We start from the raw sequence: 57,671 nt of genomic DNA on the forward strand, positions 1-57,671 counted from the left end.
ATATTTTTGTTGTCGGTGACGATGTAGAAGAAAATGGTCAAATTATCGACTTCAATAAAAAATTGAACGAAGCAAGCACACAGCTTGATATTCAATGGGTTGACCGTACAGATGGGATGCTATTGCATTATACGTCTGGTTCGACTGGAAAACCTAAAGGTGTCTTACATATTCATAATGCAATGATTCAACAATATCAAACAGCTAAATGGGTTCTTGATTTAAAAGAAGAGGATGTATATTGGTGCACGGCTGATCCAGGCTGGGTAACAGGAACAGCCTATGGAATTTTTGGACCGTGGCTGACAGGTACGTCAAATTTAATTGTCGGCGGTCGCTTCAATCCTGAAACATGGTATAAAATGCTTGAGGATTATGGTGTAACCGTTTGGTACAGTGCCCCAACTGCATTCCGTATGTTAATGGGTGCTGGTGATGAAGTGGTTAAGAGATTTGATCTTTCGAATTTAAGACATATTTTAAGTGTTGGTGAGCCATTAAATCCAGAGGTTGTCCGCTGGGGAATGAAGGTATTTGGTTTAAGAATTCACGATACTTGGTGGATGACTGAAACCGGTGCACAGGTCATTTGTAACTATCCTTGCATGGAAGTGAAGCCTGGTTCAATGGGTAAGCCAATTCCAGGTGTAGAAGCAGCCATTGTTGATGATCAAGGAAATGTTCTACCACCTAATCGTATGGGTAACCTAGCGATTAAAAAAGGCTGGCCATCCATGATGTATACGATTTGGAATAACCAAGAAAAGTATGATTCTTACTTTATGCCTGGTGACTGGTATGTATCTGGAGATTCGGCATATATGGATGAAGATGGTTACTTCTGGTTCCAAGGCCGTGTTGATGATGTTATTATGACTGCTGGTGAGCGTGTTGGACCGTTTGAGGTTGAAAGTAAGCTTCTAGAGCATCCAGCGATTGCTGAAGCCGGAGTAATCGGTAAGCCGGATCCTGTCCGTGGAGAAATCATTAAGGCATTTGTTGCCCTTTTAGATGGATATGAGCCATCAGAGGAGCTTATCGAAGATATTCGTCAATTTGTAAAAACAGGACTTGCAGCGCATGCAGCGCCGAGAGAAATCGAGTTCCGTGATAAATTGCCGAAGACAAGAAGTGGTAAGATTATGCGCCGTGTGTTAAAAGCATGGGAGCTAAATTTACCAACAGGTGACCTTTCTACAATGGAAGATTAATGAGACATGAAAAAGCGGGTATCCCATTTATTGGGATACCCGCTTTTAGCTATTGAACAGGAGGTGTTTCAGTACCTTGTTCCCCTGTTTCAGGTTCATTAGGTGGAGTAGCTGGCGGCTGGGTTTCTGTATTCGTTCCATCATCAGGAGCTTCAGAATCAACCGGTGTTGCTGGTGGCTGGCCAACGGTAACTGAGTTAGATGGTGCCGATTCATTTCCGGCGATATCTACGGCAGTGACATAATAGGTACCAGTTCCTGCCTGGAATGAGTAGGAACCATCTACTTGAATCGTCCCAACTCTACTTCCACCATTATAGACCCTATAGCCAACGATATCGTATTCTGAGCTGCCTCCCCATGTAATGGTATTTCCTGAAACGGCAATACCTGGTGCAGAAGGAGGACTTCCGTTATCCTGGAGGCTGGAACTTGGAACAATTGCATTTGCCAAGCCGTTGCTGTACGATGCCAATTGATTTGCTGAAATTCCGAGCATTTTTTGAATCGCAGCAGAGTCTAGGATAACGCCTGTTTGGACAAATTCTGCAGGTGTTGAATCAAGGGCTAAATATTTTTTGCCACCAATTGTAACAAATTTTCCACTATCAAAGCTATGGTCCGATTTAGTAGGAACAAACTTAGCATTGAAGAGATCGGTGCGGACAAGTCCGGCATTTGCACATGCCTCAGTTGCTAAGCCGCCTGATACCGCACAGAAGGTTCTTGTTACAATTCCCTCCGGCATTGGTTGTCTTTCGCTAGGGTCTACCAATTCTGGAGCAATGTCATAGGCTGCATTCATTAAATCTGCCCAAAGATAAATATTTCTTACACCATATGAAAGTCCTTTATAGCTTAGCTCTAATGGTTTTGGTTCATCGTAACCATTCCAAACTCCAAATGAGACATTTGGATTTGTTGCAACAAACCATGAATCCTTGTAATCCTGACCTGTACCTGTTTTCCCTGCCCAGTCAGAGCTGAATTTTAAGCGCCCGTTTAAGGATGTGGCTGTCCCACCGCTAATAACATCTCTTAACAGATCATAGGTTAAATAGGCGGTTTGAGGACTGAAAACCGGTACCGGATTTACTTCATGCTGAAAGATAATATTTCCTTCTTTATCCGTAATTTTTTCAATCATATAAGCATCGATAAATTGACCGCTGTTGGCAAAGGTGCCATAAGCGTTCGTATTTTCTTCAACAGAGACGCCGTTTGTCAGTCCGCCAAGGGCAGCTGAACGGTTCACATAGTCACCCTCTGTTAAAGAGGTAAAGCCCATTTTTTCGAGGTATTGAGCCGGTTTCGTATCAATAATATCCACATATGCTTTAACTGCAGGGATATTGTAGGATCTAGTTAACGCTTCCCTGGCTGTTACAAGCCCATGAGTCCCACCGCCGTAGTTGGTAGGCCAAGGTCTGCTTGACCCAGGATTTAATCTTAATGGCACGTCAGGTAGGATGCTACCTGGAGAAATGGTTCCCTGTTCAAAAGCAGGTGCATAGACAAGCAAGGGCTTCATCGTGGAACCATTCGACCGTTTTGCGCTCGTTGCATGGTTGATCTGCTCACGATGATAATCACGTCCGCCGACAAAACTGATGATTCTACCTGTTTTGTTCTCTATCAAGATGGCTCCAGTTTCTACTGGGTCACTAACCGTCTTTACTTCGCCTGTCTCAGGATCAGTATACGTTTTAGATTTATCGCTTCCATAGTATTGGAAGTTATTTACAACCTCTGTAAATCGGTCATAAATATCCTTATTTATTGTGCTGTGAATTTCATAGCCATTTTGACGGATGTCCCTATCAGCTAGGGCAAGGTATTTTTCTTTTAAGACGGCGTCACCATCCAGCTTGTCCTTCGTGATACCGTCTTTTTCTGCCAACACATATGACATGACTTCCGTAGCCCGTTTTTCAATTTCGAATGTCACCCATGGATATTGCTCGACTGGATTTTCATGAATCGTAATAAAATCCTTGGTAATATCGTAGGCGAGGGCCTCTTCATATTGCTGCTTTGAGATTTTTCCGTCCGTATACATTCTGTTTAAGACGGTTTTCATTCGCGAAATCCCAGGATTAAGATTTTGTTTAATTTCACCGCCGTTCGTATACGGTGTATATCCAAAAGGACTTTGTGGCAAACCAGCGATAAACGCAGCCTGTGGCAGGTTCAAGTCACTTACATCCTTGCCGAATATTCCCTTTGCCGCCGATTGTACACCGGCAATATTTCTCCCCGATGAATTACGTCCAAAAGTCGATACATTTAAATAGGCTTCAAGTATTTCCTCCTTTGAAAAGAACTTTTCGAGCCGGAGTGCCAGTAGTATCTCCTTTGCTTTTCGTTCAAATGAGACTTCATTTGTTAAGATTTGATTTTTAATAAGCTGCTGGGTAAGTGTACTGCCTCCTGTCTGGACAGAAGAATTGGTGACCTCTTGAAAGATTGCTCGCAGGATTGCTTTAGGAACAACCCCACCATGCTCGTAGAAATATTCATCCTCTGTTGCTACAACCGCGTTAATCAAATCCTGTGATACATCCTTTAGCTTCACTTCCTCCCGTTCGAGGTCAGTGTAGAGCTTACCAAGGTAGACATCATTAGCGAAATATAGTTTAGAGGTTTCTTCATAGTTATAGATATTTTTTTTCATGTTATCATAGGAGCGTATGGGTTCATTTTTTACCAGCGATGCAAAATAACCTGCTCCTAGACCGCCTGCAAAAAAGACTCCAAGTACAACTACAATCATAAAAATAAGGGCAAGATTCCATAATACTTGGTAGGTAATGCGGGCTTTCTTGATTGTTTGTTTATCCTTCAACAGATTGATAAACCTCTTAAATTTACTGCTATATTTCGATTTTTCAATTTTCATTCATTGATCCCCTCCAAAATCACCCTTCATTATAGCATAAACAAGAGGGGGAAACCGAAAAGATTGTTGCTATTTGCGGAATTTTACCGATATCATTTGACATTATTTGCTGACTATGGTAAAAATGCAATATTACTATCTAAAAACAAGCAAAGATGGGAATCTAGTAGTGCCTCTATCCCTGCCTAAGAGAGCCAGCGGCTGCTGTAAGCTGGTGCATATAGAAGGAATGAATTACCTCCCTGAGCTTTCACTATGAATTGGTAGCGAATAATCCATGCTGCTTTAGTATTAGTGAACGGTTAATCCGTTACCTTATTGAGTGGGAGACTATAATCTCCAATTTGGGTGGTACCGCGCATAATGCTTGCGTCCCTGCATGTTTGCAGGGGCGTTTTTATTTTTTTATTAGGAGGAAACATCGAAATGACTTTACTTGAAGATTTACAATGGAGAGGTATTATTTACCAGCAAACAGATGAAGAAGGTATTAAAGATACATTAGAAAAGGAGAGTATTTCCTTATATTGCGGTGTAGATCCGACAGCAGACAGTATGCATATCGGTCACTTATTACCATTTTTAACGTTAAGGCGATTCCAACAGCACGGACATCGTCCAATTGTTTTAGTGGGCGGAGCCACAGGGATGATCGGTGACCCAAGTGGAAAAAGTGAAGAGCGTAAACTGCAAACAACGGAAGTGATCCAGCATAATGTGGAATGCATCCAGAAACAATTGAGTCACATTTTTGATTTTGAGGGCGAACAGGGCGCCATTATGGTCAATAACTATGACTGGGCTGGCTCCATGGACATCGTGACATTCCTGCGTGATTACGGCAAGCATGTTGGGGTGAATTACATGCTGGCAAAGGACACGATTGCTAATCGCCTGGATACAGGAATTTCATTCACCGAATTTACATATACCATTTTACAGGCAATGGATTTCTTACACCTGTATGAAAAGCATGATTGTAAGATGCAGGTTGGCGGCAGTGACCAATGGGGAAATATCACTACAGGTTTGGAATTAATTCGAAAAATGGCACCTGAAGGCTCAAAGGCATTTGGCTTAACGATTCCGCTTGTGACTAAAGCAGATGGAACTAAATTTGGTAAAACGGAAAGCGGAGCAGTTTGGCTGGACCCTGAAAAAACATCTCCGTATGAGTTCTACCAATTCTGGATCAATACAGCTGATGCGGATGTCATCAAATATTTGAAGTTTTTCACTTTCTTATCGAAGGAAGAAATCGAAGCGCTGGAAGCATCTGTTCAAGCAGAGCCTCATTTACGTAAAGCGCAAAAAGCGTTAGCAGAAGAGATGACAAGATTAATTCATGGTCAGGAATCACTTGATCAGGCAATGAAAATTACTGAGGCGTTGTTTAAAGGTGAAATTCAAAACCTAACAGCAGCGGAAATTAAACAAGGCTTTAAAGATGTTCCATCCTATGAGCATACAACAGGTGAAGACATCAACATTGTTGATTTATTAATCGCTGCAAAAATTGCACCATCCAAAAGACAGGCACGAGAAGATGTGACAAATGGGGCTATATCTATTAATGGAGAACGCGTAACCGAAACAGATTATCTTGTGACTGCAAAAGACCGGATTGAAGGGCAGTTCACAGTCGTTCGCCGTGGTAAAAAGAAATACTACTTAATAAAATATTAATCCAACATGTTGCCTGACAACATAATAAAAAACCTTGCCAAATGGCAAGGTTTTTTAACGTATCATTAACGAGAGTAGAACTCAACGATGAATGCTTCGTTAATTTCAGCTGGTAATTCAGAACGCTCTGGTAAACGTGTGAAAGTACCTTCTAATTTGTCAGCATCAAAAGTTAAGAAATCAGGGACAAAGTTGTTCACTTCGATTGCTTCTTTGATGATGTCAAGGTTACGTGATTTTTCACGAACACCAATTGTTTGGCCTGGTTGTAGGCGGTAAGAAGGAATATCAACGCGCTTTCCATCTACTAGAATATGACCGTGGTTAACTAGCTGACGAGCTTGACGGCGAGTACGAGCTAAACCTAAACGGTAAACAATATTATCTAAGCGAGATTCTAAAAGAACCATAAAGTTTTCACCGTGGATACCAGCGATTTTTCCGGCTTTATCAAAAAGATTGCGGAATTGACGCTCGTTTACACCATACATATGGCGAAGCTTTTGCTTTTCTTGTAATTGTAAACCATATTCAGATAGTTTTTTACGTTGGTTTGGACCATGTTGTCCAGGAGCGTAAGGACGCTTTTCTAATTCTTTACCAGTGCCGCTTAAGGAAATACCTAAACGACGAGACAGTTTCCAGCTTGGACCTGTATAACGAGCCATGAATGACTCCTCCTCTATGTTTTTATTTTTGGTAAAATAAAAACAGATGTGAGACCTTCCTTGGACATTTTGTTTTCATGTACCTTCGCCCTAGCAGCAGAGGGTTACTCAATACACCATCGAATGCATTTGAGGAACAAAATGATGCCAAAAAACTATTCACATATGCTGCAATATTTTACACAAAGAGTATTATATAATTATTGTGGATTGAATGTCAAGTGCGGATCATAATAGCTTTCGCCTTTATATAAAGAAAATGATAGACATTCATAGTATGTTTGGTAAATTTATCTATGTACATGTATAATATATCATAAGAAATATGTACGGCTAGTTATAAGAATCAGGATAAAAATTAGGTGAGGTTTACTATGGAATTGCTCGAGGAACGTATCATTCTGAATTTAAAAAGTCGTTTTTTTGATATGATCTCTACAGATTACCATCAATTGCGATATGATTCTATATTGGAAGAAATGCTTATGACAATTAAACAGTTGATGCAGGCTGAAGAGGTAACGCTTTTTCATTTTGATGAAAAAAACGAACAGCTGGTTGTGGAGGCTTCCACCCATTCAGAAAGGAAACGAAACCTCGCTGCAGTTCATTTTACCTCGGAAATTCATCAAGCATTAGAAATGCATCAAAAAGTCTACCGAAGACCTTTCAATTTTGAGGCCTTTGACCAATATGATTTATTGATTCCTGTTAGAAATAATGGTACTATCCAAAGCTATCTCGTCTTGAAGGAAGAAGGCATGTTTTGTTCAAAATTAACTGAGAAAGTTCTTGAAAAGTTAAGTATTGAATGTGGGCTGTTTCTGCAAAAGGCTCAAAAGCTTGCCAAGCTCATTGTTGAGGAAAAACGATACAGACAGCTGTTTCGTGTTACTGAAAAAGTGCATTCTACTATGAATATGAAGTCGGTGCTAGGTGAAATTATCGACTCATTAAAGAAAGTCTATCCATCCTTTTCCTATCTTCTGTTTCTCTCACAGGATCATAAAGGCTACGATGGCTTACCCATTAAAGAATTTAATTATACAAATAATAACATAGCGATTATGCAGTCCTATGTGACTGGAACCATTCAATTTGAAGTGTCTGTCACCGAGCGACAAGCAATCTTATACGCACCGTTAAAAGGAAAACAAGGTGTCTATGGAGTCCTGCAGGTAACATCACCTAATACGCTTGTTTTTCCAAAAAATGAAGTTGAATTTATTACTCTTCTAGCAAATACTGCTGGAGGAGCTATTGAGAATGCTCAGCTGTATGAACAGTCTAAGCGCTTAATTTCAGATTTACAACTGATTAATGAAACGAGTCATCATCTAAATTCAAATCTTCGTCTGACTGAAACCATGGCTTACATGGCAGATCAAATTGTGAAATCTCTTAAGGCTGAAGAAGTTGGGTTTATCCAATTTAATGCCGAAGGTTCACAAAGACATATTCAACAAGGTAGTACTCGTTTCTTTTTTACAAAAGATGCCAAATCCTATATTGATTATTTCTATGAAAAAATACAATCAGAGCAAGATTCTTTATTTATCGGTGATTTAAAGCTGCCGAACGAAATGAAGCATGTGACGCTCTATAAGTCGGCAATGGCTGTACCGATGAGTCAATCTAACGTCTTAAATGGATTTGTCCTTGTTCTTCATCGAGATTCGTATGCTTTTTCATTTGATACATATAAGCTGTTTCTCTCTCTTATACATCATTCAACATTAGCGTTCACTAATACGCTTTTAAGAGAAAAGCTAGAAAGATTAGTGGTCACTGATCATTTAACAAAGCTGTATTCGCGTAAGTATTTGGATGAGCAGATTCATCAGTCAATGCAGTTTGATGAGGGAGCCGTCTTCATTTTAATTGATATTGATAATTTTAAAGTGGTGAATGATACGTATGGTCATCAAGTGGGAGATGAAGTAATTATTCAAGTGTCCAATGTGATTCATGATAATATACGTGGTACGGATATCGGAGCCCGCTGGGGTGGTGAGGAACTGGCTGTCTACCTCCCAAGAGTTCCACTTGAGACAGGCGTGAAAATTGCCGAGCGTTTAGTCCGAAAGGTAAGGGAATCAACCGATCCATCGGTCACGATTTCCTGCGGTGTGACCTGCTGGAAAAAGGAGGATGGGGATGATTATCGAAATCTATTTAAACGTGCCGATAATGCCCTCTACATGGCCAAGAAAACAGGTAAAAATAAAGTAGTGACCGAGCCCTGCTAACATCATTTAATAGAAAAAGAAGTATCCTTAAAACAACTCCTTATTAGCGGAGTTGTTTTTTTATGACTACCTATTGTGTAAATTCTACAGAATAAGACCCATCAATCTGCTAAACAAAGCGAATGAGCATGAATACTCATAACATTTGTCGAGTTGTTTTAAAAGGATTGCAGCACAGAAAGGCGAATTTTGTATAGATAGAAAAGTTTCGCCCTTTTCCACTTGTAGAAGTGGAGGACTTCTGTTATATGAAGTTAAATCAATAATAGTGAGGGATTTATGATGAAAAAGAACTCGAAAGAGGAAATCATCCAAGCTGCTATTTTCTTATTTAATACGAAAGGATTTCAAGGAACAACGGTCAGAGATATTGCTGGTAAAGCTAAAGTGAATGTGGCGAATATATCCTATTATTTTCAAAATAAGAATGGTCTTTTAGAATATTGTTTTACTGATTATTATGAGAATTATTTAAGTGAGTTTGAAAAGGGGATGTCTGTCCTTGAGTCAGATGCCTATGTTTGTATGCAGAAGGTTATTGAAAATATACTTCATTTCCAAAGTGAAAATTTACATTTAACAAGGTTTATTCTCCGAGAGCTATCCTTGGATACACAGGTGGTTCGTGAAATGATGTCAACTTATTTGACGAAAGAGCGCTATCTGTTTTCAAAAATACTGGAGCATGGCATGTCACGGAAGGAATTTAAAAAAGTGGATATTCATTTTTTTATTATTCAATTAAAAGGCTTACTGTCGATGCCGTTTTTAAATAGCCATTATATCTCGGAAGTACTGCATATTCTGCCTCACGAAAGCTATTTTGCTGATAAATATTATCTTGAGGTTAAGAAATGGCTGGAAGGTATCCTGATTCCTTCTCAAGTGAAGAGAAACTATCATGTAGCGCCGCCTACGGTGAATCATGTTCCAATCCGAAGGACGAACAAAGTCCATGCAGGCGGCGCTGGTCTTCGCTATATATTAGAACGACACTAACAGTTGTTCGCTTCCTTGTCCCAGTTCCTTTACTTGATGGGCATCAGACCCATACACAAGTGGAATCTGTAGTTTCATTGCTTCTTCAATTACCCAATTAGGAGGATAGGGTTCTCGGCATAATGGCTTTGCTGTACCTGCCCCGTTATAATCAAGTTCATAACCTGCCTTTTTTATTTCTTGTAATAATGGGGAAATTGCCGTTTTCTCATTTCCATGAAAGGGAAAGCGGTTTTGGAATTTATGCACAAGGGTAATATGGCCGATTCTTTTTGGTTTATAGGGTCCTAAATCGGCTTCTACAGATAATCGCACAGTATTGTAGTACCTTTGGTAGATTTTTTCGACAGAGCCATAGACTGCAATCATTTTCTCAAAGTTCTGTGGACTGTAATCTAAGCAATCATATCTTTCTTCTTGTTTGATAAAATGAACAGATAAAATGGCATCATCTAACTTCGGTCCTAGCTTATTAAGTGCCTCTCGCGTTTCTTCTTCGAAACCCTCGATAAAATCAATTTCAAGACCGCAATTAATTTTGATTTTCCCTATATATAGCTGTTTAACACGTTCGACTTCTTCAACGTAATGTTCCCAATCTTCCCACGACATAGCGCTGTCCTGTGTAGGTGTTGTATCAATAAACCCCTCAGGGAGTGGTGCATGCTCTGTAAAAGAAATTTCTGTATATCCTAAAGAAAGGGCTCTTTCTATATATTTCTCTATGCTGTCTTTTGACCCATGCGGACAAAATGGAGTATGTATATGACCGTCTTTTTTTACCATGTGAATCCCCCAAATTCTATTTTAATAAGAGTTTAATTATTTAAAAAATTTGTACTTTTGTGATAATATAAATAATGTTTTTTGAAAGAGATAAAAAGTCATTAATATTACGTCGAAAAAAGTCATGTAAATAATTCTACAAAAAATTAAATTTTAATAGTCAAAAATCGTCGTTTACATGGTATCATAAAAACATTGAAAAGAACATGCACAGAGCCTCACATAGATTTATGAGAACCTCGGCTCTTCATACTTCTTCCTTAATCCACTTCAAAGCTTGTTTTCATGAGTGTAATCTATGTTAGAGTATTTATATGAATCTAAATCTATTAAATAATAAAAAACTTTTAAATGAAAATACAGAATCAGCTCGTTATAGAACAGGGGGCTTACAATGGAATACATAATCGGGGGAATTGCAATCGTCATTTGTATATTCCTAGCGGGATTTTTTATGAAGAAAAAACATTATAAGGAAACAGATCGGCTCGAAGCGTGGAAGATAGACATTACCACTCGCCCTGTACTTGATGAGTTGCAAAAGGTAAAGCAATTAAATATGAACGGTGAAACAGAAGAACGGTTTGAACGCTGGCGAAAGACTTGGGATGAAATCATTACAGTTCAGCTGCCGGACCTTGAAGAGCTACTGTTTGATGCGGAAGAGCATATTGATAAATATCGCTTTAAAAAAGCAAAGGCTGTGCAAGCTGAAATCAGTACTGTTTTAGGAAATGTTGAAGCAAAAATGAAGGAACTTTTGGATGAATTACAGGAACTGGTAGGCAGCGAAGAAAAAAATCGGACTGAAATAGAGGAACTGAAGGAAATCTATCGTGAAAGCAAAAAAACACTTTTAGCCCACCGCTATTCCTTCGGCAAGATGGAGAAAAGTCTAGAAAAAAGGCTTGAGTCAGTATCAAATCAGTTTGCTGATTTTGAAGAAAAAACGAGTAACGGTAATTACTTACAAGCACGTGAAATTGTCATGACTATACACGATAATTTAGAAAAAACAAAGAAGGATATGCAGCTTATTCCTAATTTGCTAATGGAATGTCAATCAACCATTCCTTCCCAGCTTCAGGAGTTGACCGAAGGCTATAAAGAGATGCTTGCTGAAGGATATGTTCTAGACCATATTGAAGTCGAACAGGAAGTAGAAAGAATCTCTCAGGAATTAGCTGAAATAATGATCATCATCGAAGAAGCGGATATGGAAGAAGTTCAGGAAAAAGTGGGAAAATGGAAAGAAAGTATTGATGCTGTATATGATTTGCTGGAAAAAGAAGTAATGGCAAAGCATGAAATTCATCAGCGCGACCAGGAAATTTTAGAAAAGCTACAGTCAGCTAAAAGAATGAATAGTGAATTAAATCACGAACTTGGCCATGTTCAAGCTAGCTACCATCTACAAGATGCTGATTTAGAGGTTGTAACATCATTAGCCAAACAGTTAGATCAATTATTTAAACGCTATGAGCTGTTAGAATATAAGTTGGATGAGAATCTTACCGCTTATTCACATTTGAGCAAAGAAATGGCAGGCGTCAAAGAGATGTTGGATCTGCTTGTTGTTGAACAAGCTGCTTTCAGTCAAAAGCTACAGGCTCTACGTAAGGATGAATTGGCTGCACGTGATAAAGTAAGAGAGCTTAAGAAAAAGGTTGCCGAAACCATTCGTTTAATCTCTAACAGCAATATTCCTGGTGTGTCGGAGGAATATAAATATCTGTTAGAGGATGCACATGATAGCATTAAGGATGTAATGAAAAAGCTGGAAGAAAAGCCGTTGGATATACCTGTTGTGCAGGAGTTTTTAGAGTTGGCTGTACTGACGGTTGATAAGGTAACGAAAAAGACAGAGGAACTGTTTGAAATGGTTAAGCTTGCTGAGCAGGTAATCCAATTTGGAAATCGTTATCGAAGCAGATATAAATCTGTTGATAAAGGCTTAAACGAAGCAGAAAGGCTATTCCGTTCCTTCGAATATAAAGAAGCATTTGAGTTAGCTTCGGCTACCATTGAAAAGGTGGATCCGGGTGCAATCAAAAGACTAGAAGATCTGCTAGAAGTATAACCATGATTAAAGGACTTGCCTAAACGGCAGGTCTTTTTTTGAGCGCTGACTCAGTTTGATCGATGGTGCTGCTTATATATTTTCCAAATATCTTGGATTGTGATAACATTTCTAGTTAGGTGATCTGTGCACGAAAGGGAGAAAGAAAAAAGATGATTTATTTTGATAATAGTGCTACTACAATGCCGTTTCAGGAAGTGGTTGATTCCTTTGTTAAGGTATCATCGGAGTATTTTGGCAACCCGTCTTCGCTTCATAATTTTGGCGGACTGGCTGAAAAACTACTTAGTCAGGCAAGGTCTCAAGCAGCTAGACTCTTATCTGTTCAACAAAATGAGATTTATTTCACTTCCGGAGGAACAGAAGGAAATAATTTAGCTATAAAAGGATACGCGTTTGCCAATAAGAAAGAGGGAGGTCATCTTATTACAACCGCTATCGAGCATCCATCAGTTCGCGAGACTATGAGACAGCTTGAGAGCTTTGGTTTTGACGTTACTGAGGTTCCTGTTGATTCATCTGGAAGAGTTGAAGTTGCTAGCCTTGCGAAGGAAATCCGTGAAGATACGATACTCGTATCTGTTATGCATGTGAACAATGAGGTAGGAACGATACAGCCAATCAGGGAGATTGGTCAATTATTGAAGCAATACCCGAAAATAAAGTTTCATGTCGATTATGTACAGGGAGTTGGAAAGGTCCCATTAAATATCAATGAATGTCAGATTGATTTATGTACTCTTTCTGCTCATAAGTTCCATGGAATGAAAGGGACTGGTATCCTGTTTATTCGAGATGGTGTAAAGATTAATCCATTATTGAACGGAGGCGGGCAGGAAAAAAGTCTTAGAAGCGGTACGGAAAATGTGGCGGGAGCAGTCAGTTTAGCGAAGGCATTGCGATTAATTATGGAAAAACAGGAAAAGGAAGCTTCGCATTTAAACAGGCTATCAAAACAATTACGAACAGGTTTAGCTAACATAGATGGTGCTGTAGTCAATACGCCGGATACGGGAGCAGCACCGCATATACTAAATTTTTCAATTCCTCACATGAAATCAGAGGTCTTTGTTCATGCTCTGGAAGAAAAAGAGATCTATGTTTCGACGACATCCGCTTGTTCTTCGAAACAAAAAACGATCAGCGGCACGCTCGCTGCTATGGGAGTATCGGAAGACCGAGCCGGTAGTGCAATCCGCTTAAGTTTGGCTTATACTAATACAATGGAAGAAGTAAATATTGTACTTTCTGTTATAGAGGAAACGATGGAAGAGTTAAGAAAGGTAATGAAATAATATGAATTATGACCGTATTTTAATTCGCTATGGCGAGCTTTCAACAAAGGGAAGAAACCGCAGTAAATTTATTGAGAAATTAGCAAATAGTATAAGAGGTACCTTACATGAATTTCCTAAGGTGGCAATAAAAAGTACGAGGGATCGCACCTATGTCATCCTAAATGGAGAGGACGGGCGCCAAATTGTCGACCGCTTGAAGGGTGTCTTCGGAATCCAATCTTTCAGCCCTGTAATAAAAACGGGTAAGGATATTGAAGAAATGAAGACTGCTGTACTTGATCTATTTAAAAAGGTATACAGTGAAGGCCAGACATTTAAAATCACAACAAAACGGGCCGATAAAACTTACTTTATGGAAACAAATGAATTAAATCATGTCTTCGGCTCCTACATCTTGCAGAATGTCTCAAATTTAACAGTAAATGTTAAAAAACCGGATATTAATATGCAAATTGAAATCAGGCCAGAAGCAGCCTATATCTCCTGCGAAACAATCCAAGGTGCTGGAGGACTTCCGGCAGGATCAAGTGGAAAGGCAATGCTTATGCTTTCGGGTGGCATTGACAGTCCTGTAGCGGGATTTGTATCAATGAAACGAGGATTAGAACTAGAAGGGATTCATTTTTTTAGTCCTCCATTTACAAGTGAACGAGCTAAACAAAAAGTCCTTGATTTATCCGAGAAGCTAGCTTCCTTTAGTGGGCACTTTCGTCTTCATATTGTCCCGTTTACGGAGATTCAGCAATTAATTCAAAAACAGGTCCCGGAAAATTATACGATGACGACAACGCGTAGATTAATGCTAAGAATTGCAGATAAGATTCGAGAAAAACAGGAGGCGCTTGCTATTGTTACAGGCGAAAGCCTTGGACAGGTAGCTAGTCAAACGCTAGAAAGCATGTTTGCCATCAATGACGTGACCACTACTCCAATCCTCAGACCGCTAATCATGATGGATAAATCCGATATTGTTGATATAGCGAAGTCGATTGACACGCATGAAATATCGATTCGTCCATTTGAGGATTGCTGTACAATCTTTGTACCTGCCTCACCAAAAACAAAGCCAAAGCGGGATAAAGTTGTTCATTATGAAAGTTATATTGACTTTGAGCCCTATATTGATAAGGCAGTTGCCAATATCGAAACAATTGATATAAGACCGCAGGATAATAAAGTAGATGAATTTGAGGAGCTCTTTTAATTTCATTCGGCAGAAGTCTTCACTTCTCCAAATGGAGGTTGAAAGCAGTAAATTTATAGGGTGAATTTGCTTAGATGAGTCGTTGCTGTGATTTTCTTACAGGATGTGTACAAATTACCAGTAAGAAAGCTGTATGAACCTTGTGTGTACTACACATTCTATACTCACAAGGAGGTGATTATCACATGGCAAACAACAACAACTCAAACCAATTGTTAGTTCCTGGGGTTCAACAAGCTCTTGATCAAATGAAATTTGAAATTGCTTCTGAGTTTGGTGTGAACCTTGGTGCTGATACAACTTCTCGTGCTAACGGATCTGTTGGTGGAGAAATTACCAAGCGTCTAGTACAAACAGCTCAACAGCAAATGGCTGGTTTTTCTCAACAATAATGAAAAATAAATAGAAGATGGCTACAAGGAGTGGGAGCAATCCCGCTCCTTTTTATATGTGGAATCGAACTCATAATTTAGTACTTACTCATAATAACTGGTAGAAAATTTTCCTTAGAAAAATCGATAAAATATGGTATGATGAAAAGCAGATGATTTGGAGGCGAATAACATGAAACGTGAAGATTTGATTGCACCTTTACAATATAATCTTGTTTCCGAAATGGAACGTTATGCAAATGATAAAGGGAAAATTGCTATTAAATGGGAAACCAGTGATGGTTTGACAAAGGAAATTTCATATGAGGATCTAATGTCTGGTGCTAATAAAATTGGTAATGTTTTCTTGGAGAGCGGATTAAAAAAAGGTGATGTGATTTTGATTATAATCCCTCGCTTAATTGAAGCCTACGAGGTTTATCTAGCTGCACTTAAACTGGGACTAGTCGTGATTCCAAGCTCAGAAATGCTTCGGACGAAGGATCTTCAATACCGTATCATACATGGAGATGTTAAAGGGGTTATCAGCTATTATCCGTATACAGATGAATTTGAGCCGATTCCCGAAATGAATCATATTGTAAAATTTACTATTGGCAAAGACCGTGAAGGCTGGCAGCGATTAGATGAGAAAATGCAAACAGCATCTGGAGAGCTTGCAATAGCCGATACTAGCCGTGAAGATATGGCGTTTTTATCGTACACATCAGGGACAACTGGAAATCCAAAGGCTGTTGTGCATACACATGGATGGGCATATGCACATCTTAGAACAGCAGCTCCGCATTGGCTTTGCATTCATGAAAATGACGTGGTTTGGGCAACCGCAGGTCCTGGCTGGATGAAGTGGATTTGGAGTCCGTTTTTAGCAGTATTAGGATCAGGTGCAACCGGCTTTGCCTATCATGGCAAGTTTGAACCAGAAAAGTATTTACAGCTTTTGGAGAAATATAAAGTAAATGTCCTTTGTTGTACACCCACTGAATATCGTCTAATGGCAAAGGTGGATCATTTACATGAATATAACCTATCTACTATACACAGTGCAGTCTCTGCCGGAGAGCCATTGAATCGTGAGGTAATTGAAACCTTTCAAAAGTATTTTAATCTTAAAGTCCGTGATGGGTATGGACAAACAGAAAATACGCTGTTAGTCGGTATTACAAAGGATATGGAGTTAAAACCAGGGTCAATGGGTAAACCGACACCAGGCAATACCATCGCTATTATTAATGATTCTGGTGAGATTTGTCCTGTTGGAGAAGTTGGTGATATTGCTGTTCATAAGGATACTCCTGCATTGTTCAAGGAATATTATAAAGAGCCTGAAAGAACAATGGCACAATATCGCGGCGATTATTATGTGACAGGTGATCGAGCAAAGAGGGATGAAGAAGGTTATTTCTGGTTTGAAGGAAGAAGCGACGATATTATTATCAGCTCTGGCTATACGATTGGACCGTTTGAGGTGGAAGATGCACTTGTTAAGCATCCATTTGTAAAAGAATGTGCCGTGGTTGCTAGTCCTGATAAAGACCGTGGAAATGTTGTCAAAGCCTTTATTGTGCTAAAAGAAGGAATAAATGAAACCGAAGAAAACCTTGTAAAGCTTCTACAGCGCCATGTGAAAGAAATGACTGCTCCGTATAAATATCCAAGAAGAATAGAGTTTGTTGAGCACCTGCCGAAAACATCTTCAGGAAAAATAAGACGTGTAGAACTGCGAAATAAAGAGCTGAAGCAGTTTATGTAGAAGCAGACGCCTGGTCGTCTGCTTTTCTTTATTGTGTATTTGTTTTCTTGTCATATGTTTCTTAGTCATTTATAATTATGATTTTGAAATGTTTCTTAAAATAAATAGAATAGAGGGAATTGAAATGAATCAGAATGGGGAGAAAATGGGGGTTATGTATGCCTCCTTTTCCTATTTATTATGGGGATTACTACCGATTTATTGGAAGCTGTTAGATGGCGTTGGGGCAGATGAAATATTGGCGAGCCGAATTGTCTGGTCCTTTCTTTTTATGGTTGTTATCCTGCTCATAACAAGAAAATGGTCTAGCTTTATGGTGACCTTGAAAGGTCTGTTCCAAAATAAGAAGCAGCTTGTTTTTCTAACCACAGCTTCGTTATTGGTCAGCTGCAACTGGTTTATCTATATTTGGGCGGTTAATCATAACCAAATTATTGAAGCTAGTATGGGATATTATATTAACCCATTAGTAAGTGTCCTGCTTGGTATGATTGTACTGAAGGAAAAGTTAACAGCTGCCCAATATGTATCCTTCTTTTTTGCCTTTGTTGGAGTCATTATATTAACCGTATCCTATGGAATGCTTCCGTGGATTTCCTTGTCATTAGCTTTTACCTTCGGCTTTTATGGATTGGCAAAGAAAATGATTAAGGTGGATTCGTCGGTTGGCTTAACGCTTGAAACAATGGTCGTAACACCGATTGCCTTGATTTATATTCTGTATTTAGTATCGCAAGGAATGAATACTTTTATGACCGTTTCACTAAAAACAGACCTGCTTCTTATTTTATCGGGTGCTGCAACAGCCATTCCGCTCCTTTATTTTGCTAAAGGTGCCCAAAGAATTCCCTTGTCCATGCTGGGATACATTCAATATCTTGCACCTACCATCAGTTTATTATTGGGCATCTTTGTATTTGGAGAGCATTTTTCTAGCAGTCATTTTATTGCTTTTTCTTTCATTTGGTTTGCATTGCTTATTTACTCTTTATCCAATGCCAAATTTCTGAAACGGATTAAACAAAAAAAGGAAAGTAGAGTCGGAGCTTAAATATTCATATAAAAAGAAGACTGCAACAGCAGTCTTCTTTAAAACAAGTGACGAGTCTCGATGCTAGCTCGTGCTTCTGTTATAGAAAATTTCTTTTCACTTTATCCCAAAATGAATTGTTCTTGAGCTTAATGGTTTTAATCCTTTTGTTGCTTAATTTAATCTGGATATTTTCAACATGCTGAATGCTTAGCGCTTCATTATCCATTGCCATCGTCGGGTGTTCATTTCCTTCTTTAGCGACCTTCAGGGTTAAAACCTTATCATGGCTTAAAATAAAAGGAGAGCCAAGAGTTCGGTATTGATTGTTATTCAAGGACCCAAGCTCCGTTATCTGCATACATGGAAGCAGTGGGTCCACTACTGCGCCATTAACTGATTTATTATAGGCTGTGCTACCTGTAGGAGTCGAGACAATGACACCATCCCCTCTGAAGGTTTCAAAATGCAGGTCATTTATGTAAACATCCATGATAAAAGTTTTGACTATATTTGATTGGATACTAAATTCGTTTAAACAGTAAAAAGAAGCCTGATTATCAACCGTTACCTCAATGGTAGGATAACGGCGCACCTCAATTACCTGTGAGGTCATGGATTCCACTATTTCTAATGTATTGTCAATGTAAAAATCACAATATAGACTTAATTGATCTGTTGTGGAAGTCCCGACATATAAACAATCATCGCGAAAGCCGGTTCTGCGGACACCCTGTAGAAATTCTCCATCTCCACCGAAGCAGGCAACGATATTGGCCTTTTTATAGTCCTTTACAATTGTGAATCCGAGATCGACAGCTAGTTTACGAAGGGTATCTATTTTCTCACGTATTATGGGTTCCTCTTTATGGTAAAAATATAGATTGCGGCGCTCTGTCATCATGTTCCCTCCCTTAATCTTATCGTACTAAAATTCATTGATTTTTTCTATTCTATATTTGTTGTTATTTTTGAAACATTTTGCAATTTTATTCGTAATACAAGTAATGAAATTTAAAGGAGGACGAGAAAGTGAATGGAAAACGTTGGGCAGCTTTGGGGATTGCAGCTGCACTATTAATATTTTCGGTTGTCATCAATACATTTACAACGATTTTTAGTAAAGATTTTCAAGCGACAATGGATGAATTTATGAATCCGACAGCAAATCTGGTATCAGAAGAAGTACTTGAGGAAGGCAATCTGATGAAGAAAATTGCGGTGCTGGATGTGAATGGAACCATTCAGGATACAGGGGAGGCATCCTTGTTTGCTCCAGTTGGCTACAATCACCAAACGTTTCTGAAAAACTTAGACCAAGCGAAAGAGGATGATACAGTAAAAGGCATCATCATTCGTGTCAATACACCAGGTGGCGGCGTAGTTGAAAGCGCACAGATTCATGATAAGATTGTAGAAATTCAGAAAGAATCGAAGAAGCCGGTTTATATTTCAATGGGATCTATGGCTGCTTCCGGTGGGTATTACATATCAGCTCCAGCAAATAAAATATATGCCAGTCCGGAAACATTAACAGGCTCTCTTGGGGTAATCATGCAAGGAATCAATTATGCAGGGCTCGCTGAAAAATATGGTGTCAAATTTGAGACAATCAAAAGCGGTGAATTTAAAGACATAATGAGTCCGTCAAGAGAAATGACAGAGGAAGAAAGAGCAATCTTACAGGAAATGATTAATAGCTCCTATAATGGATTTGTAAAAGTCATTTCTGAAGGCAGGGATATTCCAGAAGAACAGGTAAGGCAAATTGCCGACGGTAGAATCTACGATGGTCGTCAAGCAAAAGATTTAAATTTAATTGATGGCTTTGGTTATTTCGAGGATGTCGTCGATGTCATGAAAAAAGATCATAAATTAAAGGATGCACAAGTCATTCGATATACAGAAGAATTAGGATTTGCGTCACTTTTCTCCATGAGTGCCCGTAAGCTAATGGGGCAGGACGATATTGAACTTGCCGGTTTAATGAATTTATTATCACAGCGTAATTCACCACGATTAATGTACTTGTATGCAGAATAGGAGGTGTAAAATTGGACTCTAACCAACAGGATTTTGAAAAAAGACAAAATGATACGGATGAAGGTACACCGTTACATGGAGGGGAATTAGAACAAAGTAGACACCAACTAGAGAATACTGAACAAGGAACAGACGTCATTAATCCACCGGCAGTTGAAAAAGCAGAATATCGCTATGCAGGGTTTTGGATGAGATTCTGGGCGTATTTACTCGACTTAGTCGTTATTGCCAGCGTGAATGGAATTCTCGTCTATCCCATTTTCAGAGCCCTTGACATAAAAATAAGCGATCCAAGTATTTTTGCTCCTGTATCTATCACAACAGCTGTTATTTTCTATGGATACTTTGTCTTGATGACTAAATTCTTTGGTCAGACACTGGGTAAGATGGTGTTTGGATTAAAGGTCATTTCGCTCGAAGCTAAAAAGCTAAGCTGGTCCACAATTATGTTTCGTGAGTGGATCGGACGTTTTATTTCAGGAAGTATTCTGATTCTCTATATCGTGGTTGCTTTTCTACCAAAAAGACAAGGAATTCATGATTTATTTGCAGATACAACGGTGGTTCATGAACGTTCATAAAGGACTAACTAAAGCCTGTCATCTTTAAGATGGCAGGTTTATTTGTGCCTTTTATTGCCAATAATAAAAGCTTGAAAGGTGGTGAACCATATTGAAATGGATCTTGGTCTTTTGTTTAGTAATTCTGCTGCTGTTCATCATCATCATCGTGACAAAGCTAAGAGTAATAATCAGCTATTTTCATGCCCAAGATGATGATTCGTTAAAAATTGAATTTAAAGCGTTATTTGGACTAATCAAATATAAATTAGATATTCCAGTTATCAAAATAGATGACGATTCAGCTGCTATTGTAACAAAAGAAAAATTGAAGTCAGGGAAAGAAGAAAAGACCAAGAAAGAGGGTCATAGAAAAATGACTCCTGATGATCTGATAAAGAGCTATTACGATTTTAAAATGCTATTAGAGCATGTGGTCTCATTACATAAAATCATTCGTCGATTTTTAAAAAAGGTAAAGATTATAGAGTTTGAATGGAATACCTTGCTTGGGACAGGAGATGCGGCCTTGACGGGAATGCTGACTGGCGCTGCCTGGTCAATAAAAGGAGCCATTATTGGTATTATCAGCAGCTATTTCAAGCTGCAGGTAATGCCGCAGATGAACGTTCAACCTCACTTTCAAATGGCGGTTACACAAACCTCATTTAAATGTATGCTTCAATTTAGAATCGGGCATGCTATGGTAGCAGGAATCCAATTGCTTAAATTTTGGAAGGGTGGAAGACCTAAATTTAAATCAAAGCCATTATCCGCCTTAACAAATGATAAAACAAAACCATTCTAGAAGAGGAGGAAGTAAACAATGTCCGATCATCCAATTCAAGGATTAATGACAACCGCAATGGAAAATTTAAAAGAAATGATTGATGTGAATACCATTATTGGGGATCCAGTTGAAACCCCTGATGGCAGCGTCATATTAACCGTTTCAAAGGTTGGCTTCGGCTTTGCAGCCGGCGGTAGTGAATTTAATGTAGACAGCGGAAGTGGAAGCCAAGGCGGTGACAAGCAGAAGATGCCGTTTGGCGGCGGTAGTGGTGGAGGTGTTTCCATTACTCCGATTGCCTTTTTAATTGTTAATGCACATGGGGTGAAAATGGTTCACCTTGATGAAAACACCCATCTATATGAACGGATTTTAGATCTTGCTCCACAGGCTGTAGATAAAATCCAGCAAATGATGTCCAGTAAAGATAATAGCAATCAATCCGGTGATCAAAAACAGCAGAAAAACCAATCTGATGATCAGTCCGGTGGACAGCAATCAAATGAGTATAACGGCCAGAAAAAGGAGCTTGAATTTTAACTTCAATCAGCAAATGCTTTTTGTACCGAAAGCTTCACGACAGGCACAGAAGTCCTCCACACTTCTACAAGTGAGGGGTCAAACCCCGGCTGAATGAAGTTAAGCTTCCGGCGGATGTCACGGATTTTTTTAGGGTAGTTTATCGAGCGAGCTCGATAAAAATCCGGACGCAAATTCGATGAGCGAATTTGATACAAATAAAGGTTAACTTTCTCCAGTGAGAGTTAACCTTTTCTATTGAAAATCTATTTATCGGAATTTTCGCTTGTTTTAGAATTTCAATACATATTTGTTGCAAAAGTCGACGTGAAAAGCTATATTTACAATGTACATATATTGTTATTATAGGAGGAAATATAACATGGCATCAATTACATTTAAAGGAAATCCAGTAACACTACTTGGTAATGAAGTAAAGGTTGGAGATAAAGCACCTAACTTTACGGTGCTTGCAAATAACTTAACGCCTGTTACTTTAGAGGATTCTAAAGGAAGCGTACGTCTAATCAGTGTTGTCCCATCACTTGATACTGGTGTATGTGATGCGCAAACTCGTCGCTTTAACGAAGAAGCAGCAAACCTAGACAATGTCAAAATCCTAACTGTTAGTGTTGACCTTCCATTTGCACAAGCACGTTGGTGTGGGGCTGCTGGTATTGATAAGGTCCAAACACTTTCCGATCATCGTGACCTTTCTTTCGGTGAAGCATTTGGTGTAGCAATCCAAGAATTACGTTTACTAGCACGTGCCGTATTTGTAGTCGATTCAAATGACACAGTTACATATGCAGAATATGTAAGTGAAGCAACGAACCACCCTAACTACGAAGCTGCAATTGAAGCAGCAAAACAAGCAAAATAAATGCAGCAGTTGAAAGAAAGCCAGCTATTGTAAGCTGGCTTTCTATTTGTGTTTTTGGGGTCCTTACTTGTACAACTAAACAAACCCCGCTAAAATAGGAAAAGAGACTAGTAACAGGAGGAAAAAAATGTGAAAACGACTCCGGTTGAAGAATTATTTATGGTTATAAACGATACAGCCGTTCTTTTACAAGAGGAATTGAATGTCAGCTATTTAGAGGCATTAGCTGAAACGGGTGAAAATATATTTCATCAATCCGTATTACAGGATGACTTAAGTGAATTAACGTTAAAGAGACTGAAGAGAATTTATGAAGACTGCCACATCACAAGATATACAAAAGAAGAAATACGTAAATCCTTTCAATTAGCCATTCTAAAAGGGATGAAGGAAAGTGTCCAACCGAACCATCAGATGACACCTGACTCAGTGGGAATGTTTGTTGGATATTTATTACATAAATTTGTCACAAAAGAAGCTTATCGGTTAATGGACCCCGCTGTTGGGACCGGAAATTTATTAACTGCGGCGATGAATCAGGAAATGAATAAAACAATCCAAGGAATCGGTATTGAGATTGACGACCTCCTGATTAAGTTAGCTTATATGAATGCTAATCTGCAGGAGCATCCAATCGAATTTTTCAATCAGGACAGTTTGGAACCTCTATTTGTAGAGTCTGTTGATGCCGTTATCAGCGATTTACCTGTTGGCTATTATCCAAATGACATTAGAGCGGCAGATTATCAATTAAAGGCTGATGAAGGACACTCGTACGCACATCATTTATTCATTGAGCAGAGCATCCGCCATGTGAAGCCAGCAGGCTTTTTATTTTTTATTATTCCGAATGGTCTTTTTGAATCTACACAGGCTAAAAAGCTTCATACGTATTTGCAGGAGACAGTTGATATCCAAGGAATGATTCAATTACCTGAAACAATGTTCAAAAATAAACAATCAGCAAAGAGCATATTAATACTTCAGAAAAAAGATGAATCAGTAAAGCCGCCAAAGCAGGTGCTGTTAGCGAATATGCCATCCTTTTCAAACGGTGATGAAATGGAGAAAATCCTGACTAAAATAGATAGATGGATTACTGAAAACAAAAAGTAATCGATTCTTGTTGGAGTTTGTCGAAATATCAGAAGATAATTACTTTTAGTAGATAGCCAATTTTGTAAAAGTATTCCTTGAATAACTTGTCGGACAATGATTAAATGAGAAATTGGAGATATTAATAATTGAATTGGATAAACTATCGTTGTATGACTTAACTATTGATTTATTCAATGGATTATCCAATTAACATCCGTACTAATGACTTGTTTTATAAAGGAGCGTTTATAAATATGGCTAAAATCATTGCAATTAACGCCGGCAGCTCATCCTTGAAATTTCAGCTATTCGATATGCCGACTGAAGAAGTAATTACAAAAGGATTAATTGAACGCATTGGTTTGAATGATGCGGTTTTCAATATTACGGTGAACGGTGAAAAAATTAAGGAAACAACTGATATTCCTGATCATAACGTTGCTGTTGAACTACTATTAAGTAAATTAACAAACCTTGGAATTATCCAATCTTTAAATGAGATTGAAGGAGTAGGTCACCGTGTTGTTCATGGCGGTGAAGCCTTCGCTGACTCTGTGTTAATTACACCTGAAGTATTGCAGAAAATTGAAGATTTATCAGAGCTTGCACCACTTCATAATCCTGCAAACGTGACAGGAATTAAATCATTCCAAAAGGTACTGCCTAATGTCCCTGCGATTGCCGTCTTTGACACAGCTTTCCATCAAACAATGCCTGAGGATTCATTCCTATACAGTGTACCGTATGAGTATTATAAAGACTTTGGTATTCGTAAGTACGGCTTCCACGGTACATCTCATAAGTATGTTTCAGAGCGTGCGGCTGAAATGCTAGGAAGACCGCTTGATCAACTGCGCTTAATTTCCTGCCACTTAGGTAACGGAGCTAGTATTACAGCCATTCAGGGAGGACACTCCATTGATACTTCTATGGGCTTCACTCCACTTGCTGGTGTAACAATGGGGACACGCTCAGGAGATATTGACCCTGCGCTTATTCCTTATATTATGGAAAAAACAGATCAAACGGCAGACCAAGTATTAGAAGTGTTAAATAAAAAGAGCGGTATGCTGGCATTATCAGGCTTCTCAAGCGACCTTCGTGATATCGAATTACAGGCTGCAGAAGGAAATGAAAGAGCCGAGCTTGCTTTAAATGTATTTGCATCTCGTATTCACGCATATGTAGGAGCCTATGCAGCACGTATGTCAGGTGTAGATGCGATTATCTTTACAGCAGGAATTGGTGAAAATAGTGAAACCATCCGCGCTCGTGTATTAAATGGTCTTGAATTTATGGGCGTATACTGGGACCCTGCATTAAATAATCTGCGTGGAGATGAACGTTTTATCAGCTACCCTCACTCACCAGTAAAAGTAATGGTGATCCCAACGGATGAAGAGGTTATGATTGCAAGAGACGTTGTACGTTTAAGTAAATAATATAAAATAAGAAGTAATCCGTTTCCTACATTTTTCTATGGGAAACGGATTGTTTTTTTTTACTATACTTTATTTCCTCATAATTGTAGGAATGATTCAGTCCTAAGATTTTCCTTATTGATTATGATATACTGATACAAAATAAAGGGTTGTTTTATACTTATGTAAGGTAACAGTTGTTATATATTATTTTGACAGAAGTTCTGCGCTTATTTTTACCCGAAAGCTCCAGCAATTTTGGAATAGAAGGAGGTTTTTGTGTGACACTAACAAATCGTGAAAAACAGGTATATCTAGAAATACGTGAGTGGGAAAATCGTATGTACAGCTATGAGCCGAATGATTTTCAATTGGTTTATGATAGATATATTGAACGGTCTTTCCAGCTCTTACCGGAAAATATAAGAGAGCAATTCTCCTCTTCTCTTGATAATTGGTTATTTCATCTTCATGCATTTATCCAAGGCTCAGAGCTGCAGCTCGATGCGAAGCAAAGAATAATCGAGAGTGGAAGGATTTTTCAGGAGGATATTCAAACCATTGAGGATTTACATTCGCTTACCATTGATCAGCTTCAATACATAGCTGGACAGCATATTGCCCGGCATCGCCTCTATTCGTTTGCTCAAGGCGGTATGGCTGGTACTGGCGGTGTGATTCTGCTCGGTGCAGATATTCCGGGAATGGCCGTTATTAATTTGCGAATTGTCCAGTTGATTGCCATGACCTATGGAATTGAGGTCAATACCCCGTATGAAATGATGACGGCGTTAAAGGTGTTTAATGTAGCCATTCTTCCTTTAAGAATGCAAAGGCAGGGCTGGGAGGAGCTGATGAATGATATCCAGCATGACCATTACTTCTATGAAGGAAAAGAAGAAATCGCCAATCTTGCCTGGGTGGAGCAGCTGTTAAAGCAGGGCTTAAAGGGAATTGCGATTATGGCTTTTCGAAGAAAGCTCATACAAGGTATCCCATTTATCAGCATGGCAATTGGTGCCGGGGTTAATTATCAATTAACTAGAAAAGTAACAGACTTTGCCCACAAATATTATCAGCTTAGATATCTGCTAAAGAAGAAGGAGAATCCAGATGAGTATTGAGGAGCACAAAAAACAAGCTCAAAAGAGCGTTACATGTAAAGTTATTACCGTAAGTGATACTAGAAATAAAGAAACCGACAAAAGCGGAAAATTAATGATAGAGCTGTTAGAGAGTGCTGGGCACACAATAGGGGATTATGTCATTGTCAAGGATGAAAAGGGGCCAATTCGGGAAGCTGTTCTTCAGGGCTGCTTACAGCCTGAAATAGATGTCATTTTGACAAATGGAGGTACGGGCATTGCATTAAGAGATGTGACGATTGAAACGGTTCAGGCATTATTCGATAAAGAAATTACCGGTTTTGGTGAATTATTTCGCATGCTTAGCTATCAGGAGGACATCGGCTCAGCAGCTATTTTGTCCCGTGCTATTGCTGGGGTCATTGGAGAGAGAGCTGTATTTTCAACACCGGGATCTTCAGGAGCTGTAAAACTGGCAATGAATAAACTCATCCTTCCCGAGCTTGGCCATGTCGTACGTGAACTTAAAAAAGATATAAAATAAGGTTAAAGGTGTCAGGCACCACAAAAAGACAAATGTACTCAGATTGTCCGTTTGTGGTGCCTGGCACCTTGTGTATTATTGATGCATTTTTTCTGAGATATTTTGATTGAGCCGGAACCAAAGCCATAAGTCATTAATAATGGAAGCTAATTCAGCAATTTCACTATTCAATTGGCAGGAAATTTGGAAGTCCCCTTCATCATTCAGTTGTTCCTGTTTCCTATTTATGGTCTTTTCAAGGAGGACAATACGATCAGGTATCGCTCCTCGGATATTCTCCCAGTATAGCAATATGGCTTCCTGCACTTCATGTGATAAGTCGTCCCACTCGAGATCAATGATCGGTAGTTCAATCCCTAATCTTTCATTATAAGTAAAATACTCTTTCATTCTTCAATCCTCCTACATGATGTCACCAATCAAACTATCTAATTTATCAAAAGATTCATATAAATATTACCACACTATTGAAGTACTCTCTTTCATTTCTTCTATTCTAATACAAAAATAATTATTTTTATTCAAATTGTAAAATTACTATTGAATTTTTTGAAAAAAGTTGTTAAAGTGTTATTCATAAAGATTGAATAAAAATATAAATTGATGAATATTTATTCGTAATAGATTGAGGAGGAAATGATTCATGGCAAATCCTAAATTAGTTCTAGCATACTCTGGTGGTTTAGATACATCCGTTGCAATTACCTGGTTAAAGGACCAAGGTTATGATGTGGTTGCATGTTGTCTTGATGTTGGTGAAGGAAAAGATTTAGAGTTTATTAAAGACAAAGCTATAAAGGTTGGTGCAGTAGAATCATATGTGATTGATGCAAAGGAAGAATTTGCTCAGGAATATGCGCTGCTATCCTTACAGGCTCATACATTATATGAAGGAAAATATCCACTTGTATCTGCCCTTTCAAGACCGCTTATTTCTAAAAAGCTAGTAGAGGTAGCTGAAGAAGTAGGTGCTGTTGCGATTGCACACGGTTGTACAGGTAAAGGGAATGACCAAGTCCGTTTTGAGGTTTCCATCCAGGCATTAAATCCAGATTTAGAGGTTGTGGCACCTGTTCGTGAGTGGGCATGGTCAAGAGAAGAAGAAATTGAATATGCAAAGCAGAAGAATATTCCGATTCCGATTAATTTAGACAGCCCATTCTCCATTGACCAAAACCTATGGGGAAGAGCAAATGAATGTGGTATACTAGAGGACCCTTGGGCAACACCGCCAAAGGATGCCTATGATTTAACAGCAGAACTTGAGGATACACCTGATACACCTGATATCATTGAAATTGAATTTGTACAGGGGGTTCCAGTCAGCATTGATGGTAAGAAATATGATTCCCTAGCACAGCTAATTTTAGATTTAAATGTAATCGCCGGTAAGCACGGGGTAGGAAGAATCGATCACGTTGAAAACCGTCTTGTTGGTATTAAATCACGTGAAGTATATGAGTGTCCTGCAGCTATGACTCTTATTACAGCACATAAAGAGTTAGAGGATTTAACATTGGTAAAGGAAGTTGCTCATTTCAAACCAATGGTTGAGTTAAAATTAACAGATCTTATTTATGAAGGCTTATGGTTCTCGCCATTAAAGGATGCGTTGGCGGCATTTATTGCTGAAACGCAAAAGTTTGTTACCGGAACGGTAAGGGTGAAGCTATTCAAAGGACATGCTATTGTTGAAGGTAGAAAATCAGAATACTCTCTATATGATGAAAAATTAGCAACATATACTTCTGATGATGCATTTGACCATACTGCTGCGGTAGGATTTATTCAATTATGGGGACTTCCAACAAAGGTTCAAAGCATCGTGCAGAAAAATAAGAAGGTGAAAGCGTGAAAAAGCTTTGGGGAGGCAGATTTACTAAAACAGCAGAAGAATGGGTCGATGAATTTGGTGCCTCCATTTCCTTCGATCAAGAATTAGTCATGGAAGATATTACGGGCAGCATCGCCCATGTTACGATGCTTGCCAAAACAGGTATCTTAACCGATGATGAAGCCCTGCAAATTAAAAAGGGACTTGAGACGCTTAAGGAAAAGGCTGCAAATGATGAATTAGAATTCACTGTAGCCCTTGAGGATATTCATTTGAATTTGGAAAGTAAGCTGACAGAGATGATTGGACCTGTCGGTGGCAAGCTTCACACAGGCCGTAGCCGTAATGACCAGGTGGCTACAGATATGCATTTGTATTTAAGCAAGCAAGTAGCTGATATTATTGGCTTAGTAGCAGAATTGCAGCAGGCATTGCTAGAGCAGGCAGAACAGCATGTGGAAACGATTATGCCGGGATATACCCATCTGCAAAGAGCACAGCCTATTTCATTTGCTCATCATTTAATGGCTTATTTCTGGATGTTTGAGCGTGATAAGCAACGATTATCAGAAAGCTTAAAAAGAATTAACATATCGCCGCTTGGTGCTGGGGCGTTGGCAGGTACAACCTTTCCGATTGACCGTCATTACAGTGCAGAGCTACTAGGCTTTGAGGGAATCTATGAAAATAGTATGGATGCTGTTAGTGACCGGGATTTCATTCTTGAGTTTCTCTCAACAAGCTCAATTTTAATGATGCATCTTTCACGCTTTAGTGAAGAAATAATTCTATGGTCGAGCCAGGAGTTTAGGTTTATCGATTTGGATGATAGCTTTTCAACCGGAAGCAGCATTATGCCGCAGAAGAAAAATCCGGATATGGCGGAATTAATTCGTGGTAAAACAGGACGTGTTTATGGAAATCTCTTCGGTCTCTTGACAGTGTTAAAGGGCTTGCCGCTTGCGTATAACAAGGATATGCAAGAGGATAAAGAAGGCATGTTTGACACAGTTAAAACGGTTACAGGCTCTTTAAAGATTTTTGCAGGCATGATTCGTACAATGAAGGTCAATACAGGAAATATGGTTCAAGCTACGAAACAGGACTTCTCGAATGCAACAGAGCTGGCAGATTATTTATCAAGCAAAGGAATGCCTTTTAGGGAAGCGCATGAAGTAGTAGGAAAACTTGTCCTCCAATGTGTTGAAAAAGGCTGTTACTTAAGTGATCTATCAATGGAGGAATTTAAAAGCTCCAGTCAGCTATTTGAAAACGATATTTATGAAGTTCTAGCACCAGAAACAGCTGTTGCCCGCAGAAACAGTGCAGGTGGCACGGGCTTTGAGCAGATTAAGGTTGCGCTTGAAAAGGCAAAAAACTGTTTATAAATGAATGAAAAACCACGCTGTATTGAACAACAGCGTGGTTTTGCTTTTTATACCTCTCCAGTTTCACTGCGTACAACCAACACGTCACAGCGAGCATGGCGAGTGATATGTTCAGAAACACTTCCAATTAAGAAACGCTCAACAGCATTTAAGCCTGTCGCACCACACATGATAAGGTCAATTTCATACTTTTTCGCAATATCCTTTGGGATTTTTACTTTAGGTGAGCCGTAATCAATAATATACTCTACGTCTTTGACACCTGCTTCAATGGCTTCCTTTTTGTAGTTCTCCATTAATTCTTTTGCAAAGAGCTCAGCTCTTTCGGCAATTGTGCGGTCATATGCCTCAACTGTAGCAAAAGTCCGCGTATCAATAATATGTGCAATGACAATTTTTGATTCATTTCTTTTTGCAACAGCGATTGCTTTTTTAAATGCCCATTCAGCCTCTTTAGATCCGTCAACTGCGACAAGGATTTTTTTATACGTTAGTGCCATAATATAATCCCTCCTTATACTTTAATTATACAATATAAAGAACATGTATTTGTAAAAACATTTAGAAAAATATATGAATAAATACATTCTTTTAAAATGGACAGAGTAAATTGTAGAAGTGTTGTTATTTAGTATGCTCAAACAGGAAGACAATTTAACTCACAAGATATAAATATTAAAGGAATTAATTAGGAGGTTTAACAAACTATTATGCGTATAGGTGTTCCGAAGGAAATAAAAAACAATGAAAGCCGTGTGGCGATGACACCGGCTGGAGTCGTCAATCTAACTAAAGAGGGCCATGAAGTATATATTGAAACCGGGGCAGGTCTTGGCTCTGCCTTCAGTGATGAAGAATATATAGAAGCTGGAGCGTCCATTGTATCAACAGCAAAAGAAGCCTGGTCAATGGATATGGTGATGAAGGTAAAGGAGCCTTTGCCAAGTGAGTACACTTATTTCAGAGAGGGCTTGATATTATTTACATATTTACATTTGGCCCCGGAACCTGAATTAACAAGAGCTCTGCTAGAAAACAAGGTGGTAGGGATTGCCTATGAAACGGTTCAGCTGCCAAATAGGAGTCTGCCTCTATTAACACCGATGAGTGAGGTGGCAGGAAGAATGGCGGCACAGGTAGGGGCCCAATTTCTTGAAAAAATTTATGGCGGTAAAGGAATCCTTCTTTCCGGTGTGCCTGGTGTGAAGCGAGGAAATGTGACGGTTATTGGCGGCGGTGTCGCCGGTACGAATGCGGCTAAAATTGCTATAGGACTTGGTGCTAAGGTGACGATACTCGATGTGAATCCAGAGCGTTTACGGCAGCTGGATGATATTTTCGGTTCGCAAATTTCGACTCTTATCTCTAACCCATTTAATATCGCTGAAGCAGTTAAGGAATCTGATCTTGTGATAGGTGCTGTTCTAATTCCTGGAGCCAAAGCACCAACATTAGTGTCGGAAGAAATGATCAAATCAATGAGTCCTGGTTCCGTTATTGTCGATATTGCAATCGATCAGGGCGGTATTTTTGAAACTACCGACCGCATTACAACACATGATAATCCAACCTATGTGAAGCACGGAGTGGTGCATTATGCCGTTGCTAATATGCCAGGTGCGGTTCCACGTACTTCAACGATTGCCTTGACAAATGTAACTGTTCCGTATGCTGTACAAATTGCCAACAAAGGCTATAAACAAGCCTGTCTTGACAACGAAGCATTATTAAAAGGAATGAACACATTAAATGGCTATGTTACCTATGAAGAAGTGGCAAAAAGCTTAAACCTAGATTATTTAGATGTTAAAGCAGTGCTTAACATGTAAGATAAGAAAGAGCTGTCCCCTAGTGGGACAGCTCTTTTGAATGGATTTATTTAATTGTTTGCAGTTCCTTAGGGAATTTCGTCAATATTTCTACTCCGTTCGCTGTCACAAATACATCATCTTCAATTCGGACACCTGCAATATTTGGTACATAAATACCTGGTTCAATCGTATAAACCATTCCGGCTTCAAGCATTAATGAATTCGTTTCGGTAACAGAAGGGTATTCATGAACGCCTATACCTAAGCCATGACCGAGCCGATGCGGGAAATATTCCCCATACCCAGCATTACGGATAATGTTTCTGGCTGTAGTATCGACTTCCGAACAGGCTACACCTGGTTTACTCGCTTCAATCGCTGCAAGTTGTGCTTTGAGGACCGTATCATATATCTCATGCTGTTGATCTGTGATATCACCGTAAGCTACTGTTCTTGTGATATCAGAGCAGTAGCCGTCAACAACGACACCTAAATCAAATAGGACCAAATCTCCTTTTTTAATTTTCGTTAAGCCAGGAGTACCATGGGGCGAAGCTCCATTTGCTCCTGTCAGTACCATGGTCGCAAAGGACATCTGGGTAATCCCTTTCTTTTTTAGTTCGTATTCGATGACCGCTAAAATATCTAATTCCGTTTTACCCTCTTTAATTTCAGAGCAGCCTACTTCAATAGCATAATCTGCTAATGCACAGGCCTCACGGATTATGGTGATTTCTTTCTCATCTTTAATCATTCGTAGCTTACGAAGATTCTCCTCAGCAGATACAAAGGCTGCTTCAGGGAAGAGAGAGGAAAGTGCTTCATATCGCTCCACATTCATATGCTCTTTTTCAACAGCAAGCTTTGTGATTTTTTGCTTGCGTTTTTCAATCGCTTGTCGAGCCAATTCCCAAGGGTTCTCGACGTCACTGTATCCAATAATGTCATAGCTCCATCCCGAAGCTTTAGCATCTTCCTTTTCCATCCCGGGACAAATTAAAAACGGCTCTTCCTCTTGGAACAGAACTAAAGCAAGGACTCGCTCGTGTGGGTCACTGTAAAAACCGCTTAAATAAAAAACATTCTCAGTAGAAGTAATAATTGAAATATCCACTTCATTTTGATTCATCCATTTAGACATGTTTGTTAATCTGTGATTCATAAGGATGCCTCCATTCATCATGCTATGTAGTTTCTGTGCAAATTCTGAATAAACTTGAATTTTTCTTATTATTTTTCTTATGTTACGATTATTATTGTATCCCTTTATGTTCGACAAGAAAAGGGACGATAATGTGAATGGCTTTGTCTATTTTTTATAAAGGAGTGTCAAACGATGTTGTTCATAGATAATAAAGGTATTACCGATCCGAGAATTAATTTGGCAATTGAAGAGTATGCGTTAAAGAATCTTGATATTAATGAAACCTATCTTTTATTTTACATAAATAAACCATCTATTATTATCGGGAAAAACCAAAATACAATAGAGGAAATTAATACTGATTTTGTTGAGGAAAATGGTATAACGGTTGTCAGGAGACTATCAGGCGGTGGAGCTGTTTATCATGATTTAGGCAATCTGAATTTTAGCTTTATAACGAAGGATGATGGAGAAAGCTTTCATAACTTTAGCAAGTTTACCGAGCCGGTTGTCAATGCTTTAAGAAAGCTTGGCGTTAATGCAGAGCTGAGCGGGCGAAATGATCTCGTAGTCGATGGTCGAAAGATTTCCGGTAATGCCCAGTTTTCGACAAGAGGGAGAATGTTCAGTCATGGTACACTCATGCTTGACTCTGAAATTGATAACGTGGTTTCCGCTTTAAAGGTGAAGAAGGATAAGATTGAATCAAAAGGGATCAAGTCTATACGCAGCCGTGTGGCCAATATTGCTGAGTTTTTATCAGAAAAAATCACAATGGAAGAGTTCCGCCAATTATTATTATCCCATATTTTTGAGGCATCAGAGGTTCCTGAATATGTCTTAACAGAAGAGGATTGGGAAAAGATTCATCAGCTCTCAAATGAGAGATATCAAACATGGGAATGGAATTACGGAAAATCGCCTAAATTTAATCTCCAGCATTCCCAGCGCTTCCCTGTCGGAAGCATTGATGTGAGACTTGAAGTAAATAAGGGTGTAATTGAGAATTGTAAGGTCTATGGAGATTTCTTTGGTGTTGGTGATGTTCAAGAAATTGAAGCCATCATAAAAGATGTGAAATATGAAAAGGACGCCTTAGAAAAGGCGCTAGAGAATATTGATATTAAGCATTATTTTGGTAATATCACAAAGGAAGATTTTTTACAATTATTGTATTAGACGGCTTCAAGAGGCAGGCAATAGGGTCTGCTTCTTTTTTCTTATCTTTTAAATAGAAAGAATAATGCAATATATCAGATTTGCGTGTAATATAAAGCTAGAGGTCTATTTCATTTCAAAGGAGGTTTTACAGTCTAGTAGGTCTAATGAGAATAAGGGCAGATATCAGGGGTGTCGTGGTAACAGGTGTGGGAGAAAAAGCTTATGTTAAGCTATTGTTGATAGTTTTTTAGATGAAATTGACAGAATCTATTTTATTTTTGAAAAAACAGAACAAATAGATTGAAATAAAGCTATTTTGATATTATAATTTACTACACAAAAGCATAACAGCATAAAAGCGTTTAGGTAATAAAGAAATCTATTTTGAGGGGGATTAACATGCTAATGAAAAAGAAAAAGTCAATGAGTTTGGCAGCATTAGGCTTAATGGGTGCTTTATTTTTAAGCGGATGCGGCGACAGTGAGAGTACAAGCGGAAATGAGGCAGGAGGAGACAGCAAGGAAACATACAAGGTTGGAATTACTCAGTATGTAACACATCCGTCATTAGATGCGGCAACAGAGGGCTTTAAGAAGGCGTTGGAGGAAGAAGGCCTTGCAATTGAATATGATGAGCAAAATGCGAACGCTGACCAGAGTAACGTTCAAAATATTGCCAACAACTTTGTCGGGGATGGTGTTGATTTAATCTTTGCTAACGCGACACCAAGTGCTCAAGCAGCATTAAATGCCACTAAGGATATTCCCATTGTATTTACATCTGTAACAGATGCGGTTGGGGCACAGTTAGTTAAGTCGATGGAAGAACCGGGCGGAAATGTAACGGGAACAATTGACAACCACCCTGATGCGATTCCAAACACAGTCAAGTTTATTAGTGAAAATTTTCCTGATAAAACGATTGGAACCGTTTATAATGCTGGTGAACAAAATTCTGTAGCTCAGGTTGATACGATAAAAGAATCTATTAAAGAATTAGGCTTAAAAGACCTTGTAACAGCTACAGTTTCAACATCTGCCGAGGTTAAGCAGGCTGCTGAATCCTTGATTGGAAAGGCAGATATCATCTATATCATTACGGATAATACGGTTGTTTCTGCATTGGAATCTGTTATTCAGGTTGCACAGGACAATAAATTGCCTTTATTTGTAGGTGAGCTTGATTCGGTAGAACGCGGAGGCTTTGCAGCATACGGCTTTAATTATGAAGATATCGGATATGAGGCAGGCTTATTGGCAGCACAAATTTTAAAGGGAGAAAAGGAACCTTCTGAGTTGCCTGTTCAATATCCACAAAATCTAAAATTAGTAATCAATAAGGAAGCTGCAGAAAAAATGAATATCGAGCTTAAAGATGAATGGAAAGAGGAAGCCGAAATTATTGAATAGTAGTTTGGTGGAAATTGTATAGCGAGGGGTTCTGTTTGGGACCCCTCCTTTTGTTCATATGAATGGCGGTCTAAAGAGGCACTGTTCGAACCCTTGCTCTAGTGTCTTTAGTTTGTGCAGAAAGGAGTATTCACATGTTTAACGCCGTTTTTGGCTCCTTTGAGGCAGGTGCCATTTATGCACTGATGGCTTTAGGAGTTTACTTATCGTTTAGAATATTAGATTTCCCCGATATGACGGTTGATGGGTCATTCGTAACGGGAGCATCGGTTGCTGCTGTATTAATTGTTGGGGGAATGGACCCGTTTTTGGCAACGATATTAGCTATTGTTGTTGGCTTTATAGCTGGCTGCGTAACTGGGCTTCTCCATACGAAAGGGAAAATTAATCCTTTATTATCCGGAATTCTAATGATGATTGCACTTTATTCGATTAATTTACGTATCATGGGAAAATCAAATGTTCCACTTCTTCAAGAGGAAACTGTCTTTACAAAGCTGATTGGCTTTTGGCAGGGCTTAAGAATAGATGAGGGAATCAATCGATTATTTCAAATGATAGGTCTCGGAGATCTGGTACCAAGGACTTGGGGAATCCTCCTCATCATGCTTGTTCTAGCCTTTCTTGTAAAAAAGGGACTCGATTTCTTCCTCAAAACCGATATTGGCTTAGCTATCCGGGCAACCGGTGATAATGAAACGATGATTCGCAGCTTTTCAGCTGACACTGATGGACTGAAAATATTAGGTCTTGGACTTGCTAACGCTATGGTGGCTTTTTCAGGTGCTTTAGTAGCTCAATACAGCGGCTTCAGTGATGTAGGAATGGGAATCGGAATGATTGTTATTGGTCTTGCATCTGTCATCATTGGCGAGGCAGTATTTGGGGCAAAGACAATTGTGAGAGCTACACTTGCTGTAATCGGAGGCTCTATTTTATATCGATTGATTGTCACAATGGCACTTCGTGTTGATTTCCTTGAAACAGGTGATATGAAACTAATCACCGCCATTATTGTTATTTTTGCCTTAGTCCTTCCAAAGATAAATCATAGCCGAATCGAAAAACAACGGAAAAAGAAGCGAATGCTGCAGTCAATAGAGCAGAAGCAGGCCTACAAAGCATAAAAGAAATCGAGGTGATTCCGATGCTGCATTTAAATCAAATTTTTAAAGTGTTTAATGAAGGTACTCCAGATGAGAAAATAGCGCTCCAAGAGTTAACACTTCAATTGAATCCAGGAGATTTTGTCACGGTTATCGGCAGTAACGGAGCAGGGAAATCTACGTTAATGAATATTATCTCTGGCAAAATGATTACTGACCTTGGCACGGTTTATATTGATGGGAGGAATGTGACAAATATAAGGGAACATAATCGGGCTAGACTTGTTGGACGTGTATTTCAGGATCCAATGGCAGGTACAGCTCCAACTATGACGATTGAGGAAAACTTAGCGATTGCCTTTGCCAGAACAAAAAAACGTGGACTAAGCATCGGTGTGACAAAAAAAAGACGGGATTTTTTTAAAGCTAAGCTGGAAACGCTCCATTTGGGGTTAGAGAATCGATTAGGGGCAAAGGTTGGTCTTCTTTCAGGAGGAGAACGACAGGCACTTTCATTGTTAATGGCAACCTTCACAGACCCTAAAATCCTTCTCCTTGATGAGCATACTGCAGCACTTGACCCATCAAGGGCAGAGTTAATTACCAATTTAACAAGGGAGATTGTACAGAAAAACAATCTGACAACTTTAATGGTAACTCACAATATGCAACAGGCGATTGATTTGGGAAATAAGCTCATCATGATGGATAAAGGTCAAGTAATCTTTAAGGCAAATGAAGTAGATAAAAAACAATTAACGGTTGAAAAACTGTTAGAAGAGTTCCAACGTATTCGTGGAGAAAAAATGAACAGTGACAGAGCAGTATTAATTTAGGAGACTGACCATTATGTCGGCCTCCTTTTTTTATTCTGCTACTAAAACTGGTTCTAATTTATAGTAATCCTACTAAACTAATAATAAGCTGTTTGTACATATCAAGGAGGCAGGAAGGGGGAAAAGAATGGCAAGAAGGATAGGGCTGTACGGGGTACTGGCATATTTTCTATTTGGTTTGTTTTTCTATTGGTATTTATTTTATTTTGCAGATTCAAGTTTACCTTTCGAGTATCAAGGAACGCATGCAGATCCATCCACTTTTTTAAATGAACGGGAGCTTTTTTTAAGTGAGGAATATTCACGGATTCGCTATTTATTGTTTTTTTTATCCACCCCATATGAATGGCTTTTTTATTTGTTTATCTTATTACTTGGTCTATCAAAAGCATTTAATGATTGGTCCGAAGTAACAGCGAAAAAGAAATGGCTACAAACAGCCGTGTATTTACTTTGGCTGTCATTCTTCTCATTTATTGCCATGCTGCCGTTTAGTTACATCAGCTATTATTTATCCAAAAGCTACCACATATCAACACAAAGCTTTGCATCCTGGCTGAAGGAAGAATTAATGGATTTTTGGGTGAACTTTGGTATTATGTTTATCCTTGTTTCGGTGCTCTATTGGTTAATGAAGAAGAGTGCAAAACGATGGTGGCTGTATGCATGGTTGCTTTCAGTTCCATTTACATTGTTTATGACATTTCTTCAGCCAGTCGTCATTGACCCTCTTTATAATGATTTTTATCCGTTAAAAAATAAGGAACTTGAGGCGGAGATTATTGAGCTGGCACAAAAGGCAGATATTCCGGCGAATCATGTTTTTGAAGTAAATATGTCAGAAAAAACAAATGCACTAAATGCATATGTGACAGGGATAGGATCAAACGCGAGGATTGTCTTGTGGGATACAACGCTTCATAAATTAAGTGATGAGCAAATCTTGTTTATCATGGCGCATGAAATGGCCCATTATATTGAGAAACATATTTATTTCAATATTGCCACTAGCTTACTTTTTTCATTAGTTGGCCTGTATTTAACTGCAAAATTAATGAATTGGGCAGTTACCCGTTATGGTGAGGCATTCAGAATAACAGCTGTCAGTGACCTACGCTCTCTGCCACTGTTTTTACTGATTATTTCCATGCTTATGTTTGTTTCAAGCCCCCTTTCGAACGTGATATCCCGCTATCAGGAATCAAGAGCGGACGAATATGCAATTGAAATGACGAGGAATACTGAAGCAGGTGTAACCACATTTCAAGAATTATCGCGCGCAGGTTTAAGTCAAGTAAATCCACCATTTCTTGTCAAGGTATTCATCTATGGTCATCCAACAATGCTGGAAAGGATTACAGCTCTTGAAGAATATGAGATAAAACAGAGGGAATAAAGAATACAGAAATGGAAAAACATCCTCCTTAAGGATAAAGGAGGATGTTTCAGTTGGAAAAGGAGAACGGTTAGTTGATAATTCACATTGACAGGCGTTAGGAGAGTTATGGAGGGGGTAAACATAAGAATGACTCCAAGGTATTTCTATGTTCCAAAACGCTTGCTAAGTTCTTTGAATTGTTCAGATAGTACATAAAAATTGTCGGTATTTCGTTCGTCGATTGCTTTGTCAATACGCGCCAATAAACTTTCTTTTTCTGCTTTTAATAGGATTTCAGTTAGGAACATTTCAATGTACAAATCTAGAATGTAGTTTTCTTTAAATTTCTTTTTGTTCATGGCACTGGATTTCATTAATTCTGTGTAAGAATTCTCTTTCATGGAAATCACCTCGGGTGCTTTTTTATATTATATGGAATTATCGCATGATAATCAACTGAATTTTAAAAATTTTTAGAAAATATTTTGTCATATCGACAAATATGTATATATTAAGAAGAAAGTATGATTATATAGAAATAAATGGAATATAGATGATATGATAGTAATTGGATTTTTAATAAAAGGAGATGAAAATTATATGGTAAAAACAGAAATCATTGAGGAATATCAAATTAGCCGATCGACACTGGCAATACTTCCAATGGAATATGGCAGTAAGCTGTATTCACAGATCTATGATCTTGAAGTAGATCAATTTTCCCCATTAAAGCCGCTTGAGCTAATTAAGAAGAGCTGCCGATCATTTTGTTCGAGTTATGAAGGTCGTAAGGAAGGGAGCAGACAATTAATTGGCTTCACCCATAAAATCCCCATTACGATTGATTCCACCAATATGCTATATTTTTTCCCAACTGCTTCTCCTTTAAGTAAGCGTTGTGCATGGGTATCCCACGTGCATGTATTACATTATGAAAAAATCGATTCAGCCACTACCCTCGTTTATTTTAGAAATAAAAAAACAGTTATCATTCCCACTTCAGTCTATACCTTTGAAAACCAAATGCTTAGAACGGCTTTACTACGTACGAATCTGATGCAGAAAAAACAGAGTGGTGGTCAGGAACGGGTCTCCCTCTCGAGATATCGACTTGTCTCGAAGGCCTCTGAGAACAGCCCAGAATATGGGGGAGTGAAAGAAGATTAAATTGCTACCTAGGGGATCATAAGAATGTAGAAGCATGTGAATTATTTAACATGCTTCTCTTTTACTTTGTGTCTATGGATGGGGGGTATGCTCTGCTATAAAAGAAGTAAACCTTTTATACAGATAGAAGCTTAGCAATTCTTGAACCCTGTTTCGAATACGGGGATTAAAATAATTATGCTGTTCCTGATAATCCTTATATAAAAACAGGAAACCAGTAAAGGCATGATCATGACTAACTTGTTCAACCGCCAAGCTCCTATCCTTCATGTATTGCTTGATCTCTCTTAGTTCCTGCTGAATGACTTTCATGGTTTCTTCAATTAGCTCAGTGTAAGGTTGCTTTAATTTAAATGGACTTGCATTAACAACAACTAAATCTCGATTTAAGATGGTAAGAACCATAGGTAAATAAATTGCTTGCTCCATCATATTTCTATCCTTCTCTGGGATTCTGGTCATCATCCAAAACCTCCTTTAACAACAAGAACGCTTGTTCTGTATTTATCTTAATTCATTCTGTTTTCTATTTCAAGTACTTTTGTTGAATAGCCTTTTGAAAAGGCTTGTTAACCTAGTAATATGTTAGTTCTTGAGGCTATTTTAAGGTAAAATGAATAAGTAGACTATTAACTTATATCACGCATAAAATGGGAGATGATGACAATCTTTTCGCTTCTCCTATTTTAGGAAGGGTTAATTGATGATGAGATATGAAAAAAAACAACAGGAAAAAAGATTAAAGAAGAAGCGTAAAAATCGATTGCTTAAAGTAACGATATGGGTATTATTTTTTATGATGGTTGTTACCTTTGGATATGCCTATTATCAATATAAACAAGGTTTCAACCATGCTAAGGAAAAATCCACGATTGAACAGGAAGTATTTGAATTTAATGGGGACAAGGACCAGTATGGTGGAACAAATATTCTTCTCATTGGAAGTGATTCAAGAGGTGAAGAAAGCGCACGGTCAGATACAATCATGATCGCCCAATATCATCCGAAAAAACACACCTATAAACTAATTTCCATCATGCGGGATACCTATGTTGATATTCCTAATCATGGGAAAAATAAAATTAATGCAGCCTTTGCTATTGGTGGGCCAGAATTATTAAGACAAACGATTAAAGAAAATTTGAATGTAGATATAAAATATTATGCCATTGTGGATTTTGACGGGTTCATTCACTTAATTGATGAAGCGTTTCCGAACGGAGTTGAAATTGAAGTAGAAAAAGCGATGTCGGCTTATTTAGATGTACCATTGGAACCAGGATTACAAAGACTTGATGGAGCTCATCTTCTTTCATATGTAAGGTTTAGATACGATGCTATGGGGGATTTTGATCGGGTTAAACGACAGCAAAAAACAATGAAGGAAGTGGCCTCACAGTTTGCTTCCTTTCAAACACTATCAAGGCTGCCGAAATTAGTTGGAGTGATGGCTCCATACGTGAATACAAATATGGATACATCAGATATTATATATATAGGGAAGGATTATATTTCAAAGGACAATCGCAATATTGAAACATTTCGTATTCCTGTTGATGGAGCCTTTAAACCGGAACGAATTAACGGGATAGGGGAAGTCCTTCGGATAGATATCGAGGCTAACACGGATGCAATAGGAGATTTTTTAGCAAAGTAAGAGTTATTCTTTTCCATTTATCTAGACCAGGTGTAAAATGAATGAAAGGGTTATTTTTCTTCGATGTTGATATTGTTGATAGGGGATTCCTTTTACTTATGAAATTCAAAAAATGGGTGGGTAAGTCAAATTGAATATTCTGTTTTGTATAGAGCCGGGAGTTATCATGAATGGATTTTGATATGTTAAAAGAATGGTTTACATTTGAAAATATTATGGCATTAATCCATGAATATCGATCCTTTGGTCCACTTCCAGGTATATTGCTTCCTATGCTTGAAGCATTTCTGCCTTTTTTACCACTATTTTTATTTGTCATGGCAAATGCAAATGCCTTTGGTTTATGGTTTGGTTTTTTATTTTCATGGATTGGTGCTTGTACAGGTGCACTGCTAGTCTTTTTACTAGTGAGAAGGTTTGGTCAGAAAAGAATCCTACAATTTATTAAGAAGCATCGTCAGGTGCAAAGACTGATGCTGTGGGTTGAACGTCATGGCTTCGGTCCGTTATTTATCCTTCTATGCTTTCCATTTACTCCTTCTGCGATTGTTAACATTGTTGCTGGACTCTCCAAGATTAGTACATATCAGTACATGTTAGCAGTAATGACGGGAAAATTGGTGATGATTTTTACCATCAGCTTTGTTGGACATGATTTAAAATCACTTATGACACAGCCATTCAGAACAGCTGTGGTAGGACTGGTTATTTTTATTCTTTGGTATGTTGGGAAGATAGTGGAAGTAAAAATAAATAAGAGTATGGATAAAGAACATAGCAGGCAAGAAGGCTAGTCGATAAAGTGGATTACAATAAGTGGAGGAATCGGTGCATATGAAGGAGGAAATCAAGAAAGAAGGTATTGAGTGGCTGAAGGCTCTTGCAATTGGTACAGTGATTTTTGCATTTATCCGGATGTTCTTTTTTTCGAATTATGTGGTAGAAGGGGAATCGATGATGCCGACTCTCCAGGACGGAAATAAGCTAGTAGTCAATAAGATTGGTTATCAAATAGGCGAACTGCATCGATTTGATGTGATTGTTTTTCACGCAAATGAGAGTGAAGATTATGTAAAACGTGTGATAGGACTTCCTGGTGACGAAATAAAGTATCTGGATGACCAGCTTTTTATTAATGGAAAAAAATATGAAGAGCCTTATTTAGAAAAATATCGACAGCAGACCTTTGGCGGTCGTTTGACAGGTAATTTTACTCTTTATGAACTGACTGGACAACAATCGGTACCTGAGGATATGATTTTTGTGTTAGGAGATAATCGGCTAGGCAGCAGGGACAGCCGTGAATTTGGGTTTGTTTCCGTTGAACAGGTAGTTGGCAAGGTCAATCTAAGATATTGGCCAATGGATGAAGTAGCGGTTTCTTTCTAACGATAATAGTGATAAAGAGGATTCGTGATACGATAACGAATCTTTTTTTATTCTTTTGGCTCTGTTCAATTACAGTGCTGATTTTTTAAGCGGGGTTGATTGTAGTAGAAGGCAGGCTTAAACAGATTGATTATTCGTAAGAAATTAACAATATCGCCTGTCATTATTCATAAGGTTTGTGTGTTAATATGTTTACTAGACAAAATCATAGGAGGAGGAGGAAGGGATGTCAGTACGCTTATTAATTGGACGGTCGGGAAGTGGGAAAACTTCGACATGTCTTGATGAAATACGAGAAAAATTAGCGGAAAACCCAGAGGGACATCCGCTTATCTATTTAGTACCAGACCAGATGACCTTTTTATCAGAATATCAATTAATTAATACACCCGGCTTAGGTGGAATGATTCGGGCACAGGTATTCTCCTTTACACGTCTTGCTTGGCGAGTACTTCAAGAGACCGGCGGTATCAGTCGCTATCATTTAAATAGTACGGGAATTAATATGCTAATTCAAAAAATCTTGGAGGAGAAAAAAGAAGAGTTCAAGCTGTTTGGACGAGCTGCTGATAAAACCGGGTTTATCAGTCAGATGGAGCAAATGCTTGTTGAATTTAAGCGCTATTGTGTTCAACCAGAGGAATTAATTGAACAAAAGGAACAGTTGTCCGATCACACTCTCCAGGACAAGTTGCATGACCTCCAGCTAATCTATGAAGGGTTTGAAGCAGGATTATCCAATAAATATGTTGATACAGAAGATTATTTTCGGTTGCTTTCTGAAAAAATCTCTCAATCCACTTATTTACAAGCAGCGGAAATTTATATTGATGGCTTCTACAGTTTTACACCGCAGGAATACATGGTGATTGAGCAGCTTATGAAGCAATGTAAGCAGGTAACCATTACGTTAACCTTAGAACGCTCTTATCGCAATCAAGCGCCGGATGATTTACACTTGTTCCGCCTTTCAGGGGAGAATTGCCGAACATTATATGAGATTGCTACGGTAAACAAAATTCCTGTTGAGGAAGTCATGTTAGATCAGCCTAAAAGGTGGGGGAATGAGGCATTACAGCACCTAGAAGCCCATTTTGATTCTAGGCCTGCCCGTACGTTCAATAAACCAAACTCAATTTATATAGCTCAGGCTGTTAATCGAAGGTCAGAAATCGAGGGAATTGCCCGAAATATTAAGCGCCTTGTTTCAGACAATGGCTATCGATACCGTGATATTGCTCTGCTTATGAGGAACGGACAGGACTATCATGAACTTATTGAAACGATTTTTCGCGATTATCAGATACCCTATTTTATGGATCAAAAGAGAACGATGCTGAATCATCCTCTTGTTGAGCTGATTCGTTCTGTTCTGGAAATACTTAATGGGAATTGGCGGTATGAACCGGTATTTCGAGCCATTAAAACGGAGCTGTTATTCCCTCTTGGGCAGGATAGCGCTAGACTGCGCGAGCAGATGGACAGCCTTGAAAATTATGTGTTAGCCTATGGAATTAAAGGGGACAAATGGACGAAACGGGAGCGTTGGATTTATCGGAGAATTCGGGGACTTGAATACGAAAATATCGCTCAAACAGATAGAGAAAAGCGGAAGGAACAGGAGTTAAATGAGCTTCGGCTTATGGTTACTGCTCCGATTTTACGCTTGTCACGGCGCTTAAAAAAGGCTGGGACGGGGAGACTGCTTGGAGAAGCCTTATATTTATTCCTTGAGGAATTAGATATACCAGCTAAGTTGGAAAAATGGAAATTTACAGAAGAAGAAAAGGGAAATCTTGTTAAGGCACGGGAACACGATCAGGCCTGGAATTCGATTATTGATATATTAGATCAATTTGTTGAGATTCTAGGTGAAGAAGAATTCACATTGCAGTCATTTTCGAAAATACTCGATGCAGGGCTGGAAGCACTAAGATTTTCCCTTGTTCCACCAGCAATTGATCAAGTATTGGCAGGAGATTTGGAGAAATCTCGTTTCTCCGAGGTAAAAGCAGCTTTTGTTATTGGTTTAAATGAAGGAGTGCTGCCTGCTAAATTTACAGATGATGGGATTCTTGCTGATGTAGACCGTGAACAATTACTTATGAATGGTTTGAAAATGGCTCATTCAAGTAAAACTCGATTATTAGATGAAGAATTTATCGCCTATAAAGCATTTGTAACACCTTCTGAATGCTTGTATATTAGTTATCCATTAGCAAATGAAGAGGGAAAGGCCTTGATACCATCCCTTTATATAAAAAGACTTCAGGATTTTTTCCCAAATCACCATGAGCTGCTTTATATGGCAGATCCATCAGAGTTGGCTGATCATGAACAGCTTGAGTATATCTCCCATCGGAATAGAAGCTTGTCTTACTTAACAGCACAGCTGCAGCTAAAAAAACGGAACTATCCATTAGCTGATTTTTGGTGGGATGTATATAACTGGTATGTATCTGGTCGTGATAAGGAAAGGGCTATCCTTGTTCTGTCCAGCCTGGATTATAAAAATCCAGCCAAGCCCCTTTCTGAGCAGATGAGTCAGGAGTTATATGGTGATGTCATTCAGGCAAGTGTGTCGAGAATGGAACTCTTTCAAGGCTGCCCATTTTCCCATTTTGCTCAGCATGGCCTACGCCTCAAGGACCGACGTGTCTTTCGTTTAGAAGCACCTGATATTGGTGATCTATTTCATTCAGCCTTAAAGTTTATTGCTGAATCGGTCATGAATAATCATCTAACCTGGGCGGATCTCACAAAGGAACAGTCAGCGAAATTAGCCAAAGCCGCTGTAGAGGCACTGGCGCCAAGACTGCAAAATGAAATCCTTCTGAGCTCCAATCGTCATGCCTATATTAAACGGAAGCTGGAACAAATTATTACACGTGCTTCCATGATATTAAGTGAGCATGCTAAGGTAAGCGGCTTTTCACCGGTCGGACTCGAGCTTGGCTTTGGTCCTAGAAATGAACTTCCACCCTTGTCCTTCCAGCTCCGTAATGGGACGAAGATGGAGCTAGTAGGAAGAATTGACCGTGTTGATAAAGCTGAGGCTGAGAATGGTGTTTATTTACGAGTGCTTGATTATAAATCAAGCACAAAGGAATTAAATCTCGGTGAGGTTTATTATGGCATGGCCCTGCAAATGCTGACCTATTTAGATATCATCATGACTCATTCAAAATCTTTAGTCGGTGCTGATGCTATTCCGGCAGGAGTCTTTTATTTTCACGTCCATAATCCAATGATAAGCTCAAATGAAATCCTGACGCTTGACGCAATCGAAGAGAAAATCTTTAAAAAGTTTAAAATGAACGGACTCGTGCTAGGCGATGAAAATGCCATCAGGTTAATGGATTTAAGTCTTGACTCAGGTGCGTCAGATATTGTCCCAGCAGAAATAAAAAAAGATGGAACATTATCAAAGCGTTCAAAAACTGCTAGCATTCAAGAATTTACTGATATGCGGGAATTTGTGCGGCAAATGTATGTGAAAACAGGAAATGCCATAACAAAAGGCGATGTACAAATCGCACCTTATAAACTGAAGGATAAAACAGCCTGTACGTTTTGTTCATATAAATCAGTCTGTCAATTTGATGAATCCATGGAAGATAATCAATACCGATTACTTGTTCCTCGTTCAAGAGAAGAGGCGCTTGAACTGATGAGAAAGGAGGTAGCAGAAAATGGGGATAAGCCAAATACCACCGAAGCCTGAAAACGCAACATGGACCGATGACCAATGGAAGGCCATTATGGCAAATGGACAGGATATATTGGTTGCAGCTGCTGCCGGGTCAGGTAAAACAGCTGTATTAGTTGAAAGAATGATTAAGAAGGTCTTGTCTAAGGAAGCGCCCATTAATGTAGACGAGCTTTTAGTTGTTACGTTTACAAACGCTTCAGCAGCAGAAATGCGTCACAGAATTAGTGAAGCATTGGAGAAAGCCATTAATGAAGATCCTGCGTCCAACCATTTACGAAAACAGCTCAGTTTATTGAATAGGGCATCCATTTCTACGATTCATTCCTTTTGTCTAGAGGTGATACGAAAATATTACTATGTCATCGATGTTGATCCAGGATTTAGGATTGCGGATGAAACAGAAGGACAGCTACTACGTGATGAGGTTATGGACGAGCTGTTCGAGGAAGAATATGGTAAAGAAAATAATGAAGAGTTTTTCCATCTTGTCGATAGCTTTACTAATGACCGCAGTGATACGGCATTGATGGATATCATACGGGACCTATATGACTTTGCTCGTGCAAATCCGGATCCTGGGGGATATTTGCAAAAAATAGTTCAAATGTATGCTGTTGATAACGAAGTTTCGATAGATAATCTTGCCTTTATGAAGGCCTGTCTTTTTGATATAGAGCTTCAGCTCGAAGGAGTCAAGGGCATGCTAGAAAAAGGGCTTGCTCTAACGAAAGTGCCAGGAGGTCCTGCTCCAAGGGCAGAAAACTTTATAGATGATATAAAAATTGTCGATATGATGCTGGCATCCTGCAAGGATTCGTGGGGTACCTTATATCAAGCCATGCAAAGCTGGTCATTTTCCCGTGCAAAAACCTGTCGTGGAGATGAATTTAAGAAAGAGCTGATAGATAAGGCACAGAAGTTACGTGAGAGTGCAAAGAAGAAGCTCCAGGATTTGCAGAATGAATTCTTTTCTCGAAAGCCTGAGAGCTTTCTACAGGATATGAAAGAGATGAAGCCGGTTATTGAGACACTGGCAAGGCTTGTTCACAGCTTTTCAGAGCGCTTCAGTGCTGTAAAAAGGGAGAAAGGATTGGTGGATTTTGCGGATTTAGAGCATTATTGCCTTGAGATACTACTTGATCCTGCTGCGAAACAGGTTGGTAGTCTGGCTCCATCTGATGCTGCCCGCTATTACCGTAATCAATTTAAAGAGGTTCTTGTCGATGAGTACCAGGACGTAAACCTGGTCCAGGAATCCATTATCAAGCTTGTCACAAAGGAAGACGAGAATACAGGAAACCTTTTTATGGTGGGAGATGTGAAGCAATCGATTTATCGCTTTCGGCTTGCAGAGCCCAATCTTTTTCTGGGAAAATATCAGCGGTTCACAGATGATGGAGCGGACAGTGGGTTAAAAATTGACTTAGCAAAGAATTTCCGTAGCCGTCATGAGGTTTTGTCCGGAACCAATTATTTATTTAAGCAAATCATGGGAGTTAATGTCGGTGAAATTGAATATAACGAAGCAGCCGAGCTTGTCAAAGGAGCCTCATACCCGGAGGATGTTTCATATCCGGTTGAGTTATTGCTGATTGATCTGGAAAAGGATGAAAATGATGCAAAAGAAGATAGCAGTGAAGTAGCCGATGCTGTCCTTGATGAGCTTGAACTTGCACAATCACAGCTTGAAGCGAGGATGATGGCTAAGAAAATTAAAGCCATGATTGCTGAAAAAGCTTCCGTTTTTAATCCAAAAACAAACAGCAGCAGACCTATTATGTATAAGGATATTGTGATTTTACTACGCTCAATGACTTGGGCACCGCAGATCATGGAGGAGTGCAAACAGCAGGGGATACCAGTCTATGCAAATCTTTCCACCGGATATTTTCAGGCTACAGAGATTACGATTATGATGTCGTTATTAAAGGTCATTGATAACCCATATCAGGATATTCCGCTTGCCTCTGTCCTTCGCTCACCAATTGTCGGACTGCACGAGGAAGAGTTGGCGAAAATCCGGATTCAGGAAAAAAATGGGACCTTTTATGATGCATTATCAGCCTTCTGCCATAGTAAATCAGTAGGTGAAAATGAGAGACTATATGATAAAGTAAAGCCATTTCTCTTGAAGCTAGATAGCTGGAGGTCTATGGCCAGACAGGGTTCTCTTTCCTCTTTAATATGGCAGCTATACCGAGATACTCACTTTTATGATTTTGCCGGTGGTCTACCGGGCGGTAAACAAAGACAGGCAAATTTACGAGCATTATATGATCGTGCCCGTCAGTATGAGGCTACTTCGTTTAGAGGCTTGTTCCGTTTTCTTCGTTTCATTGAAAGGATGCAGGAACGGGGAGATGATCTTGGGGCTGCACGTGCACTTGGAGAGCAGGAGGATGTCGTTCGAATCATGACTATCCATAGCAGTAAAGGGCTTGAGTTTCCTGTTGTTTTTGTTGCCGGCTTAGGTCGACAATTTAATATGATGGATTTGAAAAAGCCCTATTTACTAGACAAAGAATATGGATTTGCTTCGAAATATGTAAATGTTGATAAACGAATTACCTATCCTTCTTTGCCTCAATTAGCCTTTAAACGGAAGAAAAGGCTTGAATTGCTGGCAGAAGAAATGCGTGTCCTCTATGTTGCGTTAACACGTGCGAAGGAAAGATTGTTTTTAATCTCATCAGTGAAAAGTCTTCAAAAACGGCTTGCCAAATGGGAGCAGACACTTGAGCATCCAGATTGGCTGTTAAAGGATTATGATCGAGCTTCTGCAGACAGCTACCTTGATTGGGTCGGACCATCACTTATTAGACATCGGGACTGTCAGTTACCTATAGATGAAGGATTAAAGGCATCAAGTCTGATTCCACAAGCCCTGATTGAGCATCCATCCTGCTGGAAGATTGATATTATGAATGCTAAAGAGGCAGCCTTATTAGATGAGGAAGAAGCAGCAACTGATCATAATTGGCTAGAAAAAGTGATACAAGGGGAACCAATGCCACTGTCCTCTCCTTATAAAATGGAAATAGAAGCAAGACTGTCGTGGCAGTATCCATATATAAGTGCGTCATCACACCGCTCTAAACAATCTGTTTCAGAAATTAAAAGGCAGAAGGATTCGTCTGACGAGACTAGTGGTACAGAGCTGTTACGACGATTTAAAAAACCATTAATGAATAGACCACGCTTTATGCAGGAAAAAGCTCTTTCACCTGCTGAAATTGGGACAGCCATGCATATGGTAATGCAGCATGTTGATTTCACGACACCAATTGATCAGACTGCCATTAAGCAGCTAGTTCAAGCTATGGTTAGCAAAGAGCTCCTGACGGAAGAGCAAATGTCTGTAATTGATCCTAGTTTAATTAGTTCTTTTTTTGAGACATCATTAGGAAAAAGAATGATATCGGCAAAGGTATTAAAGCGTGAAGTTCCCTTCAGTTTGTCGCTTCCGGCTGTGGAGGCTTACGAGGATTGGACGGGAGATGATGAACCGGTTCTTGTACAAGGGATTATTGACTGTCTGTTTGAGGATGAGGGCGGTCTAGTACTGCTTGATTATAAGACAGATGGGATATCCGATCGGTATAAAGGCGGTTTTGACGAGGCAAGACCGATACTAGAAAAACGCTATCGTGTACAAATCGATCTCTATACAAAAGCGGTTGAGCAAATTTATAAGCGACCAATTAAAGAAAGATACTTATTTTTCTTTGACGGTGCACATCTATTAAAATTAGAACGTTAAAAACCGGCAGGCTGGGTAGCCTGCCGGTTTTTTCAAAGAAGTAAGAATTCGTTAGTCTAATTATTCCCTACATTTGGCTGGTCAATGAGATTTGTATCAAAATGGTTTGTTACGCTAATCCCGTCAGTGGTACAGACAAACCCGCCAGTATTTCCTCCTCCAGATCCCGAGGTCGTTTTTGAATTGCTTTTTGGTGCAATATTTAACGCATCACCAAATTGAACATTTCCTCCGCCAATATTTATGATTTGTACAGGACCAACAATTGCTGGCATTTTTACCCCTCCTCTATAGATTGGTCACTGTTATTTTCTACTGTTTCTATATGTCTAATGTGAAGGGTTCTCGCTTCTGCTTGAATATTGTCAGAGCTTCCAATATGCAGTATAGATGAGGCAGTCACTTCAACAGCGCTAATTGAACCAACCTTGATTAGAGGGTTTAGAGATACGGAGTTAATCCTTATGGCTTCATCTAAAGGAGGAATAGGAAGTGGGCGGGAAAAAATTCCGTACAATTTGAAGTTGCCTTCGTTGTCATAATAAAGCTCTTTTTGCCTTTGAATGGCAAGGACACGGGCAAATGTATTTAAATGGTTAGAATCCCCAATATGAATGACAGCAGATAGTCCGGTGGAATTTATCTTTAGGTTATCTACTTTCGAAGTACGTATCATAATTTTCCATTACCCCCCAGCAGGAAGCGGAACAAACGGTCCAATGATTAAGGACTCCGCTGGTGTGTCAAACATTGAGCTAAGCTGAATAGAATTGGCATCACCTACCAGTAATATGGAAGAGCTGGCTATCCCCATTACTCGAATATCTCCAACGCAAATTTCACGATTTACCACTTCAAAATTCATTCTTTTTTCGTTCCTTTCATATTTTCTGGAAGATGTTGTAGAAAGGTTACAACACCTTGATGAATCTCCTTTTTCAAACTTTCTAAAATCCGTTCTCGTCGTTGTTCAGCCGCCTCATCTTTTCTAGCTGGAGGCTGATTTAAGTAAAACTCAATTCTATTTGGAAGCTGCTTTTTTATATCCTGGAAGATAAAATCATGATAGGATTCATTAACATGTTGGTGAAGCTGTTGTGCAGCGTCTTCAATAATGGACTGTAGATTTGTCTCAAGATATTCGCGAAGGGAAGTTTCGATATCTGTTACTAGGTGCATTCGTTCCTGTGGTGTGACAGTGGTTGGTTTCTCTGCAATGGAAAGGTCGTCTATCCCTTGTAAATCAGCCGGGTTTAAACCGATATTTAATGTACCTTCCAATGTTTCAACCTTTAATTGATCAAATTTGTATTCCATCTTCTCGACATGAACAGGAGGACGAGCTTCCAGTTTTTTGACCTTCTTCTCCAACGAGTTGATTTGTTTTTGTAAACTGCGCAATGTTTCATTTTGTTTCATTACGAAAGTCTGCATTGATTGAATAACCTGATAGATATCTTTATTCATCCTTCACACCTCACAGTTCTTTTTAGGTATTGCCCTCATTCAGGGGGTAATAGCTGACGGAACTAATGTAATGGCCGACTCTTGTATTTGAGTATTTGGTGTGCTTGCTTGTGGAGCAGCTTCAGTAAAGCCTCCTGTATTGAAAAGATGGGAAGCAGGCTTGATAATCCCAGCACTGCCGATTTGAAGAACAGAAGAGTTTGTAATATTAGTGATTTTTAAATGATTGATTGAAATAGATTGCTGAACATAAATATTCATTTATTTCACCACTCTTATCCTTTTGCTTTTTTGATAAAGAGGATAGATAGTATCATGATTAAGAAATACATTTATACATTAAAAAAGTTTCCTTGATCAATCGTATCTTGATCGAAAGTATTTGTTGAGCTATTCTGATTTTGAACTAAGAGGCTCTCACCAAGATTAAAGGATCCTGCACCAGCGAAGGTTTTAGCATTGGAAAACGTCGAAATTTTATATACATCACCGATATGAAAAACAGCAGCTGATCCAATAGATATCACTTGAACAACGCCTACGATAGCCGGCATATGCTTAACACCCTTTTATTTGTTAATTCAACTGGGAAAGGATAGGATTTTCTTGCCCAGCTTTTTTACATTGTATGTTATTAGGGCAGGAAGGTGCACATTTGCCTAATTGAATTATATTTTAATTAAAAAATTTACGAAGTAGTTGAATAGGAGGGTCTATAATAAAGGAGTGACATTAATGAAAAGGAGCTAATGTATGAAGCAAGATTTATCGCCTATTCGAGAACAACAACGCATCGTTTCTTTGGATGTTATGCGGGGGACGGCTATCCTTGGCATCTTTCTCGTTAATATGCTTTCATTTCATTCACCATTACTTTATATTGATCCCATTGAATGGTGGCAGGATTCGGTTGATAAAGGATTCTATATCTTTATTGATATATTTGTCCAAGCAAGCTTTTATCCACTGTTCTCCATGCTATTTGGTTATGGACTTGTCATCTTCAGAGAAAGGGTTCAAAACAAGAATTTGTCTTTTACACCTATAGCTATTAGAAGGTTATTTTTGCTGCTGATTGTCGGTTTCATTCATGCGATTTTTATTTGGCATGGGGATATTTTATTTAATTACGCTCTATTTGGATTTCTCTTTCTTTTGTTTGTGAAGTTGAGTGGGCGGACCCTGATGATATTGGGGAATATGGTTTATTTATTACCCAATCTTTTGCTTTCTGCATTGCTATTTTTATCCATGCTTATAGCACCGGCAGAGGAACTCTCCACATATCATCCTTTATTGTCTGCCGAGTCAATAGATCGATACCAGAATGGAAGCTATCTGGAAATTACCATACAGCGTGTAGCTGATTGGACATACACAAATAATATGTTTGGATTGTTTATGATGTTATTCACCATCTTACCGCTCTTTTTCATCGGTGGAAGTGCTGCAAAATATAAATGGCTTGAAAGAATTCAAGCCTGTCGTAGGGGATTGTGGATAACGCTTATCATTTCCTTTCTATTAGGGCTGTCTCTAAAACTATTACCATACATATGGACAAATATAGGAACAAATTACATTCAGGATATGTTCGGCGGACCGCTGCTGGCAATATCCTATGGTTTAATGATTGCTCTTTTTACTGAAAAACAGCCATTAAATAAGGCTTTCACCTTGATATCATATGTGGGCAGAATGTCCTTTAGCCATTATTTATTACAATCCATCATTGCAACATTGATTTTTTATTCCTATGGCTTAGGGTTGTACGGCGAAACTTCTGTATGGGTTGGTACTTTGCTTGTGTTTATCATTTACCTGCTACAATGCATTTTTAGCCGACTGTGGTTTGCTCATTATCATTTCGGACCTGCAGAATGGATTTGGCGAAGCTTTACCTATTTTAAAAGGCAACCTTTACGCAAACAAACAAAAGATGTTTCTTAGTTAAACATGATAAATAGCATATAAATAGGCATTTTTATAAGGGTATGGTATGATATTTTCGAATTGGATTGAAGGAGGATATAGAGTATGACACATGCACATATCACAACATGGGTACTGGCATTGATTTTATTTTTTATCGCGATAAGTCTGCATAAATCGGGAAAACAGCGTGGCTTAAAGATTGTACAAATGATTCTGCGTCTCTTCTATTTGTTCATTATTGCAACAGGTGTAATGATGCTAGTAGATATGACTGCTATCAGCACCATGCACTGGATTAAGGCGATTCTTGGAATTATTGTAATTGGATTTTTTGAGATGGTGCTTGCTTCTACGATTAAAGGAAAATCAACCGGGGCAGCCTGGTTATTATTCGTGATTGCCTTTGTAGCCGTTGTTTACCTAGGGCTTTCACTACCGTTAGGTTTTTATATTTAACTTCATTCAGCAAATGCTTTTTGTACCGAAAGCTTGCGACAGGTACAGAAGTCCTCCACTTCTACAAGTGGGGGATGAATGCAAATGGTACTTCGATTCAGTGGGGTTCAAACCCCGGCTGAATGAAGTTAAGCCTCCGGCGCGTCTTGCGATTGTTTAAAGGTAGTTTACCCGAGCGAGCTCAGGTAATCCGGACGCAAATTCGACGGGCGAACAAAAAACTGCCAGATACGGCAGTTTTTTGTTTTGTAAGGGACTAACCTATTTTTTCAATGACCATTCTTTTGCCCGTACTTAATGTAAACTCAAAGCGGTCATTTGTTTGTTCGAAGTAGGTAAAATGATGATGAACAGAGCAAATCAATTCACCATTATCAAAAACTATAAAGTTTACACCACTCTTTTGTTTGCTGTCATTAAGAAAGGTCAATTGATTATAGCAGTAAATACAATCGTAAATGGAAAAGTCCATTGTATTTAAACTCGTAATAAATTGATAAAAAGCATCATCATTTACTTCTTCTAAAAGGCGCTCTAACGAGAAGACTAAATTTTTCCGAATCCTAACAATATCCTGGTCTTTTAAATGAATGGTCTCTTGGTCTTTTTGGATTTTTCCATCCTTGCATAATATGCCTTTGCGCCAACGGTTTAAGCGAAATACTTCTATTTCCTCGTGAAGCCAGACATCTAATAACGCAGCTTCCTCTGTTTCCTCATCAAAAAAAACCCATTGGTCGTTTATGCACTCAACGCTTCCTTCAGTGAAGGCGCGCTGTTGATATTCGATAAGTTTTGTACGCTGTTGTTTGTTCATGGTTTATAAGACCTCCGTATAAAAACCTCCGTATATAAACCCCATAAATCAGGGGAATTCATTTTCTTTTTCTATTTCTAGACATATTCAAGTGGTTTTAAACCCCAATTTTGTTTTTCGGGACAAATAACCAAAATAGTACTTCTGCATAAAGTAAGTAAAGAGAACTAAGCGACAAGGTTCCGTAAAGAAAGGGTGAGCAAGATGTGCGGCATAACAGGCTGGGTGGATTATCACAGGGATTTACAAAATGATACTGCAATCATTAGATCGATGACGGAAACTTTGGCAAAAAGAGGACCTGATGATACAAATTTATGGACTGCTCAGCATGTTGGATTTGGACATAAACGTTTAGTCGTAGTCGATCCAGAGCGCGGTAAGCAGCCAATGGTTAAAACAAACCAGGATCATCCATACACGATATGTTATAACGGTGAGTTATACAATACAGAGGACATCCGAAAAGAACTGCTACTAAAAGGATATTCGTTTCATGGTCATTCTGATACAGAAGTTCTGTTAGCTGCCTATATGGAATGGAAAGAAAATTGTGTGGATTATTTAAATGGGATATATGCCTTTGCAGTATGGGATCAGGAGAGGGATTTATTATTTATCGGCCGAGATAGGCTGGGAGTTAAACCATTGTTTTATTTTGAAACAGCCACAGGGTTTATTTTTGGTTCAGAAATTAAAAGCATCCTAGCACACCCAGATGTTAAGCCTGCCCTTAATCGAGAAGGGTTAGCGGAAGTGTTTGGACTTGGTCCTGCCCGTTCACCAGGAGTGGGAGTTTTCAAAGGCGTGAAAGAGTTAAGACCTGGTCATAGTTTAGTATTTTCGCGAAACGGATTAAAAATCTGGCGCTATTGGAATGTGAAAAGTGAAGAGCATCATGATTCGTTTGCCGAAACGGTTGAAAAAATTCGTTATTTATTTAAAGATGCAGTTACAAGACAATTAGTATCTGATGTACCTCTTTGTACGTTTCTTTCCGGTGGTCTGGATTCAAGTGCGATTACAGCTATCGCAGCGAATACCTTTGCAAATGAAGGGAAGGGCCAACTTCACACGTATTCTATTGACTATGAAGGGAATGATCAATACTTCAAAGCAAATGCATTTCAGCCTAATTCTGATGGAGTCTTTATTAAGAAAATAACCGATACGTTTAACACGGTACATCACCAGTGTATTATTTCGCAGAAGGATCTTGCAGAATATTTACATGAAGCCGTACATGCTCGTGATTTACCTGGAATGGCTGACATTGATTCATCACTGCTATGGTTCTGTCGTGAAATCAAAAAGGATTTTGTGGTGAGTCTTTCAGGGGAATGCGCCGATGAGATATTTGGAGGATATCCGTGGTTTCATCGTTTAGATGATTTAAGCCGGACGGGGTTTCCATGGATGAGGTCAATCAATGAAAGACATCACTTACTAAAGGCAGATTGGCAAAATAAATTAAAGCTTCAGGAATATTCGTTAGAAAAATATAAGGAAATAGTTGCAGAAACTCCTTTACTTGATGGTGAAAGTGCTGAAGAAAATCGAAGAAGAGAATTGTTTTACATCAATATGCTCTCGTTTATGACGACTCTGCTAGATCGGAAAGATCGAATGAGCATGGGGGCGAGTCTAGAGGTTAGGGTTCCATTTGCCGACCATCGCTTAGTGGAATATATGTGGAATGTGCCTTGGGATATGAAGATGACCGGGAACCGCGAGAAAGGCATTTTACGAAAGGCATTAGAAGGGCTGCTTCCAGATGAGGTTTTATATCGGAAGAAAAGTCCATATCCTAAAACACATCACCCTGTATATCGAAAAATGGTAAAAGGTATGCTTGAACAGATTCTAAAGGATAAAAATACAGCATTATATGAATTTTTTGATGCGAAGAAGCTTAAACAGATTGTGGAGTCAGAGGGTGCTTCCTTTAAGGAACCATGGTTTGGTCAACTGATGACAGGACCACAGCTCTTGGCCTATCTCGTACAGTTTCATCATTGGTGCAATGACTATAACATTGCCATTGT

52 protein-coding genes and 1 other annotated feature (2 of these 53 cut by a window edge) are annotated in these 57,671 nt (G+C 38.9%); of the genes, 36 read left to right on the plus strand and 16 right to left on the minus strand.

Going from position 1 to position 57,671, the window contains the following annotated elements; translation table 11 throughout:
• Positions 1 to 1,211, plus strand: the 3' portion of a protein-coding gene (gene acsA, locus BQ5321_RS07040; RefSeq protein ID WP_071393817.1) for an acetate--CoA ligase. 508 nt of this gene lie to the left of the window's left edge; the window shows 1,211 of its 1,719 coding nt (coding positions 509–1,719); the start codon falls outside the window, past its left edge; the stop codon is at positions 1,209 to 1,211.
• A 49-nt stretch (positions 1,212 to 1,260) separates the two neighbouring features.
• Here acsA and BQ5321_RS07045 read toward each other — a convergent pair whose 3' ends face one another.
• Positions 1,261 to 4,110: a transglycosylase domain-containing protein gene (locus BQ5321_RS07045; RefSeq protein ID WP_071393818.1), complete on the minus strand. Its 2,850-nt coding sequence runs from the start codon at positions 4,108 to 4,110 to the stop codon at positions 1,261 to 1,263.
• A gap of 143 nt (positions 4,111 to 4,253) precedes the next feature.
• Positions 4,254 to 4,490, plus strand: a binding site (T-box leader).
• A gap of 46 nt (positions 4,491 to 4,536) precedes the next feature.
• On the opposite strand from BQ5321_RS07045, the gene tyrS reads away from it, so the two are divergent.
• Positions 4,537 to 5,796: a tyrosine--tRNA ligase gene (tyrS, locus tag BQ5321_RS07050; RefSeq protein ID WP_071393819.1), complete on the plus strand. Its 1,260-nt coding sequence runs from the start codon at positions 4,537 to 4,539 to the stop codon at positions 5,794 to 5,796.
• 65 nt (positions 5,797 to 5,861) lie between these two features.
• Here the strand turns inward: tyrS and rpsD are convergent, their stop codons facing one another.
• Positions 5,862 to 6,464 carry a 30S ribosomal protein S4 gene (gene rpsD / locus BQ5321_RS07055; protein WP_071393820.1) on the minus strand — a complete coding sequence of 201 codons (603 nt, stop codon included), beginning with the start codon at positions 6,462 to 6,464 and terminating at the stop codon, positions 5,862 to 5,864.
• Between the two features lie 374 nt (positions 6,465 to 6,838).
• Here rpsD and BQ5321_RS07060 point away from each other — a divergent pair, with 374 nt between their 5' ends.
• Positions 6,839 to 8,713, plus strand: coding sequence for a sensor domain-containing diguanylate cyclase (locus BQ5321_RS07060; protein WP_071393821.1), 1,875 nt, complete (start codon positions 6,839 to 6,841; stop codon positions 8,711 to 8,713).
• A gap of 279 nt (positions 8,714 to 8,992) precedes the next feature.
• Positions 8,993 to 9,712 carry a forespore capture DNA-binding protein RefZ gene (gene refZ / locus BQ5321_RS07065; protein WP_315970093.1) on the plus strand — a complete coding sequence of 240 codons (720 nt, stop codon included), beginning with the start codon at positions 8,993 to 8,995 and terminating at the stop codon, positions 9,710 to 9,712.
• Here refZ and hisJ read toward each other — a convergent pair.
• Positions 9,698 to 10,498 (minus strand): histidinol-phosphatase HisJ, encoded by an 801-nt coding sequence (hisJ, locus tag BQ5321_RS07070; protein ID WP_071393823.1) that lies wholly within the window; start codon positions 10,496 to 10,498, stop codon positions 9,698 to 9,700. The genes refZ and hisJ overlap by 15 nt on opposite strands.
• Before the next feature lie 394 nt (positions 10,499 to 10,892).
• Between hisJ and ezrA the strand changes: the two genes are divergently transcribed.
• From ezrA to rarD, 6 genes are all read left to right on the plus strand, one after another.
• The gene (ezrA, locus tag BQ5321_RS07075) at positions 10,893 to 12,578 is read left to right on the plus strand and encodes a septation ring formation regulator EzrA (RefSeq protein WP_071393824.1); all 1,686 of its coding nucleotides are present in this window, start codon (positions 10,893 to 10,895) and stop codon (positions 12,576 to 12,578) included.
• Positions 12,579 to 12,730: 152 nt separating this feature from the next.
• Positions 12,731 to 13,873, plus strand: coding sequence for a cysteine desulfurase family protein (locus tag BQ5321_RS07080; RefSeq protein ID WP_071393825.1), 1,143 nt, complete (start codon positions 12,731 to 12,733; stop codon positions 13,871 to 13,873).
• Position 13,874: 1 nt separating this feature from the next.
• Positions 13,875 to 15,080, plus strand: coding sequence for a tRNA uracil 4-sulfurtransferase ThiI (thiI, locus tag BQ5321_RS07085; RefSeq protein WP_071393826.1), 1,206 nt, complete (start codon positions 13,875 to 13,877; stop codon positions 15,078 to 15,080).
• Positions 15,081 to 15,265: 185 nt separating this feature from the next.
• The gene (locus BQ5321_RS07090; protein ID WP_071393827.1) at positions 15,266 to 15,472 is read left to right on the plus strand and encodes an alpha/beta-type small acid-soluble spore protein; all 207 of its coding nucleotides are present in this window, start codon (positions 15,266 to 15,268) and stop codon (positions 15,470 to 15,472) included.
• A gap of 172 nt (positions 15,473 to 15,644) precedes the next feature.
• A complete protein-coding gene (gene mbcS / locus BQ5321_RS07095; protein WP_071393828.1) occupies positions 15,645 to 17,225 on the plus strand; it encodes an acyl-CoA synthetase MbcS in 1,581 nt (526 codons plus the stop codon).
• A 124-nt stretch (positions 17,226 to 17,349) separates the two neighbouring features.
• A complete protein-coding gene (gene rarD, locus BQ5321_RS07100) occupies positions 17,350 to 18,276 on the plus strand; it encodes an EamA family transporter RarD (protein WP_071393829.1) in 927 nt (308 codons plus the stop codon).
• Between the two features lie 79 nt (positions 18,277 to 18,355).
• Here the strand turns inward: rarD and BQ5321_RS07105 are convergent, their stop codons facing one another.
• Positions 18,356 to 19,159, minus strand: coding sequence for an NAD kinase (locus tag BQ5321_RS07105; RefSeq protein ID WP_234978365.1), 804 nt, complete (start codon positions 19,157 to 19,159; stop codon positions 18,356 to 18,358).
• A gap of 128 nt (positions 19,160 to 19,287) precedes the next feature.
• On the opposite strand from BQ5321_RS07105, the gene sppA reads away from it, so the two are divergent.
• The 9 genes from sppA to BQ5321_RS07155 all read left to right on the plus strand — a co-directional run bounded on the left by sppA (position 19,288) and on the right by BQ5321_RS07155 (position 27,198).
• A complete protein-coding gene (sppA, locus tag BQ5321_RS07110) occupies positions 19,288 to 20,298 on the plus strand; it encodes a signal peptide peptidase SppA (RefSeq protein ID WP_071393831.1) in 1,011 nt (336 codons plus the stop codon).
• Positions 20,299 to 20,435: 137 nt separating this feature from the next.
• Positions 20,436 to 20,879, plus strand: a complete 444-nt coding sequence (locus BQ5321_RS07115; protein WP_071396808.1) for an RDD family protein — start codon at positions 20,436 to 20,438, stop codon at positions 20,877 to 20,879.
• Between the two features lie 91 nt (positions 20,880 to 20,970).
• On the plus strand, positions 20,971 to 21,666 hold the full coding sequence (locus BQ5321_RS07120; protein WP_071393832.1) for a DUF2953 domain-containing protein: 696 nt from the start codon (positions 20,971 to 20,973) through the stop codon (positions 21,664 to 21,666).
• 18 nt (positions 21,667 to 21,684) lie between these two features.
• On the plus strand, positions 21,685 to 22,188 hold the full coding sequence (ytfJ, locus tag BQ5321_RS07125) for a GerW family sporulation protein (protein WP_071393833.1): 504 nt from the start codon (positions 21,685 to 21,687) through the stop codon (positions 22,186 to 22,188).
• 361 nt (positions 22,189 to 22,549) lie between these two features.
• Positions 22,550 to 23,050, plus strand: a complete 501-nt coding sequence (tpx, locus tag BQ5321_RS07135) for a thiol peroxidase (RefSeq protein ID WP_071393835.1) — start codon at positions 22,550 to 22,552, stop codon at positions 23,048 to 23,050.
• A 129-nt stretch (positions 23,051 to 23,179) separates the two neighbouring features.
• A complete protein-coding gene (locus tag BQ5321_RS07140; RefSeq protein WP_071393836.1) occupies positions 23,180 to 24,166 on the plus strand; it encodes a class I SAM-dependent methyltransferase in 987 nt (328 codons plus the stop codon).
• A 236-nt stretch (positions 24,167 to 24,402) separates the two neighbouring features.
• Positions 24,403 to 25,590, plus strand: coding sequence for an acetate kinase (locus BQ5321_RS07145; protein ID WP_071393837.1), 1,188 nt, complete (start codon positions 24,403 to 24,405; stop codon positions 25,588 to 25,590).
• A 260-nt stretch (positions 25,591 to 25,850) separates the two neighbouring features.
• On the plus strand, positions 25,851 to 26,693 hold the full coding sequence (locus BQ5321_RS07150) for an EcsC family protein (protein ID WP_071393838.1): 843 nt from the start codon (positions 25,851 to 25,853) through the stop codon (positions 26,691 to 26,693).
• Positions 26,683 to 27,198 carry a MogA/MoaB family molybdenum cofactor biosynthesis protein gene (locus BQ5321_RS07155; protein ID WP_071393839.1) on the plus strand — a complete coding sequence of 172 codons (516 nt, stop codon included), beginning with the start codon at positions 26,683 to 26,685 and terminating at the stop codon, positions 27,196 to 27,198. The genes BQ5321_RS07150 and BQ5321_RS07155 overlap by 11 nt, the downstream gene beginning before the upstream one ends.
• A 75-nt stretch (positions 27,199 to 27,273) precedes the next feature.
• On the opposite strand, the gene BQ5321_RS07160 is transcribed toward BQ5321_RS07155, so the two are convergent.
• Entirely contained in the window at positions 27,274 to 27,588 is a 315-nt protein-coding gene (locus BQ5321_RS07160) for a hypothetical protein (RefSeq protein ID WP_071393840.1), read from the minus strand.
• A 253-nt stretch (positions 27,589 to 27,841) separates the two neighbouring features.
• On the opposite strand from BQ5321_RS07160, the gene BQ5321_RS07165 reads away from it, so the two are divergent.
• Both BQ5321_RS07165 and argH read left to right on the plus strand, forming a co-directional pair.
• The gene (locus tag BQ5321_RS07165) at positions 27,842 to 29,053 is read left to right on the plus strand and encodes an argininosuccinate synthase (protein WP_071393841.1); all 1,212 of its coding nucleotides are present in this window, start codon (positions 27,842 to 27,844) and stop codon (positions 29,051 to 29,053) included.
• Positions 29,050 to 30,420, plus strand: coding sequence for an argininosuccinate lyase (gene argH / locus BQ5321_RS07170; protein WP_071393842.1), 1,371 nt, complete (start codon positions 29,050 to 29,052; stop codon positions 30,418 to 30,420). The genes BQ5321_RS07165 and argH overlap by 4 nt, the downstream gene beginning before the upstream one ends.
• A 47-nt stretch (positions 30,421 to 30,467) precedes the next feature.
• Here argH and BQ5321_RS07175 read toward each other — a convergent pair whose 3' ends face one another.
• A complete protein-coding gene (locus tag BQ5321_RS07175; RefSeq protein WP_071393843.1) occupies positions 30,468 to 30,920 on the minus strand; it encodes a universal stress protein in 453 nt (150 codons plus the stop codon).
• Positions 30,921 to 31,130: 210 nt separating this feature from the next.
• On the opposite strand from BQ5321_RS07175, the gene ald reads away from it, so the two are divergent.
• Positions 31,131 to 32,249, plus strand: coding sequence for an alanine dehydrogenase (ald, locus tag BQ5321_RS07180; protein ID WP_071393844.1), 1,119 nt, complete (start codon positions 31,131 to 31,133; stop codon positions 32,247 to 32,249).
• A 46-nt stretch (positions 32,250 to 32,295) separates the two neighbouring features.
• Here ald and BQ5321_RS07185 read toward each other — a convergent pair whose 3' ends face one another.
• A complete protein-coding gene (locus BQ5321_RS07185) occupies positions 32,296 to 33,393 on the minus strand; it encodes a M24 family metallopeptidase (protein WP_071393845.1) in 1,098 nt (365 codons plus the stop codon).
• 174 nt (positions 33,394 to 33,567) lie between these two features.
• Between BQ5321_RS07185 and BQ5321_RS07190 the strand changes: the two genes are divergently transcribed.
• From BQ5321_RS07190 to BQ5321_RS07210, 5 genes are all read left to right on the plus strand, one after another.
• On the plus strand, positions 33,568 to 34,554 hold the full coding sequence (locus tag BQ5321_RS07190; RefSeq protein WP_071393846.1) for a lipoate--protein ligase: 987 nt from the start codon (positions 33,568 to 33,570) through the stop codon (positions 34,552 to 34,554).
• Positions 34,555 to 34,941: 387 nt separating this feature from the next.
• A complete protein-coding gene (locus BQ5321_RS07195; protein ID WP_187143778.1) occupies positions 34,942 to 35,946 on the plus strand; it encodes an ABC transporter substrate-binding protein in 1,005 nt (334 codons plus the stop codon).
• A gap of 134 nt (positions 35,947 to 36,080) precedes the next feature.
• Positions 36,081 to 37,073, plus strand: coding sequence for an ABC transporter permease (locus BQ5321_RS07200; protein WP_071393848.1), 993 nt, complete (start codon positions 36,081 to 36,083; stop codon positions 37,071 to 37,073).
• 20 nt (positions 37,074 to 37,093) lie between these two features.
• The gene (locus tag BQ5321_RS07205) at positions 37,094 to 37,888 is read left to right on the plus strand and encodes an ABC transporter ATP-binding protein (protein ID WP_071393849.1); all 795 of its coding nucleotides are present in this window, start codon (positions 37,094 to 37,096) and stop codon (positions 37,886 to 37,888) included.
• A gap of 127 nt (positions 37,889 to 38,015) precedes the next feature.
• On the plus strand, positions 38,016 to 39,284 hold the full coding sequence (locus tag BQ5321_RS07210) for a M48 family metallopeptidase (protein ID WP_071393850.1): 1,269 nt from the start codon (positions 38,016 to 38,018) through the stop codon (positions 39,282 to 39,284).
• Positions 39,285 to 39,430: 146 nt separating this feature from the next.
• On the opposite strand, the gene BQ5321_RS07215 is transcribed toward BQ5321_RS07210, so the two are convergent.
• A complete protein-coding gene (locus tag BQ5321_RS07215) occupies positions 39,431 to 39,667 on the minus strand; it encodes an IDEAL domain-containing protein (protein WP_071393851.1) in 237 nt (78 codons plus the stop codon).
• A 199-nt stretch (positions 39,668 to 39,866) separates the two neighbouring features.
• Here BQ5321_RS07215 and BQ5321_RS07220 point away from each other — a divergent pair, with 199 nt between their 5' ends.
• Positions 39,867 to 40,433 carry a competence protein ComK gene (locus BQ5321_RS07220; protein WP_071393852.1) on the plus strand — a complete coding sequence of 189 codons (567 nt, stop codon included), beginning with the start codon at positions 39,867 to 39,869 and terminating at the stop codon, positions 40,431 to 40,433.
• A 72-nt stretch (positions 40,434 to 40,505) separates the two neighbouring features.
• Here BQ5321_RS07220 and BQ5321_RS07225 read toward each other — a convergent pair whose 3' ends face one another.
• Complete coding sequence (locus BQ5321_RS07225) at positions 40,506 to 40,895, minus strand: YhjD family protein (RefSeq protein ID WP_071396809.1); 390 nt, start codon at positions 40,893 to 40,895, stop codon at positions 40,506 to 40,508.
• 241 nt (positions 40,896 to 41,136) lie between these two features.
• Here BQ5321_RS07225 and BQ5321_RS07230 point away from each other — a divergent pair, with 241 nt between their 5' ends.
• The 5 genes from BQ5321_RS07230 (at position 41,137) to addA (ending at position 50,951) form a co-directional block, all read left to right on the plus strand.
• Positions 41,137 to 42,090 carry an LCP family protein gene (locus BQ5321_RS07230; protein WP_071393853.1) on the plus strand — a complete coding sequence of 318 codons (954 nt, stop codon included), beginning with the start codon at positions 41,137 to 41,139 and terminating at the stop codon, positions 42,088 to 42,090.
• 170 nt (positions 42,091 to 42,260) lie between these two features.
• Complete coding sequence (locus BQ5321_RS07235; protein ID WP_071393854.1) at positions 42,261 to 42,884, plus strand: TVP38/TMEM64 family protein; 624 nt, start codon at positions 42,261 to 42,263, stop codon at positions 42,882 to 42,884.
• 40 nt (positions 42,885 to 42,924) lie between these two features.
• Positions 42,925 to 43,479, plus strand: coding sequence for a signal peptidase I (gene lepB / locus BQ5321_RS07240; RefSeq protein ID WP_071393855.1), 555 nt, complete (start codon positions 42,925 to 42,927; stop codon positions 43,477 to 43,479).
• Positions 43,480 to 43,705: 226 nt separating this feature from the next.
• Positions 43,706 to 47,203, plus strand: coding sequence for a helicase-exonuclease AddAB subunit AddB (gene addB / locus BQ5321_RS07245; protein ID WP_071393856.1), 3,498 nt, complete (start codon positions 43,706 to 43,708; stop codon positions 47,201 to 47,203).
• Entirely contained in the window at positions 47,172 to 50,951 is a 3,780-nt protein-coding gene (addA, locus tag BQ5321_RS07250; RefSeq protein ID WP_071393857.1) for a helicase-exonuclease AddAB subunit AddA, read from the plus strand. The genes addB and addA overlap by 32 nt, the downstream gene beginning before the upstream one ends.
• Positions 50,952 to 51,007: 56 nt before the next feature.
• On the opposite strand, the gene BQ5321_RS07255 is transcribed toward addA, so the two are convergent.
• The 6 genes from BQ5321_RS07255 to BQ5321_RS07280 all read right to left on the minus strand — a co-directional run bounded on the left by BQ5321_RS07255 (position 51,008) and on the right by BQ5321_RS07280 (position 52,972).
• Complete coding sequence (locus tag BQ5321_RS07255; RefSeq protein WP_071393858.1) at positions 51,008 to 51,226, minus strand: spore germination protein; 219 nt, start codon at positions 51,224 to 51,226, stop codon at positions 51,008 to 51,010.
• A gap of 2 nt (positions 51,227 to 51,228) precedes the next feature.
• Positions 51,229 to 51,627, minus strand: a complete 399-nt coding sequence (locus tag BQ5321_RS07260) for a spore germination protein GerPE (RefSeq protein ID WP_084786677.1) — start codon at positions 51,625 to 51,627, stop codon at positions 51,229 to 51,231.
• Positions 51,628 to 51,636: 9 nt separating this feature from the next.
• Positions 51,637 to 51,816 (minus strand): spore gernimation protein GerPD, encoded by a 180-nt coding sequence (locus tag BQ5321_RS07265; RefSeq protein WP_071393860.1) that lies wholly within the window; start codon positions 51,814 to 51,816, stop codon positions 51,637 to 51,639.
• Positions 51,813 to 52,418, minus strand: a complete 606-nt coding sequence (gene gerPC / locus BQ5321_RS07270; RefSeq protein ID WP_071393861.1) for a spore germination protein GerPC — start codon at positions 52,416 to 52,418, stop codon at positions 51,813 to 51,815. The genes BQ5321_RS07265 and gerPC overlap by 4 nt, the downstream gene beginning before the upstream one ends.
• A gap of 39 nt (positions 52,419 to 52,457) precedes the next feature.
• A complete protein-coding gene (locus BQ5321_RS07275) occupies positions 52,458 to 52,679 on the minus strand; it encodes a spore germination protein GerPB (RefSeq protein WP_071393862.1) in 222 nt (73 codons plus the stop codon).
• A 71-nt stretch (positions 52,680 to 52,750) separates the two neighbouring features.
• Positions 52,751 to 52,972 carry a spore germination protein gene (locus tag BQ5321_RS07280; protein ID WP_071393863.1) on the minus strand — a complete coding sequence of 74 codons (222 nt, stop codon included), beginning with the start codon at positions 52,970 to 52,972 and terminating at the stop codon, positions 52,751 to 52,753.
• 199 nt (positions 52,973 to 53,171) lie between these two features.
• Here BQ5321_RS07280 and BQ5321_RS07285 point away from each other — a divergent pair, with 199 nt between their 5' ends.
• A complete protein-coding gene (locus BQ5321_RS07285) occupies positions 53,172 to 54,368 on the plus strand; it encodes a DUF418 domain-containing protein (protein WP_071393864.1) in 1,197 nt (398 codons plus the stop codon).
• Positions 54,369 to 54,455: 87 nt separating this feature from the next.
• Positions 54,456 to 54,809: a YisL family protein gene (locus tag BQ5321_RS07290; RefSeq protein WP_071393865.1), complete on the plus strand. Its 354-nt coding sequence runs from the start codon at positions 54,456 to 54,458 to the stop codon at positions 54,807 to 54,809.
• 256 nt (positions 54,810 to 55,065) lie between these two features.
• Here the strand turns inward: BQ5321_RS07290 and BQ5321_RS07295 are convergent, their stop codons facing one another.
• Positions 55,066 to 55,626, minus strand: a complete 561-nt coding sequence (locus BQ5321_RS07295) for a DUF2777 domain-containing protein (protein WP_071393866.1) — start codon at positions 55,624 to 55,626, stop codon at positions 55,066 to 55,068.
• Positions 55,627 to 55,830: 204 nt separating this feature from the next.
• Between BQ5321_RS07295 and asnB the strand changes: the two genes are divergently transcribed.
• Positions 55,831 to 57,671, plus strand: the 5' portion of a protein-coding gene (gene asnB / locus BQ5321_RS07300; RefSeq protein ID WP_071393867.1) for an asparagine synthase (glutamine-hydrolyzing). 7 nt of this gene lie beyond the right edge of the window; 1,841 of the gene's 1,848 nt are visible here — the first part of the coding sequence; it begins with the start codon at positions 55,831 to 55,833; the stop codon falls past the right edge of the window.

Source organism: Bacillus tuaregi, from assembly GCF_900104575.1.
Lineage (GTDB): Bacteria > Bacillota > Bacilli > Bacillales > Cytobacillaceae > Bacillus_BD > Bacillus_BD tuaregi.

Excerpts from the sequence above, each read along its gene's own strand:
- BQ5321_RS07200 (WP_071393848.1), top strand. The coding sequence starts at position 36,081 with ATGTTTAACGCCGTTTTTGGCTCCTTTGAGGCAGGTGCCATTTATGCA.
- BQ5321_RS07235 (WP_071393854.1), top strand. The coding sequence starts at position 42,261 with ATGGATTTTGATATGTTAAAAGAATGGTTTACATTTGAAAATATTATG.
- BQ5321_RS07205 (WP_071393849.1), top strand. The coding sequence starts at position 37,094 with ATGCTGCATTTAAATCAAATTTTTAAAGTGTTTAATGAAGGTACTCCA.
- addB (WP_071393856.1), top strand. The coding sequence starts at position 43,706 with ATGTCAGTACGCTTATTAATTGGACGGTCGGGAAGTGGGAAAACTTCG.
- tyrS (WP_071393819.1), top strand. The coding sequence starts at position 4,537 with ATGACTTTACTTGAAGATTTACAATGGAGAGGTATTATTTACCAGCAA.
- BQ5321_RS07255 (WP_071393858.1), bottom strand. The coding sequence starts at position 51,226 with ATGCCAGCAATTGTTGGTCCTGTACAAATCATAAATATTGGCGGAGGA.
- hisJ (WP_071393823.1), bottom strand. The coding sequence starts at position 10,498 with ATGGTAAAAAAAGACGGTCATATACATACTCCATTTTGTCCGCATGGG.
- BQ5321_RS07185 (WP_071393845.1), bottom strand. The coding sequence starts at position 33,393 with ATGAATCACAGATTAACAAACATGTCTAAATGGATGAATCAAAATGAA.
- BQ5321_RS07060 (WP_071393821.1), top strand. The coding sequence starts at position 6,839 with ATGGAATTGCTCGAGGAACGTATCATTCTGAATTTAAAAAGTCGTTTT.
- BQ5321_RS07275 (WP_071393862.1), bottom strand. The coding sequence starts at position 52,679 with ATGAATATTTATGTTCAGCAATCTATTTCAATCAATCATTTAAAAATC.
- BQ5321_RS07105 (WP_234978365.1), bottom strand. The coding sequence starts at position 19,159 with ATGATGACAGAGCGCCGCAATCTATATTTTTACCATAAAGAGGAACCC.
- BQ5321_RS07285 (WP_071393864.1), top strand. The coding sequence starts at position 53,172 with ATGAAGCAAGATTTATCGCCTATTCGAGAACAACAACGCATCGTTTCT.
- BQ5321_RS07225 (WP_071396809.1), bottom strand. The coding sequence starts at position 40,895 with ATGACCAGAATCCCAGAGAAGGATAGAAATATGATGGAGCAAGCAATT.
- refZ (WP_315970093.1), top strand. The coding sequence starts at position 8,993 with ATGATGAAAAAGAACTCGAAAGAGGAAATCATCCAAGCTGCTATTTTC.
- BQ5321_RS07210 (WP_071393850.1), top strand. The coding sequence starts at position 38,016 with ATGGCAAGAAGGATAGGGCTGTACGGGGTACTGGCATATTTTCTATTT.
- lepB (WP_071393855.1), top strand. The coding sequence starts at position 42,925 with ATGAAGGAGGAAATCAAGAAAGAAGGTATTGAGTGGCTGAAGGCTCTT.
- BQ5321_RS07265 (WP_071393860.1), bottom strand. The coding sequence starts at position 51,816 with ATGAATTTTGAAGTGGTAAATCGTGAAATTTGCGTTGGAGATATTCGA.
- BQ5321_RS07280 (WP_071393863.1), bottom strand. The coding sequence starts at position 52,972 with ATGCCGGCTATCGTAGGCGTTGTTCAAGTGATATCTATTGGATCAGCT.
- BQ5321_RS07220 (WP_071393852.1), top strand. The coding sequence starts at position 39,867 with ATGGTAAAAACAGAAATCATTGAGGAATATCAAATTAGCCGATCGACA.
- rarD (WP_071393829.1), top strand. The coding sequence starts at position 17,350 with ATGAATCAGAATGGGGAGAAAATGGGGGTTATGTATGCCTCCTTTTCC.
- BQ5321_RS07295 (WP_071393866.1), bottom strand. The coding sequence starts at position 55,626 with ATGAACAAACAACAGCGTACAAAACTTATCGAATATCAACAGCGCGCC.
- ezrA (WP_071393824.1), top strand. The coding sequence starts at position 10,893 with ATGGAATACATAATCGGGGGAATTGCAATCGTCATTTGTATATTCCTA.
- BQ5321_RS07215 (WP_071393851.1), bottom strand. The coding sequence starts at position 39,667 with ATGAAAGAGAATTCTTACACAGAATTAATGAAATCCAGTGCCATGAAC.
- gerPC (WP_071393861.1), bottom strand. The coding sequence starts at position 52,418 with ATGAATAAAGATATCTATCAGGTTATTCAATCAATGCAGACTTTCGTA.
- ald (WP_071393844.1), top strand. The coding sequence starts at position 31,131 with ATGCGTATAGGTGTTCCGAAGGAAATAAAAAACAATGAAAGCCGTGTG.
- BQ5321_RS07230 (WP_071393853.1), top strand. The coding sequence starts at position 41,137 with ATGATGAGATATGAAAAAAAACAACAGGAAAAAAGATTAAAGAAGAAG.
- tpx (WP_071393835.1), top strand. The coding sequence starts at position 22,550 with ATGGCATCAATTACATTTAAAGGAAATCCAGTAACACTACTTGGTAAT.
- BQ5321_RS07080 (WP_071393825.1), top strand. The coding sequence starts at position 12,731 with ATGATTTATTTTGATAATAGTGCTACTACAATGCCGTTTCAGGAAGTG.
- BQ5321_RS07260 (WP_084786677.1), bottom strand. The coding sequence starts at position 51,627 with ATGATACGTACTTCGAAAGTAGATAACCTAAAGATAAATTCCACCGGA.
- mbcS (WP_071393828.1), top strand. The coding sequence starts at position 15,645 with ATGAAACGTGAAGATTTGATTGCACCTTTACAATATAATCTTGTTTCC.
- rpsD (WP_071393820.1), bottom strand. The coding sequence starts at position 6,464 with ATGGCTCGTTATACAGGTCCAAGCTGGAAACTGTCTCGTCGTTTAGGT.
- BQ5321_RS07190 (WP_071393846.1), top strand. The coding sequence starts at position 33,568 with ATGTTGTTCATAGATAATAAAGGTATTACCGATCCGAGAATTAATTTG.
- BQ5321_RS07155 (WP_071393839.1), top strand. The coding sequence starts at position 26,683 with ATGAGTATTGAGGAGCACAAAAAACAAGCTCAAAAGAGCGTTACATGT.
- BQ5321_RS07195 (WP_187143778.1), top strand. The coding sequence starts at position 34,942 with ATGAAAAAGAAAAAGTCAATGAGTTTGGCAGCATTAGGCTTAATGGGT.
- thiI (WP_071393826.1), top strand. The coding sequence starts at position 13,875 with ATGAATTATGACCGTATTTTAATTCGCTATGGCGAGCTTTCAACAAAG.
- BQ5321_RS07090 (WP_071393827.1), top strand. The coding sequence starts at position 15,266 with ATGGCAAACAACAACAACTCAAACCAATTGTTAGTTCCTGGGGTTCAA.
- BQ5321_RS07160 (WP_071393840.1), bottom strand. The coding sequence starts at position 27,588 with ATGAAAGAGTATTTTACTTATAATGAAAGATTAGGGATTGAACTACCG.
- BQ5321_RS07290 (WP_071393865.1), top strand. The coding sequence starts at position 54,456 with ATGACACATGCACATATCACAACATGGGTACTGGCATTGATTTTATTT.
- BQ5321_RS07045 (WP_071393818.1), bottom strand. The coding sequence starts at position 4,110 with ATGAAAATTGAAAAATCGAAATATAGCAGTAAATTTAAGAGGTTTATC.
- ytfJ (WP_071393833.1), top strand. The coding sequence starts at position 21,685 with ATGTCCGATCATCCAATTCAAGGATTAATGACAACCGCAATGGAAAAT.
- BQ5321_RS07145 (WP_071393837.1), top strand. The coding sequence starts at position 24,403 with ATGGCTAAAATCATTGCAATTAACGCCGGCAGCTCATCCTTGAAATTT.
- BQ5321_RS07175 (WP_071393843.1), bottom strand. The coding sequence starts at position 30,920 with ATGGCACTAACGTATAAAAAAATCCTTGTCGCAGTTGACGGATCTAAA.
- addA (WP_071393857.1), top strand. The coding sequence starts at position 47,172 with ATGGGGATAAGCCAAATACCACCGAAGCCTGAAAACGCAACATGGACC.
- BQ5321_RS07165 (WP_071393841.1), top strand. The coding sequence starts at position 27,842 with ATGGCAAATCCTAAATTAGTTCTAGCATACTCTGGTGGTTTAGATACA.